Here is a 57,212-nt window from a genome sequence, read left to right on the forward strand (position 1 = left end):
GGCTGGATGTCCGAGCCGTCCATTATATCGATGTGGGCAGACCGAACCCGATCCGCAGAAGACGGCAGAAAACGGGGAGTGACCCGCTCGAGCAATTGATAATCGGAGACCACCTCGAAGCTATGGACTGGTATATCCGGTCGACGAATGAACGGGGCAATTTGCCGGACCTGATGCGGGTCAGGGAAATCGTGAGGTGAAGGCATGGGTCGATTGCGCAAACGTCAATTCCGAATACCCGGCCGTACGCGCGGCCGGCTTAAGCGAAAAATACACAAGGCAGGAAGGCGGAGCGGAGGAAGAAGAAGGGGTCTCCGGCAGCAGGGCGGCCCTGACGGACAGGTTCGCTCGGCGGCGACGGTGCAGCTTGCCGGCAGAGCTTTCGAGGCCGGGAAGCAAACTGCTCCCTTGATCGATGTGGACGCAGCGGGCCGGGCGCAGGCGCTGAACAACTGCTGGAACGACTGGAGAGAATCGTTTCCGATCCGGACTGCCTCCTGGACCGTCTACCATGACATCGCCCGCCATTTCGTCCAGGGGTTCGAAAGCGGAAAGGGAATCCGGCTAAACAATCCGGTGCTGGTGCCTACTCGGAAGACGATCGGGGCCGTCGTCACGGCGATGAATGAGGAAAAAGCGCTGCCTGCCGTGCTGGATCAGCTCGGCAGACTGCCGCTAAGCGAGATCGTTATCGTCGTTAACGGCTCGACCGACCGGACGTTTTGGAGCGCGCGCACCTTAAGCGGCGGCATCGTCGTCCACTTCGTGCGTCCGCTCGGACACGACGTCGGTCGGGCGGTCGGGGCGAAGCTGACGCGTTCGGATATCCTGCTGTTTCTGGACGGCGATTTCCCGGTATTTGCGGAGCATCTGGTGCCGTTTGTCGATGCGGTGGATCAAGGAACCGATGTCGCGCTGAACGACATCTCTCCTTATATCGACGTATTCGCGAACCGGGATCCGGTGTCGGTCGTGAAGGAGATGCTGAACCGGTCGCTCGGGCGGGCCGACCTGGAAGCGAACTCGATGACGGCGGTACCTCACGCGCTGTCGCGGCGAGCGCTTGAGACGATCGGCTGCGCCAATCTGATGGTGCCGCCGAAGGCGCAGTCGATCGCGGTCCGCAGCGGCCTTAAAGTCGGTTGCGCGATGAGCGTGGACGTGATCTCGAGAAACCGGATACGCGCGAAAAACTCCGGCCACGACAATCCGGTAGCCCATCTGATCGTCGGCGATCATCTGGAGGCGCTCTCGTACTTGCTTCGGGCGGAAGGACCGAGGCTGTCTTCCGTGGACGATATCCGCAACCGCAGCGTGCTCGGGAGGGTCTCGTCATGACAATGACCAGCATCGTCATCCCGACATATAACGAGCTCGGGCTGCTGCGCGAATGTATAGCGGCGATCGAGACTTACACGGACGCCCCGTATGAGATCGTGGTCGTAGACAACGGCTCGACGGACGGGACGCTCGAGTATTGCTTGCAAAAGCCGGTTACGCTCGTCTCTCTGCCGGTGAACCGCGGTTTTCCGGAAGCATGCAACACGGGGCTGCTCGCGGCAAGCGGAACCGAGCTGCTGCTGCTGAACAACGACGTCGTTGTCACGCATAACTGGCTCTCCAACCTGCTTAAATGTTTGTACAGCGACCGGAAGGCGGGAATCGTAGGTCCCCGCACCAACTACGCGAGCGGCAGACAGCAGATGGAGCTGTACTACGATTCGCTGGACGAATTCCACCGGATGGCCGAGACGATGAACCGGTCGGACGGGCGGAAGTGGGAGGAAGTGACTCGGCTGGTCGGCCTCTGCTTCTTGTTCCGGCGGGACTTGATGGACCGGATCGGACTGCTCGACGAACGGTTTTCGCCCGGCCATTACGAGGATGACGATTACTGCTATCGGACCAGACTGGAAGGGTACCGTCTCCTGATGGCCGGCGACACGGTCGTTCACCATCACGGCAGCGCCAGCTTCCGCAAGCAGGGTCAGGAGCGGATGGACCGGCTGGTCGAGACGAATTACCGCAAATTTATCGAGAAATGGGGAGTCGATCCCAAGCAGTTCATATAAGCGGCAGCCGGCTGCGGCAGGCTGGGAAAGGGGGAAAGCCGGTGAAGGGCGTTATTTTGGCCGGGGGAACCGGGACGCGTCTCGCCCCTCTGACGAAAATCGTGAACAAACATTTGCTGCCGGCGGGAAAAGTTCCGATGATCGAGCATGCGGTCCGCAAGCTCGCCTCGGCCGGGATTGAGGATATTCTGGTCGTCATCGGCAAGCAGTCCGCCGGACTGTTTCTCGACTATCTGGGCGGCGGCAAGCGGTGGGGTGTACGGCTGACCTACCGGGTCCAGGAGGAGGCCGGGGGAATCGCCCAGGGACTCGCCTTGGCCGAAGGATTCGTCTCCGAAGGCGAGAAGATGGTCGTTCTGCTGGGCGACAACCTGTTCGAGGACGATCTGCGGCCGTTTGCGGAGCGGTTTGCGAAGCAGGAGCCGGGGACGGCCATGGTGCTGCTGAAGGAAACGGACGAATTGAACCGGTATGGGGTGCCTGTCTTATCGAACGACACCATTACCCGGATCGAGGAGAAGCCGTCCGACCCGCAATCGGACTACTGCGTGACCGGAGTCTATTTGTACGACTCGGCGGTATTCGGGGCGATCCGCGGCATTCGTCCGTCTCTGCGCGGAGAGCTGGAGATTACCGATGTGAATAACCGGTACGCGGCGGAGGGCGCGCTGACCTATGGCGTGTTAACCGGCTGGTGGACCGATGCGGGCACGTTCGAATCGCTTCGGGAAGCCGGTGAACGGCTGTCCTCCCCGGATGCGGAGCCGGGATAAGAACCGATAGGGAAAGGGGAGGAAAGCATGATTAGGCTCGAAACGAAGCTGACCGGCGTCTTTTTGCTGGAACCGGTCGTACACGGCGACCATCGCGGCTATTTCATGGAAAGTTACACCCGCAGCAAGCTGGAGCGGCTCGGCTTGACGTACGATTTCGTCCAGGATAACGAGTCGTTATCCGCCCAGGCCGGAGTCATCCGCGGGCTGCACTATCAGTTGTCCGCCAAAGCGCAAACGAAGCTGGTGCGCGTCCTGGCCGGCGCCGTCTACGATGTCATCGTCGACATCCGCCGGGGCTCGCCGACGTTCGGACAATGGGTCGGCGTAGTTCTGAGCGAGCATAACAAGCGGCAGGTTCTCGTGCCGAAAGGATTTGCCCACGGCATCTGCACGCTCGCGCCGGACACCCGGCTGCTGTACAAGGTGGATGAATATTATTCACCGGAGCACGACCGGGGCATCGTCTGGAACGATCCGGACCTCGGCATCGACTGGCCGGTCACCGTGCCGGTATTATCGGCCAAGGACGAAGCGCAGCCGCGTCTGCGCGATGCGGAAATCGACTTTCTATACGACGGGGAGGGACATTCATGAGAACGGTACTTGTCACGGGGGCGGGCGGCTACATCGGCTCGGTCCTCGTGCCGAAGCTGCTGGGCAAGGGCTACAGGGTGAAGGCGCTGGACCGTTATTTTTTCGGAGCCGACAAGCTGGAGCCCCACCCGAACCTGGTCATGCTGCAAGAAGACAGCCGGCGCATCCGCGAGGAGCACTTCGCCGACGTTGACGCGGTGATCGATCTGGTCGCCTTGTCCAACGATCCGAGCGGGGAGCTGTACCGCGAAGCCACTTACCAGATCAACCATATATCCCGGGCCAGAACGGCCCTCATGGCCAAGCAGCTCGGCGTACGGACGTATATCCTGCCTTCCTCGTGCAGTCTGTACGGATTCCAGGAAGCGGACGTCATCGTCGACGAGATGAGTCCGACCAATCCGTTGTCAACCTATGCCAAGGCGAACGAACGGGCGGAGCACAGCGTCCTGCCCTTGGCCGACGGGAGCTTCACCGTCGTCGTGATGAGACAGGCGACCGTGTACGGCTTCTCGCCGCGGATGCGGTTCGATCTCGCGATTAACGGGATGACGCTCGGAGCCTGGCGGCGCGGAGTCATCCCGCTGATGAAGGACGGGACGCAGTGGCGGCCGTTCGTCCATGTGCAGGATACGACCGACGTGATGGCCCTGCTGCTGGAGACGGACCCGGAGGCGGTGAACGGGCAAGTGTTCAATGTCGGCTCGGATGCCAACAACTATCAGCTCGGCCCTCTCGGCGAGACGATCGCCCGCGCGCTGCCGAAGGAGGTCGCCATCGAATGGTACGGCGAGCCGGACCACCGCTCGTACCGCGTCAGCTTCGAGAAGATCGAGCGGGCGCTGGGCTGGAAGGCGGGATGGACCGCTGCGGAAGGCGCGCTGGAAATCTACCGGGCGCTGGAAGACGGCCGGGTGACCGATTATGAACAGACGATCACGCTGAACTGGTATCAGGAACTGGCGAAATGGCAGAAAATCATCCGGCAGGCGGAAATGTACGGCGGTATGGTCGATATCCGGGGAGGGGAATGAGGATGAAGCGAATCCTCCTGCTCGGAGCGAACGGTCAGCTCGGCTCCGACATCCGGAGCGTGCTGTCGGACGATCCGGTTGAGCTGGTGCCGCTGTACCGCCGGGATCTCGACGTGGAGCGGACCGACCGGATCGGTCCCTTCCTGCGGGAGCTCGGGCCGTTCGATGCGCTGATCAATTGCACCTCCTATCACAAAACCGACGAGTGCGAAGATTATGCGGAGAAAGCTTTCGCCGTAAACGCGCTCGCTCCGCGGGAGATGGCCCGGCTGTGCGGCGAAACGGGGGCCGTGATGATTCATTTCACGACCGATTACGTGTTCGACGGGCGGAGCCGGACGCCTTACCGGGAGACGGACCGGACTTCCCCGCTGAACGTATACGGCGTCTCCAAGGCGGCCGGCGAGCACTTCATCGCGGCGCATCACGACCGTTACTTCATCTTCCGCGTATCTTCGCTGTTCGGTACGGCCGGAGCGAGCGGCAAGGGCGGCAACTTCGTCGAGACGATGCTCCGGCTTGCCGGAGGGGGAGCGCCGATCCGCGTCGTGGACGATCAGATCATGTCGCCGACGCATACGCTGGATATCGCGGAAACGATCCGAACGTTCGTCGCGGACGGCGTATCCGACTACGGCATCTATCACTGCTCCGGGGAAGGCGAGTGCAGCTGGCACGATTTCGCCGCCGAAGTGTTCCGGCAGCGGGGCGTGACGGCGGATTTGCAGCCGGTGCCGAGCTCCGGCTACAAGACCAAGGCGAGCCGGCCGGCGTACAGCGTGCTCGACAACTCCAAGCTGTGCGCGTTCCGGACGATGCCGCATTGGACGGAGGCGCTCCGTCGCTATTTCGCAAGAAAAGACGGACTTACGACTACAGGAGGAGGATGAGGCATGCGCCGCATAAAGAGACCTAGCGCATACGGGCGGACGCCGGTTCCACCTCCGGACGAGGGCGACGCCGGTTGGGAGAACGGCTACCGGGACGGCTGGGCGGAAGGCCGCCATTTGGGGCTGTGCGAATCGATTTATGCCCGGGCCGCTTCGACTGAAGCGGTCCGGCGGAACGTCAAGGTGCTGTACGTGAAGGCGGACGGGGCTCCTTATGCGGCGCTCGACCAGGGAATCGAAGACGCTCTGCGGGCGTCCGTCCGCGAGGTTGTCGTCGTATCGCCCGAGCAGGACGTCGTGCCGCTGGCCGAGGAGGCGAAGCCCGACCTCGTGCTCGTGCTCGATGCGATCGGCCGCTCGTTCCCGACCGGACAGATCGATGCGATGCGGGCGAGGGGGCTTCGGACCGCCGTCTGGCTGCCCGACGATCCTTACCATTCCGACAAGACGGCCGCGATCGCGCCTCATTACGATTACGTGTTTACTCTGGAAGCCAGCTGCGTGCCGTTTTATCAGTCGCTCGGCTGTCCGCGCGTGTATTACTTGCCCTTCGGCGTCAATCCCCGCTTCATCCGCCATACGCGGCCGGATTTGGCGTACCGCAGCGACATTTGCTTTGTAGGCAGCGCGTTCTGGAACCGGGCCGCTTTCTTCGACGAAATCGCCGAATATTTGGCCGGCAAGCGACTGAGGATTATCGGCTGGTGGTGGGACCGGATGCGCAACTACCGCTTGCTGGAGGATAAAATTCACGGCGTCTGGCTGTCGCCTGAAGAGACGGCAAAACATTACAGCGGAGCGAAAATCGTCATCAATCTCCACCGGTCGGCGGACGATGCGTCCCACAACGCGAACAGCCGGAATATTCCCGCCCATTCCGTAAACCCGCGGCTGTTCGAAATATCCGCATGCGCCTCGCTGCAGCTGGTTGACGAAAGGCTGGAGCTTCCGGCCTTATATACGCCCGGACGCGACATCGCCACGTTCGCCACGCCGGCAGAGCTGGTGGATAAAATCGAATATTATTTGAACCACGAGGAAGAAAGGCGGGAAATGATACAAAGGGGATTGTACCGCACCGTGACGGAACATACGTACCACAACCGGCTCCAGCGGCTGCTGGAGATCGTGTCCGGCTAGTCTGGATCAGAGGGGGGAACAAGCGTGACCGGAAGGAAAAACGCCGCCGCTCCCGGCTGGGAAGCCGGATACCGGGCCGGCTGGAGTGAAGGATTCCGTCTAGGCAGATGCGCTTCGATCGTCCGCCAGACAGGGTATGAGCCTCCCGTGATGGAGGTTAGCGTCCTCTACGTCCAATCCGGGCTCTGGTCGTACGACCCGCTGGATCAAGGGATTATCGCGGCCTTGCGCCGTCTTGTCCGCGAGGTGCATGTCGCCGATCCGGGGGACGATGTGGCCGGTCTGGCGGCTGCCATCCGGCCAGATCTCGTGCTTGCCTTGAACTCGGTCGAATGCCTCGGCGTCGGCCAGGTAGACGCCATTCGCGCCATGGGAATCCGCACGGCCGTCTGGTTTACCGACGATCCGTATTATTCGAATGTGACCGGCGGCATCGCCGTCCACTACGACTATGTGTTTACGCTGGAAGAAGCTTGCCTCGCATTTTACCGGGAGCGCGGCTGTTCCCAGGTGCACCATCTGCCGTTCGGGGCGAATACGGCTTATTACGCCCCGAGGCGCGCCAATCCGAAATATGCGTCGGACATCTGCTTTATCGGCAGCGCCTTTCAGGGCCGCGCCGCCCTGTTCGACCGGATCGCTCCGTATTTGCGCGGCAAATCGGTATTTATCGCGGGATATTGGTGGGACCGGATGACGAATTACGCGATGCTCGCGGACCAGATCCGGCTCGGTACGTGGATCTCTCCGGAGGAAACCGCCATGTATTACAACTCGGCCAAAATCGTCATCAACTTGCACCGCGCCATCGATGACGAAACGAATCAAAATTCGCTGGGCATCGCCGCACACTCCGTCAACCCGAGAAGCTTCGAGATCGGCGCCTGCGCGGCGTTCCAGCTGACCGATACGCGGGAGCATACCGCCGCCGCTTTCGTGCCGGACGTCGAGGTTGCCGTCTACTCCTCTCCGGAGGAGCTGATCGAGAAGGCTGACTATTACTTGAGCCGGGACGAGGAACGGAGAGAGATCGCGCTGCGCGGCTTCTCCCGCACGATGCGCGAGCATACGTATCCGCGGCGTGTCCGGCAGCTGCTGGACGCCGTCTTCGCCTGATCCCGGCGGCAAATTGGATGATTGTCCCCGGCACGGATGGCCGGGGGACGAATACGATATGGGGAATCGCCAGCATATCCCTTTACAGAAGGTGGTGACCGTATTGCCACGTCCCGTTTTGCGGAGAAGCAAGACGCTGATGAGACGGAAATGGCGGCTGAGGCGCAAGCGGCTGCGGAAGCCGTCCGCCCGGCTGCAGATCGCGACAGGCGGAGCGGCCGGTTCTGTCTCCTATAATGAAGGCTACAATTCAGGCTACAACGGCGGATACGATAAAGGCCATGAAGACGGGTACCGGCAAGGCCGGTACGACGGAGAATCGCGGAACGAATGGAAGGAAGGCGTCGAAAGTCTGATCGACTCCTTCGTTCCGGAATACGAAGTGCTCGCGGATTTTACCGCCGAACAGATTGTGGCGGCGGGAGTCGAGAGTTTGCGTTCGCGATTCCGCCATCTGCTGACGCCGGACGAACTGGGCGGCAGGGTGTTGCACGCGCTGGAGACGAAGGCTCCGTTCTCCCTCGTGAGACTGGGAGACGGGGAGCTGCTGACGATGGCGCAGGATACGGTGCTGGGCGTGCAGCAGGTTCGGGAGCAGGGATCGTTTCTCGGGTACGCTGGAGTGAACGTTCCCGACCTTGAGGCGCGCGATCAGCTCCGGGATGCGGTCAGGAAAGCGTCGGTCGTAGGCATTCCGAAGCTGCGCGTGCGCAATTACCAGCCTCTTGCCGTCGCTGTGTTCAAGGCGCACGGCATCGAGCTCGACTCGCTGACGCTGACCGATTCGCTGATCAATTATTACTTATATCAGGCCGGGTATTTGTCGAGAATCACGAGCGGCAGACGGGTGCTCGTCGTCGGAACGCTGGCGGAGCCGCTGTCCAATTATTTGCGGGGCTGCGGCGTGAACGTTGCGGCTTGGGTCTCGCCGGTCGACGGAGTCAAGGACGTGCCGCGCGTCATGAACGAAATCGCGGCTCACAGTTTCGACATCGCCTTCGTGGCGGCGGGGGTAGCGGCGGTGCTGATCTCGCAGCGGATCGCGTCCGAGCTCGGCAAAGTGGCGATCGATTTCGGCCATTTGGCCAACTCGATGCTGAAGGGCGAGGCGCCTTTCAAATGAAGACCGCTTAGCCGCATCGCCCGGAGGCTACCCGGCAGAAAGGAGGGAATTCAAGGTGCGGGCCAAACAAAGCAAGGATGCCCGGAAGCGGGCCGCTCTGAACGCGGTTTACGACAACGCCTACAATACGGGCTATAACAGCGGACATTCGCACGGCTACAGCCTCGGATTTCAAAAAGGCAGCGATGCGTTCGCCGCCGGCTTCGAAGGTACGAGCATCGTTATTCCGACTTACAATCAGCATAAATATGTTGCCGAATGCATCGACAGCATCGGAGCGTATACGCCGGAGCCTCACGAAATCATAATTATCGACAACGGCTCGACGGACGGAACTGCGGATTACTTGCGGTCGTTGAAGCGCGGAACGGTCCGCTATAAAATATTCGACCGCAATCTCGGCTTCGCCGGCGGGGTCAACCAAGGGCTGATGATGGCGCGGGGCGCGACGATTATGTTCCTGAACAACGACACGATCGTTACCCGGGGATGGCTGTCCAATCTGCTCGCCTGCCTGCACGGCAGCGGCCGGTATGGCCTCGTCGGTCCGGTTACCAACTACATTAGCGGAGAGCAGTTGATCGAGACGAGTTACGGCTCGATTGAAGAGATGCACCGGTTTGCCGCCACGATCAACCGGTCCGATCGGGCGATGTGGACGGCGACCGGCAGGCTGACGGGATTTTGCGTATTGATGCGAAGAGACGTGTTCCAGAGACTCGGCTACTTGGACGAAGGGTTCGAAATCGGCAACTGCGAGGATGACGATTACGGGTACCGCTGCCGTCTGATGGGACTGGACCTGGTGATCGCCCGCGATACGTTCATCCATCATGTGGGGAGCACGACGATCAAAACGTTGACTCCCGAACAGTTCGATGAAGTATACGGGAGAAATCTCGCGTTTTACTCCGACAAATGGGGCGAGACGCATTCGCTGCTGAACGAAACGTCCGGTCACTGGAGCGACAAGCTGCTAGGCATGAAAGACTTCTATCCGTCCCATGTGACCGTCAGGGGCGCCGGACCGGCCGCATACTGGATCGAGAACGGCTTGCGCCGTCCGCTCGAGCGTTCCGAAGGGGCCGCTGCCACGAGGGTATCGCAGATCGATCTGCGCAACTGGCCGCTGGGCGAAGTTATATCGCTGCAGGAATGGCAGGCCAAGCTGGCGAAGCTGCAGTCCGCTGTCCGCAAGGAAGGAGATCCGCTTCACGAAGGGGCCGTCGTACAGACGCCGGACGGAGCTCTTCACCAGCACCGCAGCGGCGCGCTGCACCGTCTGATCACCGACTGGGTGACGAAGGTATGGAATCTGGACCGGTACGCCGTCCAGGCTATGTCCGAATCCGAGGCGTTACGCTTCGCTACCGGCTTGCCGGTTATCGCTCCGCCCGTGATCCGGGCCGACAACCTGTAAGGAGGGATTTTATGACCGTACGACGCAAAAAACATCCGGGAAGCAAGCGGAGAACCAAACGGGCGGCACGTCCGCATTCCCGGAACCGAAGCAGGCTGCTCCGGCGGGGCAAGCGGCGCCGGTCCGTCCGGCGGGGACCGGTACGGACGCGAGGGCCGGCGGGCACGACGCTCAGTTACGACGAGGGGTATAACCGCGGGTACGACGAAGGGTTCGATGCAGGCTTCTCCCAGGCGTTCGAGGAGGGCTATCAGCACGCTTATGCGTCTTGACGCGCGGAGATCAATTGCGTGAGGGATTCTGGGCCGGAAGCCGGCGCGGGGTCCCTCGGTTCATTCCATACCCGGCATATACTGGCGTTTTGCGAAGTCGAATAATATTTTTTGCGTTATTTTTGTGGCGTCCTTCGCCTGGATCAGTTCCATCCCTTCTCCCGACCGGAGCAGATGAACGGCGATTTCGCTCCGGGCGGCTCCGCCGTGCAGCTGCTTTACGAAGCTTTTCATGCCTGGGCTGTCCGCTTTTCGGCCAAGCAGTTCCTCATACAACCCCTGCACGTATTTATCGGGAGAGCGGGTGTACAGATCGCGGAAAATATCGGCCGCCGACGGGCGCCTTTTGCCGGATGCGGATGACGGGCCGGAGCGGTACAGCCGCTCCGCCTCTTCGCTTCTCATCAGCAAGGCGAGCACGTTTAGTTTCGACGTTCCGGCATGCAGCTGGCGCACGTAACTATCCAGACCGTCCGGGTCGGGGTCCCGGTTCAGCAGCTCCCGGTAGCAAGCGGCCACGAATTTGTGATGGTTCTTCTGGTACACCTTCCTCAAGATTTCGATCATCCTCAGCCTGCGCATAGCAGCTTCCCACCTTTTGTGCGATTCTTCGATTCCGTCCGGCGGGCCGGGACCGGGGAACGGCCGTTCACCGTGCAAGCCGCTGAAACGGGTTCTTCGGACAGACCCTTAATGCTACTTTATGGAGCGTCGCCGTCTCCGGCTTGGATACGTACCCGCTGCGGGCGCGCATATTTTGCCGGACCCGATGTAGTTGTCTATACGCACATGCTCCCGTTTACATATCGTAAACAAAGCCGATATGCCGATTTTCTGGAGAAAGGGAGAGATTAATGAAGCTTTCTGACAAGACGGTCGTCGTGACCGGAGGGGCCGGTTTTTTGGGCAGGCATGTGGTGGAACGGCTCAGGCGGGGAGGGTGTACGCAGATTTTCGTCCCGCGCAGCAAGCAGTACGACCTTCGCAAAGAAGCGGATATTGTGCGGATGCTGGACGATTGCCGGCCGGACGTAATTTTGCATTTGGCCGCAGTCGTCGGAGGGATCGGGGCGAATGAGAAAAATCCCGGCTCTTTCTTTTACGACAACCTGGTGATGGGCGCCCAGCTGATGGAACAGTCGCGTCTGAAGGGCGTGCAGAAGTTCGTCGCGGTCGGCACGATCTGCTCTTATCCGAAGTTCGCGCCGGTACCGTTTCGCGAAGAGGATCTGTGGAACGGCTATCCCGAGGAAACGAACGCCCCGTACGGGCTCGCCAAAAAGATGATGCTGGTCCAGTCGCAAGCGTACCGCAAGCAGTACGGCTTTAATTCCATATATTTATTGCCCGTTAATTTGTACGGTCCCTGGGACAACTTCGATCTGGAGACGTCTCACGTCATTCCGGCCGTGATCCGCAAATGCGCGGAGGCCAAGGAGAAAGGGGAGCCGTCGATCACGCTGTGGGGGGACGGATCGCCGACCCGCGAGTTTCTGTATGTAGAGGATGCGGCGGAAGGCATCGTGCGCGCGGCGGAAAGCTACGACGAATCGGAGCCGGTCAATCTGGGGTCCGGCGAAGAAATCGCGATCCGCGAGCTGGCCGAAACGATTAAGGAGTCGGTCGGTTATTATGGTGAAATTGTGTGGGATACGGGGCGTCCGAACGGTCAGCCGAGAAGAAAGCTGGACGTGACGGCGGCCAAGGTGAAGTTCGGCTTCGAAGCCGGAACGGATATGCGGACCGGCCTGGAGCGGACGATCCGCTGGTATATGAGCACGCGATAACTGGCGTTTACTATCTTGTTATGCAGGGAGGTTCCGAAGATGGCCCGCAACGATACCGAATCGTCCCCTAAACCGCTCGTCTCCGTCGTTACCCCTTCCTACCAGCAGGGCCCGTTCATCCGCGAAACGATCGAGAGCATCGTCAGCCAAGACTATCCCAACGTGGAGCTCATCGTGGTGGACGGCGGTTCCAAGGATGAAACGGTGGCGATTTTGGAGAAATATGCCCGGCGGTACGGCGACCGGTTCCGCTATATATCCGAGAAGGACCGCGGACAGTCGCATGCGCTTAACAAAGGGCTGGCTCTGGCTCGAGGCGAAATCATCGGCTGGCTCAATTCGGACGATACGTACTGGCCGAAGGCGATACGCCGAGCCGTGGACAGCTTGAGAAAACACCCGGAGTACGGTCTGGTATACGGCAAAGCGAATCATACGGACCGCAACAACCAGCTGCTGAGGCCGTATCCCGTCGATCCGTCCGTCGACCGGGTCCGTCTGTTCGACGTCTGCACCGTGTGCCAGCCCGCCGTTTTCATTCGCAAGAAGGTGCTGGACGATGTGGGGCCGATCGACGAAAGCTTGCAATTTTGCATGGACTACGACCTGTGGATGCGCATATCGGCCAAATACCGGTTCGGTTATATCGACGAGGTGCTGGCCAATTCGCGGCTTCATGACGACTGCAAAAGCATGAAGCAGTATTTCTCCGTCGGCCTGCCGGAAATTATCCGCTCCAGCCTGAAAAACTACGGGACGGTCTCGAACAACTGGATCATCCAGTTTATCGCGCATCATCTGCCGGAAGGTCCGGGGTGGCTGATGGAGAAGCTGCATCCGTTCCGCCTGTTCGGCGGAGGGTACCGGATCGTATCCTCCAACCGGTTCGAGGATGGCTGGGCTCCGCCAAGCTACACGCTGGAAATCGACAGCGGCGGTTCGACGGATGCGAAATGGCTGCTGATCGAAGGGGATCACCTGCTTCCCAAGGTAGCCAAAAAAACGGGCGATCTCGTGCTGACCGTGCAGGTGAACGGCCGCCGCCTGCTGGAGACGAAGACGGGAGAAGGCGCATTCACTCTGAAAATCCCGCTGGAGGGCAGAGCGGATTCGTATTCGGTCGACATCCGGGCGAATACGTCGTTCGTCCCGGCTCAGTTGGACATGAACGACGACCGCCGCCGGCTCAGCTTTAAGGTGAACGGAGCGGTGCCGCTGTCGCAAGCCGGCATGGAGATGTACGACGTGCTGAAGGAAGACCCGGCCTCGGTCGGCCACTGGCTGGTGAGACACCGGAAATCCGAGAAAATATCGAGGCGGAAGTAAGGCGGCCTGCCGGGCTGGACGGTTTGCGCCGGACCGCAGCTTCCGCTCCGCCGCGGGCCGTCGTCCGATAAAGGACAAATGCCGATTTTTGCGTTGTATCCGCAATATGTCCATGTTCGGCATAGTCGTCTTGCATACTATATACCTAGTTTAGTGGCTGCTTACACCAACTTCGAATTTTGGATGCCGCAGCAAAGGAGGGAAGCGATTTGAAAATCGTCATCATGGCCGGCGGATCGGGTACCCGCTTCTGGCCGCGAAGCGTCCAGTCGCGGCCGAAACAGTTTCTCCCCCTGACCTCCCGCGACACGATGCTGCAGCAGACGTACAGACGGTTATTGGAATGGCTGCCCGCCCGCAAGCTGTATGTAGTAACGACGCAAGCGTACCGGCCGATCGTGCTAGAGCAGTTGCCGGAGCTGCCTGAGGAACGTCTGCTGCTGGAGCCCGATCAACGGGATACGGGGCCTTGCATCGCTTTGACGGCGCATCACTTTTTGTCGCAGGGCGACGACGAGGTGCTCGTGACGATGCCGTCCGATCATTACACCGAAGAATCCGAATCGCTGTTGAACGCTTTGGTCGAAGCCGAGCGGGCGGCAGAGGCCGAGACGGCCATCGTCACGCTGGGGATCGTACCGACTAGACCGGAGACGGGTTACGGATATATCCGGACGGCGGAGCATGCGTCCGAAGGCGGCGTGCTGGAAGTCACTTCGTTTATCGAGAAGCCGCCGCTCGATGTGGCGTTATCGCTTATTCAAGATTCGGGCGTGTTTTGGAACAGCGGTATTTTCGTCTGGAAGCCCAGCACGATCGCCCATTATATGAAGCTTCATCAGCCCTTGATCTGGACGAAGCTGTCCGAGAGCGGCAGCGATCTCGAAGCCGTCTACCCGGAACTGCCGAAAATATCGGTCGATTACGCGATATTGGAAAAGGCGGATGCGATCAAAACGATTCCGGTCCGGTTCAAATGGGACGACGTCGGCATCTGGTCTTCGCTCGAACGCATCCAAAACGTAAACCGCGACGGGAACATTGTAGACGGAAGCGGAACGGTTCATATGGAATCGACGCGCAACAGCATCATTTATTCCGATCATCCGAAAACGCTCATCATCGGCGTGGACGATCTGATCGTCGTCTCGACCGCCGACGGGCTGCTCGTCTGCCGCAAATCCGAGGAGCAGCGGATTAAAACGGCGTTAAAAGCGATGGAACAACTTGAGGGGGGAACTTGAACGGATGAAAGCTTTAGTAACAGGGATTTCCGGTTTCGTCGGAAGCCATATGGCGGAATTTTTGCTGAACAACAATGTGGAGGTTACCGGTACGATCCGGCAGCGCAGCCGTATGGACCATATCCGGCATATCAAGGACGTCCGGCTGGTGGAATGCGAGCTGAGAGACCCGTTCTCGGTAGAAACGCTGATCGGGGAAATCAAGCCCGACCTGATCTTTCATCTCGCCGCGCAAAGCTTCGTCCCTACTTCGTGGAACTCGCCGATCGACACGATTCATAACAATGTCGCGGGCCAGGTTAATATTATGGAGGCGCTCCGCCGGTTCGATCTGGCCAGTAAAATGCAGGTAGCCTGCTCCAGCGAGGAGTACGGCCACGTCGAGCCGGACGAGGTGCCGATCCGGGAGACGAACCCGCTCCGTCCGCTGAGTCCGTATGCGGTCAGCAAGGTCGCTCAGGACTATTTGGGTTATCAGTATTACAAAAGCTACGGTTTGCCGATCGTCGTTACCCGCACGTTTAATCATACCGGCCCCCGGCGCGGCGAAAACTTCGTCACCTCGAACTTCGCCAAGCAGATCGCGGACATCGAGAAGGGAAGAAAACCCCCGGTCATTCATGTCGGCAATCTGACGGCGAAGCGGGATTTCACCGATGTGCGCGACGTGGTCCGGGCTTACTGGCTTGCGCTGGAGAAAGGAAAGCCGGGCGAGACCTACAATATTGCATCAGGGACGTGTTACACCGTCCAGGAGGTGCTCGATCTGCTGCTGTCGTACAGCAATGTCAGCATCTCGATTCAGGAGGACCCGGCACGGCTCCGTCCTTCGGACGTGGAAATCTTGCTCGGGGACGCCACCAAGTTCCAGAGCGAGACCGGCTGGAAGCCGGAGATCCCGTTCGAGAAGACGATGCGCGATTTGCTGCAGTATTGGAGAGACCAGCCTTAAACTTACCCCCAAAAGTGACGCCAACCTTCGCAGCCTATTCCGAGTACTTTCGGGGGAGCCCCCGAAAACCTTGCCCCCAAAAGTGACGCTAACCTTCGAAGCTTATTCCGGGTACTTTCGGGGGAGCCCCCGAAACCCTGCCCCAAAAGTGACGCCAACCTTCGCAGCCTATTCCGGGTACTTTCCTCCAATTTCAAAGTAAAGCTCAACAACGGGGGAGCTGCAGGCTCCCCTGTCATTTCAACCGGAAAGGGTGGATATTATGAAAAGCGCCGGTCGACGCTGGCAGAGCAAACGAGCCTCCACGGCTGTCAAAGCGATAAAGCGCAAAAAGCGGAAACCTCCGCTCAGGGGCAGAAAAGCGCGGTCCAAGAAAAAACGGTTGATCGCCCGGGGAAGAAAACGCAAGCTTCTGCTGGTCAGAGGCAAAAAACGGTTCCGCAAAGGCCGGCTCAAAGCTTGGAGAAAACGCCGCAGACGGCGTTCGGCACGCGCTTCCGCCGAAGCGCTTCCCGTACTGATCGAGACGCCTGCCGAGGTCGCGGAAGTTCCGGAGGTTCCGGAGGTTCCGGGTTATGCCAAAGGGATCAATCTGGTCGGCTTCATCCGGGCGGAAATGGGGATCGGCGAATCAAGCAGGCTGGCGGCGCGGGCGATATCGAGGACGGACATTGCGTTCGGTGCGATGAACTTCCCCGTCACCTCGATCCGGATGGAGGATATGACATGGGCGCATAAGGAGATGTCGGACCCGCAGTACAATACGAATATCTTCCATATGAATGCCGATACGATGCGTTCGGTGCATCATCATTTCGGAAACGGCTTGTTCGACGGACGCTACAACATCGGATACTGGCACTGGGAGCTGCCCGATTTTCCGGACGAATTTTGCGACGGCTTCCATTTCGTGAACGAGGTGTGGGCGCCGACCAGCTTCGTAGTCGAGGCGATCTCGAAGAAAGCGAGCGTGCCGGTAGTCCGCATCCCTCACGGTGTCGAGGTGAATCCGCCGTCCGATCTGAACCGCGGCTCGTTCGGTTTGCCGGACGACAAGTTTCTGTTTTTCTCGATGTACGATACCCACAGCTACCAGCGGCGCAAAAACCCGCAGGGCGCGATCGAATCGTTCAAGATGGCGTTCGACCGCAAAGATACGTCGGTGGGGCTCGTCGTGAAGCTGAACCACTCCCATGCCAATCCGTCGGATCTCGATGAAATCAACCAGCTGGTGAGCGGATACGACAATATCTATATCATCGACCGGATTATGGCCCGCCACGAGGTCGACGCGCTCCTGAACTGCACCGACTGCTTCGTGTCGCTGCACCGCTCGGAGGGATTCGGCCTGGGGCTGGCCGAGGCGATGTATTTGGGCAAGCCGGTCATCGGCACGTACTGGTCGGGCAACACCGACTTCATGAATTCGACCAATTCGTGCACGGTCGATTTCAATATCGTCGGCGTCGGCGGCGACTGGGGACCGTACAAAGCGTATCAGACCTGGGCGGAGCCCGATCTGGGCCATGCCGCCCACTATATGCGCGAGCTGAGGTACAATGCCGACTACCGCAATTCGATCGCATACAACGGGATGCAGCATATTCGCACCTATTTTTCCCCGCAAGCGGTCGGCGGCATGATCAAGGAGCGTCTGAAGCAGCTCGGTTTGCAGTAGCGGCCGCGGCTGCAGGTGACCCGGGCCGGCCCGCTCTTGCCGGCCCTCTGCATAGGGGGGAGCTTTCATGGAAGATTTCAGAGCGATCAAGGTCGAGACGATTATCGTCAAGGGCAAAAAAGAGTTGAAGGTGCACAATCCTACCGATTACCCGATGATCGGGATCGGGGCTCAAGGCGCCGTCTTCCGGCTGTCGCCGAAACGGTGCGTCAAGCTGTACGAATCGACTCACAGCGCTTATTGGGAAGCCAAGGCGCTGAAGGCGGCGAAAGAGGGGACATTCTTCCCCAGGCTGCACGAGGCCGGGGACAATTATGTCGTGATGGATTATCTGGAAGGGCCGACTCTGCAGGAGTACGTCAAGCGGCACGGAGAGCTGCCGGAATGGGCCTGCGCCCAAATCGTCGGCATCCTGCAGGAGATGCGGCGGTTCAAGTTTGCGCGGATCGATACGCGGATCGGACATATCATCGTCACTTCGGGGAACAAGCTGAAAGTGATCGATCACAGCGGCGCCTTCCGGACGACCCGGCGGGCTCCGTTCATGCTGCTGATCAGTCTGGAGAAGGCGGAAGTTCTGCTTCCGTTCCTGCGGTATGCGGCCAGGCATCACCCGAAGCTGTATGAGAAGTGGCGGGCCAAAAGACGGGAAGGAACCGATGTGGACCGGGTTCCCAGGCTGCCGCGTATGGAATCTCTTCTAAAAGAAGAAACGCCGTAGCGGGCGGGATGCCGCAGACGGAAGGCGGATATGAAAAGCGCGGGCCGGACTTTACAAGTCCGCATCCCGCGCTTTTTGTTTCAGCCATTCGTGCCGAAGCTTGAATTTGCTTTCATTTTTCGTCTGGGCGGCGATAATCATCGAGCTGAACCGGAGGATATTCGCGTAGAAGGCGGAGCATCGCTCGAGAAAGGTCGGGTCGGCCGGTCCCTTATACTCGTTCAGCACCGCCCGGGCGAACGGTTCCCCGTAAGAGATGCACAGGTCGTGATAATCGTAGGAGGGGTCGCCCATCTTCATCTGGCCGAAATCGATAACGCCGGTCAGCCTGCCCGCTTGCGGGTCGTACAAAATGTGATCGTTTTTGAAGTCGCCGTGAATAAGCGACGGCGTAAATTTGAAATGCTCGGACGGGTACAAGTAGTCGTCGAACACTTGCATAATCCAGGTCCGTTCCTTTTTCCCGATCTTCGGAAACACGTTCAGCTCGACCGCGCGGTAATACCCGCTCCAGTTCCGTCTCCATTCCGCCTGAAACCGCCGCCTGTCGACGCGGGTGATCGGGTCACCCGTAAACGTATGAAGCGAGGTTAGAAACTCCGCGATCTGCTTGGCGAACAACCGGCGGGTAGGTTCGTTCAAGCTATTTAGCTTGCCCGCTTCCAGCGATTCGCCGGGGATGATCGGGTAGCCGACATAGTGGATGTTCTGCTTCGACAACAATACGTAGCGGAACTGCGGGATGGGCAGAGGCAGCCGTTTTCCGAGCTGGGGCAGCAGCCGTTCCTCCAGCTTCAATGAGGTAAGGTCGGACGTCAGCGGAAAGCGGAAGATCAGGCGTTCTCCCACCACGATGATCAGATTTTGATGGCCGGACGAGATGACGCGAAACGTCTGCTTGGATAGCTCGGGATGTTGTTCCCGCAAAAACTCGATAAGCTTCTCCGCCTTTAATGTTCCCATGGGCTCCGCCTCCGTTCGCTGATCGCCCGTATGCGCCGCATTATTTGTAGAAGCTCTGAATGAGCTGATCCAGCACGTGACGGGTAAACGTATACTTATCCATCCGGATCAGCGATTCGAACTCGGCGGAGGTGACGAACCGCTTGAATACGGACGATTTCCTGCGTCCTTTGGCGAGCGACTCCAAGTAGCCGCTATAGGAATCGCGGTCGGGTTCGCGGCACAGGACGTCGCGGTACAGGTGGCTTACGAACGAATCGGCTCTGCGGTTAAACAAGCGCTGCAGCTCGCGGTACACCATCGCCGAATGGTCATCCTTGTTCGCCGGAGGAGGCTGTTCATACAACGACAGCGCTTCGTCGCTGATCAGAAAGGAGGCGAGCAGCTGATGCTTGGAGATGCCCTGGCGCAAGGCGCGGGTGTGATTGGCCAATCCCGGTTCGTCGGGCTCCCGGTTCAACAGGCTGCGGTACAGTTCCGCCAGAAACGGCTGTTCGTCCAGACATACGATCTTATGCAGCTTCCGGGTGATGCTCAAATGAATATCCCTCCCTTTCGAAAAAGCACGGGCTATGCGGTAAACGCACATATTCATACGTATGTGCAGGCTGTGAGAATGGAACCCGTCATAAGCGGATACCGGGTGCAGATTTCGCGGACCGAATGCCGGGGCTGATGGTGCGGCGGTAGGTTAACGCCAATTTCTTTTGGATAGGGGTACCGGTCCAAGTAGGTCATTTTCCTGATGCATATGGTAAAGAAATTGCCGATTGCCCGAGCTGCTTCGCGGCTCGATTTCAAGTAAACAGGTGGTGGTACGATGAACATCGCGGTCGATATGTCCTTCTCGGAGACGGATTCCGGCCGGCTGAGCGCGGATCGTTACGTGAGAAATTTGATGGATTCGATCGCCCCGAACAATAAGGAGCATTCTTTTTTTTATTATCCGCTGCATGAAGGTACGGAGGACTCCGAAGCGTACCAAAACAGGCTGCAATCGTTTCTGGAACAAAACAGGATCGATCTGTTCCATCTGTTTCAGCCGTTCGATCCCGCCTACCCTGCCCTTCAGCGCAAATGGTTCGGAGCCGCCAAAGTGGCGGTTACACTTCACGATTTGTATCCGCTGCTAACTCCGGCCGGTGCGTCAGTCGTCTTCGCCGGACTGGAAAACGACGGCAGGAAAGAATTTATACGCTCGTGCGACCTTATCATGGTCAATACCGAACATCTGAAGCGGGAAGCGGCACGCTGGGCGGATCTCGATCCGGATCGGATAACGGTCGTCCCGGAAGGAGTGGATCGAAGGTTCAAGCCGGGAAGAGCTTCGGCTGCCGAGCTGGCCGGCTTCGGAATTACGAAACCGTATGTGCTGAGCATGGGAGGGATGGATGACAGACGCAACGCAAGAGCTCTGATCGGGGCTTTCGCTTCGGTGAATAGAAGGTGCAAGACCGCCTACCAGCTTGTGATGATCGGCGACCCGGAGAGGGGGCATGGCGCTCTGCCGGCGTCAGGCGCGGAAGATGCGGACGCAGCCGGAAATATCGTATGGGTATCCCCCGCGTCTGTAGACGATCTGGTGAAGCTGTACGGCGGGGCGAAGCTGTTTGCCTGCCCGTCCTTCTTCGAGGCGGCCGGTTATCCGCTGCTCGAAGCGATGGCGTGCGGAGTTCCGGCGCTGGTTACGAACGACGCTTCCTTGGAAGAAGCGGCGGGCGATGCGGTCTACAAAGTCAACCCGGCCAGGCATGAAGACATCCGCATCGGGATGATCCAGGTGTTAACGAACGAGCAGCTGGCGCAGGAGCTGAGAGAGAAAGGGCTTGAACAGGTCAAACGGTTCCAGCGCAGAAAAACGGCGGAGAAGGTACTGGCCGCTTACCGTCTGACGTGCAGGAAGAAGCTGGCGATTTTTACGCCGCTGGCGCCTGCGAGAACCGGAGTCGCGGAGCATATGGAGACGATCCTGCCTTTCTTGAACGAACGGTTCGAATGCGATCTGTTCGTGGACGACAGTTACGCCTCTCCCGGGGAGGCCGGCCGTTATTCGAGTCCGGAGATCCGCATATGGAACCATACCGAGTTTCCGGGCAGAGCCGACCATTACCAGGCGATCGTCTACCAGTTGGGCAACAGCAAGTACCACAGCTATATGGTGCCTTATCTGAGAGCTTACCCGGGAACGGTCGTACTGCACGATCTGAACCTGCACGGCTTGACGGGCGAATGCACGCTGCTGCAAGGGGACGGCAACGGCTATTTGTCGGTCGTGGTGGAAGAGTATGAGGACCGGGCGATCGAAGTGATGCAGTCGATGCTGGACGGGGCGTACGCCGACGTCGTCGTGAACCGGTATTATTTGAAAAACGCCGCCTCGATCGTCGTTCATAACGACTACGCCAAGCAGCACTTGCAGGAGAAAGGGTTCAGCAATGTCGTCATGTGCCGGTTGCCCGTAGAGCTTCCCGTCATGGTATCGATGCTGTTCGACCGCCAGTTCGTCTTCGCCAGCTTCGGCCGAGTCGCGGACAACCGGCAGATCGGCATTGTGCTGACTTGTTTGCGGCGGCTGGTCGATCAAGGCATAACCGATATCCGGTACTGGATCGTCGGGGAATGGGAGCCCCGCTGCAAGGAACGGCTGGATGAGACGATCCGGGCGCTGCAGCTCGAAGATTACGTTATATTTCACGGTTATGTACCGAAGACGAAGTATAACGCCCTGATGAGCCAATCGGACGTATGCATCAGCCTGCGCCACCCGACGCATGGGGAAACGTCGCGGTCGCTGCTGGACGCGCTCGCTTACGGCAAGCCGGCCATCGTATCCGATGTCGATTCGTTCCGCGAATTCCCGGACGGCGCCGTGTGCAAAATCCGGCAGGACGCGACGATGGGGAACCATCTGTACGAGGCGATGCTGGCTCTCTACGAAGACAAAAATTTGCGCACAACGATGAAGCAGCAGGCGAGAGGCCACGTGGCCCAGCTTCACGGCGTTACGCCGTATGTCACGAGAATAAGCACCGTGCTCGAAAAAGGGGTCAAATATGCCGAGGAAACGCAGGAGCCGCCCGCTCCGGCCGAAACCACGGCGGCGCCGGAGGACCACGAAGCGGAACTGTTCGCGGATTACGGGCAGCGTGAGGAGTCTGCGCCGGCTCCGGTTCCTGTTCAGCCGCAAACGGTGCTGCTGCAGCCGAACCGGTACAGACGCCTGATCCGGGGCAAAAAACGCGTTTCCTACTTTTCCTTCAACCTGACCGCCCTCCCTCCGGGCTGCTCGCTGCAAGAGGCCGTCATGGTGATCCCGGTATCGAACCGGCAGCTTAGCGTGCACCGGATCAGTTCGGCCTGGAGCGCCAAAACGTTGCGCCGCCGTCGTCCGTCCGTTCGTCCGAGAGCGCTGTACCAGGCTCGCCGCAATGTGAAAAGCAAACCCGAACCGTACGAATGGAATTGTACGCAGCTGGCGCAGAAATGGCTGAGCGACCACAAAAGCAACCACGGCCTCTGCATTCCGTCGTACTTGGCGCTTCGCAAGCCCTATTTGTCCTGCAAGGTCATTCCCCGGTCGTAGCCGCCCCGGGCGGCGCGATTCGCGGGAAGTTCAACTTCTCCGGAGGAACGACAGCCGCAGCTTGCCCGGAGGAAAGGAGTGTGGAGTCCGATGAAAAAAGTGAGGAAAGCGATCATCCCGGCCGCCGGCCTCGGAACCCGATTCCTTCCCGCCACCAAAGCGATGCCGAAGGAGATGCTGCCGGTCGTAGATAAACCGACGATTCAGTACATCGTAGAGGAAGCGGTCCGGTCCGGCATCGAGGACATTATGATCGTGACAGGCCGCAGCAAGCGATCGATCGAGGATCATTTCGATAAAAACTACGAGCTGGAACTGAATCTGCTGGAAACGAACAGGACGAATTTATTGAAAATCGTCGAAGATATTACGAACCTGGTCGAAATCCATTACGTGCGCCAGAAGGAGGCGCTCGGTCTCGGCCACGCCATATGGTGCGCGCGCAAATTTATCGGAAGCGAGCCGTTCGCGGTTCTGCTCGGCGATATGATCATCGACAGCGACCCGCCGTGTCTCAAGCAGCTTATCGATCTGTATGAGCAGCGTCAGTCCTCGATCATCGCGGTCGGTCCGGTAAGCGAAGAGGATATCGGCAAATACGGCATTATCGACGGGGAACGGATCGACGAGCGGCTGTATAAAGTGAATCATCTGGTGGAGAAGCCGAAAGCAGATCCCCCGTCCAACCTGGCCATTATCGGGAGGTACATTCTGGAGCCGGAAATATTCCGGATTCTGGAGGGGATGTCTCCCGGAGTCGGAGGGGAGATTCAATTAACGGACGCGCTCCACGAGCTCGTCATGCACCGGTATTTGTACGCGTACACGCTGGACGGCAAGCTGTACGACGTCGGGGATAAGCTCGGGTACTTGAAGGCGACGGTGGAGCTGGCTTGTAAAGATGAACGGTTAAAGCGCGATTTCCGGTCGTTCCTGGACCAATTTGTTGCAGGAGGAGGCGAGACGCCTTGAAGACAGCTTTGGTCACCGGCGCTGCAGGCTTCCTCGGTTCTCATCTGGCGGTTCGGCTCCTCGCGCAAGGCTACCAGGTCATCGGGATCGACAACCTATCCACCGGAACCAAGTTGAATCTAAGCGGGCTGACCGGGCAGGAGCGGTTCCGGTTTCTCGAATGCAATATCGCCGAGGCGGATTGCCTGAATCTCGGGGAACTGGCCGGCGCGGACGAAATTTATCATCTGGCCTCGGCGGCGTCCCCCAAGTTTTATCAGCAGTTTCCATTCGAGACGATTAAGGCGAATACGACCGGCACATGGAACATGCTGGAGCTCGCCAGACGGGCCGGCGCCAAACTCGTCTATACGAGCACGAGCGAGGCGTACGGCGACCCGACGGTCCACCCGCAGCCCGAGGAATACCGCGGCAATGTCAACACCTGGGGACCGCGGGCCTGTTACGACGAGTCGAAGAGACTCGGAGAAGTATACTGCTACGAATACGCGCATCGTTACCAAGTGCCGGTGAAGGTAGCGCGCATATTCAATACGTACTCGGCCGGCCTGCGAAACGACGACGGAAGAGTCATCTCCAACTTCGTCTACCAGGCGATCCGGGGAGACGAAATAACGGTGTACGGGGACGGTCTGCAGACGCGCTCCTTCTGTTATGTCGACGATACGGTCCGCGCGCTGATGCTGATGATGGAGCGGGACCAGGCGTCCGGCGAAATCATCAACGTCGGCAATCCGGTCGAGTACGCCGTGCTGGACGTGGCGAAGCTGGTTCAGCGGCTCGCCGGCTCGACCAGCGCGATCGTCTTCCTCCCGCTGCCGCAGGACGATCCGAAAGTGCGCCGGCCGGTCATCGATAAAGCGCGGCGGCTGCTCGGCTGGGAGCCGGAGGTCGGCCTGGAGGACGGTCTGCGCAAGACGATCGCGGCATGCCGGCGGCTGCTCGCTCAAGGAGGATTGCCATGAAAGCTGCGTGTATCGGTTCAGGTTACGTCGGGAGCGTAACGGGCGCCGCTCTGGCGGCGCTTGGCCATCCGACGACGATTATCGATATCGATCCGAAGCGGGTCGTCATGATCAACGGGGGGAAGAGTCCGCTCTACGAGCCGGGACTCGAGCGGCTGATCCGGGAGTGTACCGGCCAAGGGATGCTGTCCGCCTCCACTTCCTATGACGCCGTAGCGGAAGCGGACGTCGTATTTATTGCCGTCGGGACCCCCTCGCTCCCGGACGGTACGGCGGACTTGAGTTATGTCCGGACCGCCTCCGGGCAGCTCGGGCGGCATCTCGATCCGGACCGGTTTACCGTCATCGTGATGAAATCGACGGTGCCGGTCGGAACCGCCGACCTGGTCGCCTCCGTTCTCGAGCAGGCATCGGGATTGAGAGCCCGGGAGCATTTCGCCGTCGTCAGCAACCCGGAATTTCTGAGGGAAGGTTATGCGCTCGAAGACGTCTTCCTGCCGGACCGGATCGTGATCGGCGCGGATCAGCCCGAAGCTTTCGAGAGGTTGAGAGAGCTGTACGCCAGCCTGCTGAACCGCTCTTCCTACGACCGGTTGTCCGCGCTCTTCCCGTTTCCTTATTCGCCCGGCTCGGCGCCGGCGGTTTATTTCGAGACCGATCCGAAAAGCGCGGAGCTGATCAAGTACGTCTCGAATGCCTTTTTGTCCGTCAAAATCAGCTATATCAACGAGGTTGCGAGGCTGTGCGAGACGCTTGGCGCGAACGTGCTCGACGTGGCCAAAGGGATGGGGCTCGATTCGCGGATCGGCGGCAAATTTCTGGAAGTGTCCAGCGGCTGGAGCGGCAGCTGCTTCCCGAAGGATACGGCCGAACTGCTCTCGGTCAGCCGGAAGTACGAAAGCGAGCTGACGCTGGTGAAGGCGGCCGTGTTATCGAACGAAGCGATGATGAATTATTGTGTCCGGAAAGTGCAGAACAGGCTGAAGACGCTGAACGGAAAGGCGGTCGGCATACTGGGTCTTACCTTTAAGCCGAATACCGACGACGCCAGGCAAACGCAAGCGTCCGCGATGATCCGGAAACTGACCGGCCTCGGGGCGTCCGTGTCGGCGCACGATCCGCAGGGGATGGAGATGTTCGCGAGACTGAATCCGGAGCTGCCGGTCCGGTACTGCTCCAATCCGGAAGACGTGGCGACCCGTGCGGATGCGGTGATCCTGCTGACGCATTGGCGGGAATACGGGGAGCTTGACTGGCGGCAGATGGGAGAAGCGATGAGGCATCCGTATGTGCTGGACACCCGTAATTTCCTTCTCCGCCTTCCTTTCGGGCAGTGGGGCGTCTGTTATGAAGGGATCGGCATCTGAATATCGGCTCTTCGCCGCGCTGTACCAAAACCGATTACCCCTGCCGCGTTATGCGGCAGGGGTTTCAACCGTTCCCGGCTTCACCATGCAGTGGCGAGCGAGTATTTGTCATATTCATGCTTCCCTGGCGGATTGCAGTTCCACGGCTTGTTGGTCGTAATATAATGGATGATCGCGGGAGGCCTCAGGGGGCTGTACAGGGAGGCGAAGCAGTTCCATTCCGGATTCAGCCGTTTCCATCTGTCGTGCAGCACCGCATTCAGTCCGTCCTGATCCGCGATCTGGATTCTTCGCGGATATCGTTTGACGTACCCCATCACCCGGTTCGTTACCTGATACGTTCTCCACTTGTTCAAGTCCAGCACGAGGACGCCCGAGTTGAAATAATGGTCCGCCGGAATGCGGAGCACACGGCCCCGGTTGGAACCGACACTGTCTTCCACAGCGGCTACATAGTGCTGGTCCAAGCTGATCCCCCATAATTTGCCGATATCTTTAAGGACGATCAGATCACTGTCCAAATAAATCGCTTTATGGACGGATTCGGGCAGCAGACTCGGAATGAAGACGCGGTAATACGCTTCCCGGCCGAACCGTTCCGTTATTTTCACGCCTTGCAGCAGTTCGTTGTTAAAGGGGATAAACCGGATCTCCTGATGAAACTTGCCGACCGATTTTACGAGCTTACTCTTGTTCTCAGCGGAGATGCTCCCGCCGTCGATGACATGGATCTGAACGGGGTTGCCGGAAGTTTTGTTGGCCAGCAGCGAGGTCAGCATAACGGCCATGTGCCGGACATACAGATCGTTGGCAGCCGCAACAATATGAATCGTCTCCACTTGTTTCACTCCCATCTTGAGATTCGGGAACCGGGGCTGCTAATCCGCCTCGGCCAGCTTCAGCAGCCTCGTCAGTTCACCGGTATTAACGGTGATATTGTCGCCCCTCGCGTGCGGATTGACGAATTCGGGGGGACGCTCGCCTTCGCCGACCAGGTAATAGTGCCGGTGTCCGATCAGGCTGCTCAGGATCGGGTAGCACGTATGAACGAGATTGGGCGAGAAGAGCTCGATCACTTTCGTTCCGGGTCTGCTGAACAGGAGATTGGTGAAGCCGGCCCCGTGAGGCCCCGCCACGATTTGCGCGGAGGCGAAAATCCGGATTTGCTCGCGCAGCGGCAACGATTCCAGAGTCACTTTGCGGAATCCGCGCTTCTCCAGAACGCCCATCGCTTCGGTCTCGTTAAGCAGCTTCCGCTTACGGGCGTGTTCCCGGCTTATATAGATCCGCTCGTACCCTTGGACGGGTTCGATGCCTTGGCCGACCATCATCCCGGCTCTTAGAAAATCGCAGGCCCAGCGGGCCCGGATGCCGCTCGTAAACCCGGGAACGACCAGCTTCTCCGGCTGGATATGAAGCGCATCGCTGCTGTAGACAATCCGGCTCCGCGGGACGCCCAGCATCTCCAATGTCGCAAGCTGGAACGGGGCTTGCCTGTGTCCGTTAAGGATGTAATAGTCGGGGGCGATCCCGCATCTGCGCAGCAGCAGCAGGCGCGGCAGCACGTCGAGCATCCAGTGGTAATACACGCCGCTGTCCTTGATCGCCAGCAGCGCGGCGGTCCCCGGAAGCGGACGAAGCGTCGGAAGCGTCGGCCGCTCGTAGATCGACCGGTGTTCCGGCCGCTTCTTCCACTCCAGGGAGAACTCCGCCAGCAGCTTGTCGTCCGGCGTTACGATATGGCACATCGTCCCGCATAACCGGGCGCCCGGGAGAACGGCGACGAACCCGCTGCGCATCCGGGATTCGGGGGCGTCCGCGAACCGCAGGCGCCAATGAACGGGATGCTCCAGTCCGGCCGGCTGGCGAAGGGTGACCGTCCGCTCGCCGAATTCGACGGGCAGGAGCACTTCGCCGGCGTCGGAACCGGACGCTGCGACCCATTCCAGGAAGGAGCCGTAGTGGCCAGACGGCGCGTTCAGGATGGAGTCAGGCTGCATGACGGATCACTTCCTGCCTCCATCGGCATCGCGGCCGTCGGCTCGATTCCGGCGATTCGGTTCAGAAACCGCGAATAATGCTCCTCCATATCTTCGATCGGCTTATGTTTGTTGCAGTAGTGATAAATGATCGGATGCGGGGCCGAATCTTTGTTCCGGCTGTTCCATTCGTGATCGAGAAATTGTACGAGCGCGCTGTATGGAGTGGGCCCCTGGAACGTATACGTCTGAGGGTCGTATCCGATCAGATCCATCAGGGCGGCTTGCTCCCACCAGCGGTGATGAATGTATGCGGCGTGCCCCCACACTTTCTCCAGCAGCTCCAGCGTAGAGTCGGCTCTGCGGCATACCCATACTCCGGTGTTCGGAATCAGCCGTCCCCTGCTTCTTTTGTGAGCGACCAGATGGATCGTCCGGTCCGGGTCCAGCGCATCCCGGATGTCCTTGCCCGGATCGCAAATAATCGCATCGGCGTCGATCCACAAAACCGTCTCGTACATGTGCAAGGCGTTGTAAATCAGGACGATTTTATCCCAGGCCGGCGGCCGGGACGGGGCGAGCCGGCTTTCCAACGGCAGGACGAGGCTGTCCATCTTATGCTGCAGCGCGTAATATGCGACGGTAGGGGCCATGACCCGCAGCAGGGCGATATGTTTGGCGCCGGTGGCGATGCTGCAGACGAGCATCTTGTTGTGCGGCGTCCAACTGAAAGGAAGCGGCGGAATTCGCAAATCCTCCATAATGTACCTCCTGTCCGAATTAGAGTCGGTTCAGAACACATGCGTTAAAAACTCCGTATATCTTCGCTGCATCTCCTGCAGCTTTTTGTTTTTGCCGAGAAAGTGGATAATGACCGGGTGGTCGGCCGGCCGGACGCGGCGGCTGTTCCACTCTTCGCCGAGGAAACGGACGGCGCCGCTGTGCCGGGACTCTCCCCGGTACGTGCTGGAGAGGTCCCGCGGCTCGTAACCGATCAGATCCATCAGAGCGGCCTGCTCCCACCAGCGGTGATGGACGAACTCCCGGTGGTTCCAGATGTCTTCCAGCAGGGCGAACGACCGTTCATCCCTGCGGCACACCCAGACCCCGGTATTCGGGACGCTTTTATGGCGGTGGCGGTGAGCGACGAGATGTACGGGACAACCCGGGTCGAGCGCATCGCGGATATCTCTCGACGGATCACAGATAATGGCGTCGGCGTCGATCCACATGACCGTCTCATACAGCGTCAGGGCGTGGCGGATTAAGATCACTTTGTCCCAGGCGGGCGGCCGGGATGCGTCAAGCCGCATGTTCGGCATCGGCAGCAGCAGGCTGTCCATCCGGTGCTTCATCGCATAATAAACGACGGTAGGGGCCATGATCTGCATCATGGCGAGGTGCTGGCCGCCTGTCGCCAGGCTGCAGATGAGCATCTTGTTATGCGGCTGCCAAGTGAAGGGCAGAGGCGGGATATCCGTTGCCGGGTTCATAACGCACCTCCTTCCCGGAGCCGTTCCAAAAACCCGATATAAGATTTCATCATCCGGTGCGGTTTCTTTTTCTTGCTGGTCAGAAAATGCCGAATGACCGGATCGCCGCCCAGCTCGGGCCTGCAATTCCATTCTTCGCCCAAATACTGGACGAGATGAGTATAAGGAGTGGGGGCGCGGAACGTCCATGTGTGCAGATCGTAACCGAGCAAATCCATCAGAGCGGCCTGTTCCCACCACGGGTGATGGATGCATGCGGTATGGCTCCAAACCTTCTCGAGCACTTCGAACGTCGCCGCATGGTTTTGGCAGATCCATACGCCGGTATTGGCCGTCACCTTCCCGTTGTACGGATGAAGGACCAGATGCATCGAGAAGCGCGGGTCGAGGACGGCTTGAATATCGCGGGTCGGATCGCAAATAATCGCATCGGCATCGATCCAGATGACCGTATCGTACAACGTTAATGCGTGCCGGATCAGGACGACTTTGTCCCAGGCGGGCGGCCTCGAAGGCTCCAGCCTGCCACGGAGCGGCATAACGAGACTGTCCATGTTGTGGCGCAAGGCGTAGTAGGCTGCCGTAGGGGCCATGATCCGAAGAAGCTCGGTATGCTTTGGACCGGTCGCCAGACTGCAAAGCAGCGTTTTATTGCGCGGAGTCCATGTAAACGGCATTGAGGGAATAGCTGTGTCAGATGACATGAGTACCCTCCAATCTATATGCATTAATCCATTTATATGAGGGTTCTCCCGGAAATGCAGGGCGCATGATGCGGGATGTCCGTCCAATTGTCCGCATGTGCCGGAAAATATGCGTATGCCGATTAGACAAGTGCGGTGACCGGGCATTATCGATTTCAATACGATAAAGATAGGTAAGCTGATAGGCCGGGGTACCTGAGGCAAAAGGCGGTGATCACGATGAATATTTTGTTGGACGGTATGTTTTACAGCGGTCACGGGTTCGCGGAGGGAAACCGGGTACTGCTCCGCATCTTGGATGAGGCCGGTTATAACGTGCGCATCCTGCCCCGCGACCGGTCCGATAAAAACTTGGCTCTGACCCCGGAGGAACAGCAATATATCGCTTCATTTGAAAATACCGCTTTACCGTCGAACGATCTGTATCTGTGCAACTGGACCGGCCCGAAAGTCCGCTACAATCCGGAATACCGGATTAACATTACCCGCACGACCTTCGAGACCGACCGGATTCCGGCTTCCTGGGTACCGGAGCTGAACCGGTTTGACGAAGTATGGGTGCAGTGCAAATTTAACCAGACGACGTTTGCGGCTTCCGGGGTGAACGTACCGCTGCGGCTCGTTCCTAACTTTTTTGAGGTGGATCAGTATTCGCCGGCAGGGGAGAGGCTGCAGCTGCCGATCGAGCAGACGTTTTGGTTCTTATCGGTCTTCGATATGCAGTCCCGCAAAGGATACGATCTGCTTATCCGCGCATTTCTCGACGAGTTCTCCCGCTCGGACGACGTGGCCCTCGTGATCAAGATCCGCGACACGAGCGCGAGCGGCCTGCTCGAAAGCATTGCAGCCGGCCATCCGAAGCCGCCCGAAGAGCGGCCTCCGATTTATCTCGTCGCTCAGATGCTCTCCACTCCGGAGCTGCTGGGGCTGTATCGGGCGTGCAGCGCGTTTGTGCTGCCTACCCGCGGCGAAGGCTGGGGCAGGTCATTTTTTGAGGCGATGCTGCTGGAGAAACCCGTCATCGGCACGAACTGGAGCGGCCAAACCGAATATATGACCGAGATGAACTCCTATCTGGTCGAAGTGGAGCAGCTCGTGCGGATCGAGAAGAACGAAATTCCGATTTTTGCCGGCCATTACTGGGCGGAGCCTTCCATGCCCGACCGCGGAACAAGATGAGGCACGTGTTCGGACACCGGGACGAGGCGAAGGACAAGGGACGCCGGGCGCGCAGGGAGCTGCTGGACAAATTCAATATCCGCGCCGTCGCCCACAAAGTGAGGAGTGAAATTGAAAAGTATAACAGGTAACGCTTTGCAGAAAGGTGGAAACGGATGAACATCTTATTGGAAGGGATCTTTTATAACGGACACGGGCTCGCGGAAGGAAACCGCATTTTGCTGCGTATTCTGGACGATGCGGGCTTTCGGGTCCGGATCAAGCCCCGTGACCTGTCCGATAAATGGAAAGTGCTGCCACCTGAAGAGGTCGAGTATATCTCCTCGTTCGAACATACGGAATTGACCTCCAACGATTTGTATTTGTTTAACTGGGTAGGCTGGCGCGTCCAGCATAATCCGGAGTTTCGGATCAACATCGCGCGGACGACGTTCGAGACCGACCGGATTCCGAGCACCTGGGTTCCGGAGCTGAACAAGTTCGACGAAGTATGGGTACAGAGCACGTTTAACAAAGAGTCGTTCATTTCTTCCGGCGTTCAGGTGCCGCTACGGCTGATCCCCAATTTCTTCGATATTAGCCAGTACGATCCGCAGGGGCCGAAATTGCAGCTTCCGATCGCGGAATCGTTCACGTTTTTGTCGGTATTCGACCTGAAGGAACGCAAAGGGTACGACGTTTTGCTGCAAGCGTATCTGAACGAGTTTTCGCGAGCCGATGATGCGGCGCTGGTCATCAAGGTGCGCGACAACGGCAGGGTGGGCAAGGTGGAGGAATATATTAACGCGCATCCGAAACCGAAAAGCGAGCGGCCGCCGGTTTACATTATCGACCAGATGCTGTCGCCGGAGGAGATGCTCAGCCTGTATCGCGCTTGCGACGCGTTCGTGCTTCCGACCCGGGGTGAAGGCTGGGGCAGGCCGTTTTTTGAGGCGATGCTGATGGAGCTTCCTTCGATCGGAACCGGCTGGAGCGGTCATATGGATTTTATGAACGAATCGAATTCGTACATCGTCAAGGTGGAACGGTTCAAGCAGATTATGGATAACGAAAACGAGCAATTTATCGGACACTTCTGGGCGGAGCCGTCGCGGGAAGATCTCCAGCGCAAGATGAGGCAGGTGCGAAGACGGATGAGGCCGGCCAAGGAAATGGCCCAGAAGGCGAGAGAGGATCTGCTCAGCAAATACAGTATGAGAGAGACCGCCCGTAAAGTGGTGCGCGAAATAGCGAAATATAATGAAATATGGATTAGGAGCTGATGGAATGAATACTCAGCAGCGCCCCTATGCCGTATCCGTCTTCGGCCTGGGATACGTCGGCTGTGTCTCGGCCGCCTGCCTGGCCCAGATGGGCCACAAGGTTGTCGGGGTCGATATTAACCCGGATAAGATCGAGATGATCAATCAAGGGAAACCGACGATCGTCGAGAAAGGGATAGCGGAGCTGGTCATGGAGCAGCATCTGGCCGGAAGATTGACGGCTACGCTTGATATACAGGCGGCTGTCAACGAATCCGATCTCTCCCTGATCTGCGTCGGCACGCCGGCCGACAAAAACGGACATACGGATCTGACCTTCATCTGGCACGTGGTGGAACAAATCGCAGAAGCGTTGAAGGAAAAGGACCGGTTCCACACGATCGTGATCCGCTCTACCGTGCCGCCGGGCACCTGCAGCCGCATCGAGGAGCTGCTCGTCCGGTCCGGCAAATCCGCGGAGACGGACTTTGCGGTCGTGAGCAATCCCGAATTTCTGAGGGAGGGCAGCAGCGTAGACGATTACTTCCACCCCCCGTACACGCTGCTCGGCACGGCCAATCCCGTCGCTCTCGGCATGCTGCGGCAACTCTACGGTCCGGTTGATGCGGCGATCGTCGAGACGAATCGGGAAGTGGCGGAGATGATCAAATACGTCAACAACTCGTTTCACGCGCTGAAAATCGTGTTTGCCAACGAAATCGGAGCCATCTGCCATTCGCTCGGTATCGACCCGCACCACGTCATGGATTTATTTTGCAAGGATCACCATCTGAATCTGTCCTCCGCTTACTTGAAGCCCGGCTTCGCTTACGGAGGCTCCTGCCTGCCGAAAGACTTAAAAGCGATCAATGCGCTGGCCCGGTCCCGCCATGTCGAGACGTCCGTGCTGTCGGTGATCGAGCGGAGCAATTCGCTGCAGATCGATCGTGCCCTGGAGGCGGTGCTCGCTGCGGGGAAGGTGAAGGTCGGCGTCCTGGGGCTTGCCTTCAAGCAGGGAACGGACGATCTTCGGGAAAGTCCTGTCGTGAAATTGCTGGAGGGACTGATCGGGAAAGGGTATGAGGTGAAAATATACGATCAGGAGGTGCTGACGTCCAAGCTGATGGGGGCCAACAAGCATTATATTGAAACGGCCGTCCCGCATATCGCCAGACTGCTCGCTCCGAACCTCGATGAAATCAGGCAGTTTGCCGATGTGGTCGTCGTCGCCCAAAAAAACCGGCAGTACGCGCCGTTTGTCGAAGAAATGCTGTTCGAGAAGCCGGTTATCGACCTGGTACGTTTATTCGACGAGATTCCCGCCTCCTCCAATTACAAAGGGCTGTTATGGTAATCCCGCCCCAGCGGGGTTTTGGCCTGGAAATAAGCCAACAGATCGGTTTCGCAGGAAACCGATCTGTTGGGTAGTCTGCACAAAAACGGCGCTTTCCGGAAAGCGCCGTTTTTCATCGTGGCATCGTTACTGCGGACAGATCAAAATCTGATACACCTGCTGCGCCGGGAGAGAGACGAACCGGGAGATCCGCAGCTTGGGATCATACACGTGAACGCCGCCGTCGAGGCTGCAGTTCGAAAATTTGTGCGGGATGCGCAGCACGTGTCTCATCCGGCTCTGGCCGATGAAGACGAGTTCGTCGGTAACGGCAAGTCCTCTTGTAAAGCCGGCCAGCTGGACGGTCTGGGTTCCCCCGATCACGGTTTGGAACGCCATGGAATTGCAGTAGGAGAGTTTGTTTTTATAAGTCAGGACGGAATGCGGCATGTACAGATTTTTGACCACTACGTGGTTCGCCGGATTGAGCGCAAGCGGCACATACGGATTAAACGTGCCGAGATTGACGACAATGATCGCCCCCGATACGTTCATCGGCTGCTTGTGCCATTTCCCGTAAGGGGAAAACATCGAGGCGTATAACAGGCCGCTGTCCAGCCAAATGTCGTTGAGATGATGGACGTCCCGGGTAGCCGGGTTCAAGCGGATTTCGCCGATCCGTTTCAGCGCAGCCGCCTCGTAGCAGCCGATCGCGTTGTTCTCCGTCTCCACGACCAGCACGATGTCGTCGTTATATTTGATGACACCGTGCAGGTCCATCTGTCCGCAATCCTGCCTGGCGGTAATCTGGTAGCGGGAGTTCAGACATAAGAGCTGATTCTGGTTCGTCGCCACGATCAGCCGGTCTTTCACCCAGGCCATCCCCATACATCCGCCGGTATACAGCTTTTTCAGCGAATTTTGCTTGAAGTCGAGCAAAAACAAGCCGCCTTCGTCCGGGCCGCTGACCGGACAGCTTACGAGCAGTTTGGAATCCAGGCTGTGAAAATCCTGATCCATATCCAGACCGTGTAACAGCATCAACTCATACCTCATTTCTATGTTCGATTGCCAGTCATTCTTAATAGGGTATGTACCGCGCGGCCGAGTTGTATGGATGGAAGCTCAGCCGGGAGCCAATTTTGCGTAGCCAGTGGGATTGGTCCATAAGATTTTTCGCCGGCCTGCATAAGATATTTGCAACAACGGGAGGTGGCAGGATGCCAAGAGGTTATGAACCGCCGCCGCAAGGCTATTACAACAAGCTGAAAGATTGGGTCGACGCATCCCAGCCGGGATCGCCGCAGCGCCTCTATTACGAGATCCATCCGGAGGAGAAGCTCCGCTTGAACCCGCCCAAGCAGGTGGAGGAGCCGGTATACTGGCAGTTTCGCAGAGAAACGATCTCCCGAAAACCGGCATTTGTCGCCGTCCTGCCCGGGGGAAGGTTCTACAGCGGCCGCAGCGATGCGGTCATCAGCCCGGACAACAAGCTGATCTGGGACGCTTCGCAGCTGTTTTTCCGCAAGCCCGGGCGACACCCGGTATTCGGCCAAAATTCGCTGCCCCGGGCCCGCCGTACCCCGGAGACGGCCGCCGTGCTCACCTTTTGTTCGAGCCACAATTATTATCATTGGCTGTTCGACGTGCTGCCCAAGTTTTATTTGCTGCGGGAAAGCGGACTGCCTGTCGATAAGTTCATCTTGAGCCGGCATACGGAAGGGGCCTTTCACCAGGAAACGCTGAGCCGGCTCAATATTCCCCGCGATCAAATCGTCAGACCCCGCCGCGGATTCCATATGCAGGCCCGTCAGCTCGTCGTACCGTCCCAGGCCGGGTCGCTTCCCTCGTCGTGGGCTTGTACGTTTCTGCGGAGGGAACTGCTGTTCAAGACGCTGACGAAGCGGATGAAAGGATTCGAGCGGATCTACATCAGCCGGTCCGACGCCTCCTACCGGAAAGTGAAAAACGAGTACCAGGTAACGGCGCTGCTCGCCTACTTCGGATTCAAGCAGGTCGTGCTGAAAGGAATGTCGGTAGCCGACCAAGCCCGGCTTTTTTACAGTGCGGACGTGATCGTCTCGGCGCATGGAGCGGGACTCGCCAACCTCGTATTTTGCCGTCCGGGAACGAAAGTGGTGGAACAATTCGCCGCGAAGTATGTGAACGGGTGTTATTGGCTGCTCAGCAACTATTTGGAGCTGGATTACCACTGCTTATTCGGTGTCGGCGAACGGCTGCCGGAGAAAGAAAACTATGCTCATGTCAAGGACGACATCCATGCGGATCTGGCCGGCTTGATCCGGACGGTCAAGCTGCTGGGCCTCTAGAGCAATATCCGGAGGCGATTCGGCTGGTCCGGACGCACGTTTCCGTCATCGCGGAAGTCTCATCCGCCGGTCCAATCTTCATTTCGCTGGATACACGTCCATGCGGATTTTCGTTCTTCTGCATAGGATTTACGAGCGGGAGTAACGATTCACCTATTCAGCGGCAGGGAGGGTGCAGCAGGATGGAACAAGACGGCAGAGAGGCGGATTCGATTGTCATCGTGATGCATATTCCGAAAACGGCCGGCTCGACGATGCGCACGTTTATTCTCGATCAGTATGAACCGGGACAAGTATACCGTTCCTACCGGGAATACGGCTACGGCAAACAAGACAGGCTTACCGCACAGACCCGGTGTATTATCGGACACGATCCGTTCGGAACCCATCATCAGCAACTGACGAAGCCGTATACGTATGCGACGATGCTGCGGGACCCGGTCGAACGGGTGTTGTCCGAGTTTTACTATTTGAAACGATGGCCCAGGCATGACCCCTATATAAGCGCGGAGCTGGAGAAGCGGAATTGGGATCTCGATTTTTACATCGGCAGTACGGACGAGAAATTTTTAAATCGGACCTTCAATACGCAAACCCGTTACGCAGCCGGGCAATACTCCCCGGATTGTCCCGATCTGGAACTGGCGAAAGCGAATTTGAGCCGGTATTTTTCCGTTGTAGGCATTACGGACATGTTCGACGACAGTTTGTCATGGATGAGACGGCAGTTCGGCTGGCGCGATACGCCATACCGGAACCGGAACGTCGCCCCGGGGCGTCCCGGGGAGGAGCGGCCCACCGGGGCGCAGATCGCCCGGATTGCCGAGATGAACGGGCTCGACATCAAGCTGTACGAATGGGGCAAGGCGAACCTGTTGAACCGGTTGGGGGAATCCGACAAATGAACAATAGGGTGAATGCGATGGGTACGATCCAGCCCCACGGCGGAACGCTGGTCAACCGGGCGGCATCCGGCCCCCGCCGGGAAGAGCTGCTGCGGCTTGCGGAGCTCGGGAAAAAAATATACGTGAATGCGCGGACGGTCTCCGATATCGAATGTATCGGGATCGGGGCGTTTTCCCCATTAACCGGATTTCTCGGACAGGACGATTACGATTCGGTGCTGCACCGGATGAGGCTTGCCGACGGCACGGTGTGGACGCTCCCCATAACTCTGGCGGTGTCCGAAGCAGACGCGGCGAGGCTGGCGGCCGGGGAACGGGTCGCGCTGATCGGCGAACAGGACGGGATTGTATACGCGGTGTTAACGGTTGCCAGCATCTATACGGCGAATCCGCTGGAGGAAGCGCGCTGCATCTATAAAACCGGTGACCCGGCGCATCCGGGCGTCCGGCAGCTGCTGTCCGGTCCGTCCGTCTATATCGGAGGGCCGATCGAGATGGTGAACCGCCCCGCCAGCCGATACCCGGATTGCTGCTATACGCCGGCCGAGACCCGCAAGCGGTTTGCCGATCAAGGCTGGAGTACGGTCGTCGGGTTTCAGACGAGAAATCCGGTGCACCGGGCGCACGAATATATTCAGAAATGCGCAATGGAAACCGTGGACGGCCTGTTCCTCAACCCGCTTATCGGGGAGACGAAGCCGGATGACATTCCGGCAGACGTCCGCATGCGCAGCTATCGGGCGCTGCTGGATAACTATTACCCGGGCGGGCGCGTCATGCTCGGCGTGTTTCCCGCCGCGATGCGGTATGCCGGCCCGCGGGAAGCTGTATTTCATGCACTGGTGCGAAAAAACTACGGCTGCACCCATTTTATCGTAGGCAGGGATCACGCCGGCGTGGGCGACTATTACGGAACGTACGAAGCCCAGCATATCTTCCGCAATTTTGGCAGGGAGGAGCTTGACATCGTGCCGTTGTTTTTCGAGCACAGTTTTTTTTGCACGCGGTGCGGCAATATGGCGACGAGCAAAACTTGTCCGCACGATCCGGCGTTTCATCTGCACTTGTCGGGGACGAAAGTTCGCGCCATGCTGAAGAACGGGATCTGCCCGCCGGCGGAATTTTCCAGACCGGAGGTTGCGAAGATTTTGATCGAAGGTATGAGTACATGAGTGCATGTGTACATGTGTACATGAGCAAGCAACCGAAACGGCTTGGTGACGGAGGTGAACGAGATGAACACGGCTGCCGAACATATCGTCTGGCACACGCCCCGGATATCGCGAAGCGACCGCTGCGAGCTTAACGGACACCGGAGCTGCGTCTTGTGGCTGACCGGGTACTCCGGATCGGGGAAATCTACGCTGGCCTTTGAGCTGGAGAGGCGTTTGTTCGACCTGAACTGCCGTTCGTACGTACTGGACGGGGATAATATCCGGCACGGCCTGAATCGCAACCTCGGGTTCAGCGCGGAGGACCGGAAAGAAAATATTCGCCGCATATCGGAGGTGGCGAAGCTGTTTACAGACGCTGGCCATATCGCGATTACGGCGTTTATTTCCCCGTACCGGGAAGACCGCAGGCTGGCGCGGTCGTTGTTCACGGAAGACGATTTTATCGAAGTGTACGTCAAATGCCCGATCGACGAATGCGAGAAGCGCGACCCGAAAGGATTGTATAAAAAAGCAAGAGCCGGAGAAATCCGCGACTTCACCGGCATCTCCGCTCCGTATGAGCCTCCGGTCCGCCCGGAAATAACGATTGAAACCGACAAGCTTACGCCGGATGAATCCGTGGAGCGTGTACTTCGTTATTTGCAGGCGAACCGGTATATGAGCGAAAACCATATGACAGGCCGGCCGGAATGACTGCAGCCGGTCTTTAAGGAGGAAGTGCGGCGGGCGGGCGCAGCGGCGGACCCGGGGGCGGCAAGGTTGTCGGGACCGCCGCCGGCGCCCTGTCCTCAGACGCAGCGGGAAGCAGGCGGCGCGAGCCGCGTTACTGGAGCATCTTCTTGTTCGCCCGGTCGGAGGAATGCTCGAGTCCCGCCTTGCGCTCTACGATAAACATCAGCGATTTGCCGAAGTCGAGAGCGACCTTGCCGGTCTGCTCGGCGATCCGCGGGCACAATACGACCGCATTCACTCCGCACGACACGAGGGCGACGTCGAACTGATCCTGTTTTTTCAATACGGTTGCAAGGACGTCATCCATCTGGTTGTAGTGGGTAAATTCGATCGTAAACGGGACGTTCAGGTCGTACGGGCGCCGGGTCACGATTTTTTTCACTTTATCCGCCCAAGAGCTGATCAGCAGCACCCTTTTTCCTTTTAACAACTTCCAGAACTTTGATTTTTGCGCAAAGACGCGGTTGACGAACGTATGACATACTTCCTTCGGTTCAATCTTAAGCTGCCGGAACGTCTCTTCGGTAAGCGGCCGCTTCAAATGCTGGGGAGCCCGGATCGGGTCGTCCCGCCAAAACGGAATGCCGACAAGATCGGCCCGGTTGATCGCCTCGGCCATCTCGTCCCGAAGCTTCAGGTTCGGCAGCGTAACGCCTTTTTGCCCTTTGTTCGCGAGCTTGGCCCATTCGATCTTCAGCACCTCCTCCACCGTCATTACCGAATCCTGGGCCAGCACGACATTTTCGCCGTCGCCGACCCTCACGAGCGAGAACGGCTTTTGGTGCTCCAGCGCGTCTTTAATCTTCGAGATGGCTTGCCTTACGGTCAAAAACTGGTCATCCGGCACCGGCATACGTGTCGTCCCTCCTGTAGTCGCAACGGGCAAGGTGAGCTCTCACCGCTGCTTGCGCTGCATGTCGTACAAATAGATTCCGTCGCCGGTCATGTTCTGCAGCACGTTGTCCTCGAGCGGAATCATCGAGCTGCCGAACGTGGCGAGCACTTTGCAGTTCAGACGCCGTGTCGTCAGCACGAATCTGCTGTAGGCGTCTTTGCTTTTGGTCCCCCATAAATCGACGGATAAGTTCGTCCGGACGGGCTCTTTGAACTGTTTGCCCAGACCGGTAAATTCGTAAAAAGCGTCATACACGACCCCCGAATCGTCGAGCGGGCATAACGCGTACGTCCGTTCTCCGCAGTACGATAAAGTGACCTGGTACCGCTGGGTAGGCTTCTTGACATGAATCCCGGGGTCGGCGAAGTTCGTGCTGTGAGAGATGTACGGATAAACGAAATATTTGTTCTGCTCGATCATGTATTTATAAAAGTATTTTTTCCAGGAACGGGACCATTTCCTGACGTTCGGAGGAATATGATGGTCGTCGGTGCGAATGTCCAGGTTGTCCCCGTCGCCGTACCAGGCGGCAAACGAAGCCCATTGCTCCGGTGTCCACAGTTGCCCCCAGGAGGACGGAAACTGGCCGAAAAACACATCGTGCCGGGACTGCAAAGGCTCGAACGCCGACTTGGCGGTTTCGTTGTAGCGCGGAGAATACAGCGAGATTCCGGCGATTCTCGGATCGTCACGGTAATAGCTGCACGCTTGACCGGCATAACTGTAAAAAAACGGCGAAACGAATATGTCGTCTTCCAGCAGAATGATCGGGCCGTATCGCCGGGTCAGCTCTCCGCAGGCAAGAATATGCCGCTTGAGGCCCAGCTCCTGCTCCTGATAAATAACCGTTTTCGGACCGTGCTTCCAATGAAATTGGTCGGCCAGCTCCCGCACGTCCTTGTTGGAGGAGCCACTGTCGATGCTGATGATCAGCCTTGGCGAAAGGTCTTCATACTGAGCTTTCGACAATGCCTGAAGACACCGGGCCAACGATTGCTTGCGGTTAAACGCCGCGACTACGATGGTTGCTTTCTCCATGCCGATGTTCACCTCCGCCCGTTTAATAGAATATTCTGAATCAGTCCGGCCGGTTACCTGCCGGCTTCCGATTTGCCCCGGCCGAAGGAAAATCAACTGCCGCCCATCGGGAGGTGAGGACTTATGCTAACGCCACGGCCCGTCGTCGCTATGGCTAATCTCGGCACCAGGGGGCGCTTCGGGAATAAGCTGTTCCAATACGCGTTTCTCAAACTGTATGCGAAACGGTTCAGGCTCCGGACGGAAACGTCCGATTGGATCGGCCGTTACCTGTTCGGGCATAACGATCCTTTCATAAGCCGCGCCTGGCCTGTCGTCGCGGAGCAGGAACAGACCCGGCTGGCTCAGCTGCTGTCCGCGCCGAAGCCGAGATTTGTGAACGTTAATTTCGAAGGTTATTTTCAATTCGATACCCAGCATCTTGCCCCATACCGCCCGTATTTTCAGTCGTTGTTCCAGCCCGTACCGCCGATCCGGAAGGAGCTGCAGACAGGGCTGGAGCGGCTGAAGGAGAAAGGAAGGACGATCGTCGGGATTCATATAAGAAGGGGCGATTATTACCGGTACCGGAAAAAGGAGAAAAATCGCGTGTTTTTCATAGCGCCGTCCAACTGGTATGTCAGATGGCTGCGGAGCGTCTGGGGCAGACTGGACCGGCCGGTTCTGTTTTTGGCGAGCGACAGCTTGCCCGAAGTGATCGCGGATTTCGCCGAGTTCGATCCGGTCGTATCGGCCGGATTATACGAGAAGCCGTTTCCGGAGGCGGACTATTACCCGGATTTTTACTTGCTGTCCCATTGCCACCTGACGGCCATATCCAACAGCACGTTTTCGTTTGCCGCATCGATGCTGAATTCGGACGGAAGACTGTTCGTCCGTCCGGATAACGACGTTAAGGCGCTGGTCCGGTACGATCCGTGGGCGAGCCCGCCGCTGCTGCACTACAAAAGAAGCTACTATTGAGTCAATCCCGGACCCGTGAGACAGATAGACGGTTTTGCGGCAATTGCCCGGCTCGAAGCGGCCGGATGTGCACCAACCCCCGGGTCCGATCATAAAATAAGAGGAAGTAAGTCACGGTCAGGGAGGTGTTCCGGTGGATCAGGAAGTAACGTCCATCATTGCCCATATGGCCAAGTCGCACAGCGAAATGGCCCGTATGCTGGAAGCGAAGCGGCAGTCGATATTTAATATGGCCCATGTCGTGACGGCGCTGCCTAATGAAACGATTCAATTTCAGGGGGCGGATATGATCGCGTCGAATTCGATCGATCTGACGAAAAGCGTTACCGCTTATTTGAACAGCCTGGCTGATTTGGCGGACGCGATCGGCGATCATCTGGAGCTGGTTGTGAAGGAAATGACCCCGCAGGAAGAAGAGTAGGGGACGTATCAGACGAACCGGACAATCCGGACGATCCGCAGCCTTGCAGTCGGGAAGGAGGGAGAAGGGTGGAACGAGCAGAGTCGTTTTTGCGGATGCTGCAGGCGTCGGCTAAAATGCAGCATGACATCTCGCTTATATTGGAAGCGAAAGCCAACGAAGCGGAGAAGTCCCGGGATTGGATATGCGTCCATCTCAACCATAAATGTTATGAAAGCCATGAGGACCAGCTTAAGAAACCGCTCGACATGCATGAGCAGTTCGTGGAGCTGATCGACGGGCTGACCAAGATGGAGAACGCCCTGGCCAAAAACTTGAAGGTCGTCTTGAATAAAAAAGAAGACAGCTCGTTTGGCGATATGGGCGGTCTGTTCGGCGGACTGGGAGATACGCTGGAATGAGCTGGCTGGAGCGGCAGAGGGAGATGAAGCTCGACATATTGGAGTCGCTTGCCCGCAGCCAGCGGGCGATGGCGCGTATTATCGAAACGGTGGCCGACGCCGATACCGGCGCTTCCGGCGACGATAAGGCGGAGCGGAGATTGATCAAAAGCATCGAGGCGATCAGCGGGTATCAACAAGCGATTATGGAGAAGATGCTGGGCATTACGATCGGCGAAGTGAAACGCTCGTCTCCGTCGACTCCCTGGACGAATGAGGAGCTGGGAGTAGCCCGGTTCGAAACGCAGACGGAGGGGGAAACTGCCCCCGCATCCGCCCCCGAATCCGGTTCCGGCTTCAAGAAGTGATGCTCGCGATCCGCCCGCCCGATTTCAAACGTACCTGAAACCGAAAGACGCCCCCATCCCCGGTGATCAAAGGGATGGAGGCGTCTTGTTGTCTGGAGGGGCCGCGCCGGTTGTCCGGTCCGGTCTCCATGGACGGTCAGATCGAGAATTTGCTGAGCGATTCCTTCAGCGAATCGGACAACTCCTCAAGCTTATCCGACAACCGGACGAGCCCGCCGCTGATGCTAAGCTGTTCGGTGCTGAGGGAAGCGACCTCCTGCGATGTGGCCGACGATTGCTCGGCTACAGCGCTGACGTTGCTCATCGCGTCGGACAGGACGACCTGCGAATTTTTGAGCTCCTGTACGGACAGGGTGACTTCCTGCAGCTTGGCGGCGAAGCCGTCCATCTGCTGCTGCACCTGTTTGAAGATTCCGTCGGCGTCCTTAACCGAAGCGATCTGCTCCTGGAAGATCGGATAAGCTTCGGACAGAACATCGACCGTCTCCTTCATCTCGGACTGAATCCGTTCGGTAATTTGCGCGACGACGTCGATCGATTGCTTCGACTGGTCGGCAAGCTTGCGAATCTCGTCGGCGACGACCATGAAGCCTTTGCCGGCTGCTCCCGCTCTTGCGGCTTCGATCGTGGCGTTCAGCGACAAAATGTTCGTCTGCTTCGTAATGTTGTTAAGCATTTCCAATATTTTGCGGATCGAGCTTGTGCTCTCTTGAAGCTTCTCGACCTTGTCGGCCATCGAGCGGATCATGTCTTCCGTCGTGCCGGTTTTCGTAATGAGCTCCGTCATATACGAAGTTCCTTTGCGGCTCGCCTGCTGCACTTCCGCCGCTGCCGCTTCCATGAGAACGTTGGCGTCGACGACGTGTCCGACTTTCTGGCTGATGCTGCCGGTCAAGTCGCTGCCCCGTTCGGCCTCGACGGCGAGTGAGGAGGCGCCGCTTGCGATTTCCTCAGTGGCCACGGCGATTTCCTTCGCGGCCTGCTCGGTTTTCTTCGATGCGTCGGACAGCTCGGCCGCCGTACCCAGCACCTCCTTCGCGGAGATGTTCGTGCGGGAGACGAGACTCGTAATCTGCTCCATCATCTGGTTGAAGCTGACCGACAGCTGGCCGATCTCGTCCTGCCTGCCGGTATTTTTGGTGCGGACGGTCAGGTTGCCGCTTGCGCCTTCCATCATCAGGTTGCGGATGGCGACGATCGGGCGGGCGATCAGCCGGATGACGACATAACCGACGAAGATGGCGAGCAGTGCGGCTATGATGACCATAATCACAGTAATTTTGGAGATTTGCTCGGCGTCCTTGACGAGTTCGCCTACCGGAACGGCTCCTACGACATACCAGCCCGATTTCGAGATCGGATCGTAGACGGCCAAGTAATGCTTGTCTTCAATCTCGGTATCGAAAGTGCCGGACGTGACCTGGGTCGAATCGATGCGGGCGGCCAGATCGACGCGGTAGGCGGCTTCGATATCTTCCGATTTCTCGGAGTAGACGATCTTGTTATCTTTGCCGACGATCCGGATCTCGCTTCCTTCGCCGATCGAGACGGTGCCGAGCGCGTCTTTCAAGGCGCTGGTCTTCACTTCCAGAATCAGAATGCCTTCGATCGTGCCGGACTTGATGTTGCGGAGTACGCGGGCTACGGCGAACGTGTTGGCCGATGCGGCGTAGCCGGCTTTGCTGGTGCCGAGGAACGTGATCCGGCCGTCCCCGTTTTTGATCTCCTGGAACCAAGGCGTCGTATAGACGTCGTCTTTCAGGGTTGTAATCGTGCGGTATGTATCGGTTACGTCGGGAGCATACGGGACGATATGGACGTCGGCCAGCTTCGAATTGGACAACACGTAACTTTTGAGCCGGTTGTTGACCGCTTGGCCGGTTTGCAGCTTATCGAAATTGGACAGCGTCTTGTCTTTGTACTTTATCATATTGTCAGAGACGACTTCGTCCGACATGATCTGAACCGTTATGTTCTCCAGGCTTTCCAGCAGGAAGTCGACCTTGTCGGTCGCCTGGACGATCGTCTCATGCGAAGCGTCCGCCACTTTGTCTTTAATGACGCCCTTCGATATCTGGTAGGATAAAATACCCACTACAAGAACCATGGAAACGATGCTGGCGAAGAAGATGAGAAACAGTCTGACGCCTAACGATTTAACCGGATTTTTCATTTTGTACGTTCTGCCCGTGCTCTGGATGTCGGCAGAGGACATGCCGCTTCTCGCCTTGTTCCAGAAATTCGACAAATGCGAGAGCAATTTCGACAATGTTCCCTTCATAAAATCCCACCTTCGCTATTTTCGTCAATGTTCGCAATAGTTGCATAGTCCTGTATTCGACATGGGAGCGCGTACTCCTTTTCCGATTGTCAAATATTATAAAGAAAATGTCCTACATATGGCCGGGAAGGGGGGACCAGGGACGGGCGGGTATTGGAAGAAGATGGGGGGAGATGAGACCTAAGGCTGGGCGGAACGCGAGAAATTGCGGTGAAAACCTAAAAAAGCTTCCGGAACCGGAAGCTTGGGATTGTCGAATTGCGTTGTCGAATAAATGCCGATTAAGTCGCTCCGGACAAAATGCCGATGATCCGGTCGGCGAGCGGCTCCGCCTGCTCCAATCCGGCCCAGAACAGCTCCATCTCCCCGCTGAGGTCGTCCAGCCGATGGGAATCGGCGAACAGCTCGTGCAGGAAATAGCCGTTCTCGATATGGCGGCCCGTAATGTTCAGCGATTCGAGATGACGCTCGTTCCAGACGGCCGCATTAACATCCGGCAGGCAGGACATAAAGCCGGTATCGCGGGCAAGTTCGGTCTGCAGCCCGGGGTCCAGGGCGATCCGCAAAAACTCCAGCGCCAGTTCCGGATCGTCACTATCCTTGTGAATCATAAAAGCGTTGGCGACGAGCAGGGTCGATTTGACCGGACCGAAGGGCAGCGGCGCCACTTTGGCCTCGAACGTCATACCTTCGCTCCGCCAGCCCGCGATCTCGATCGAGGTCGTAAGCACCATAGCCGCTTTCTCACGAAGAAAGGCGTGCAGATTGATTTTGGAGCGGTACGGCTGATACAGCGTGGCGATCCGCTTGCGGTGCAAAACGTCGCGGAACAGCTTCAGCGTCTCGACGATGCTCTCACGGCTGGTCGTAGCGTCGAACTTCACGCCGTTTTGCAAGGCGACGACCGGCCAGCGGCTCGGGAACGAAGAGAGCGACAACCCGTACAGATCGGTAACGCCGTCCCCGTCCTCGTCTCTCGTGAGCTGGCCGGCCGCTTCGATCAGCTGTTCCCGGCTCCAGCCGGGATGCGGCTCCTGCACGCCGAACCGGCGGAACAGCCGGGGGTTGTACGCCAGGTATACCGGTGAGAACGTAACGGGAAGGGCGCGGAGGAAGCCTTCGTGACGAAACGGTTCGACGATTCGGGGGTAGAAGCCGTCCAGCAGGCCGGGTAGCTTGTCTCCCAGATCGATAAACGGATCGAGCCGGTCCGACTCCGCGAAGCTGCGGTCGGTTACCAGCACCAGATCCGGACGGACGCCGAGCTCGGCTCCGGTTCTTTGCCAGTCCCAGAAGTTGAAGCTCGGGAAATGAAGCAGCTTCACATCAATTTGCGGATACCGGGCCTGGAACGCTTCGATGATCGTGCCCAGGCAGTTATCCACATAATGGGAAGGGGAAGTGGCCAGGATGCGCAGCGTGCGCTTCTCTCCGGGGGACGGGACGAAATCGGGAGAGACGATCGTGCCTTGTCCGACCTTTTTGACAATCAGCCCTTCCTTGTGAAGTTGCTCCAGCGATTTGCGCACCGAAGTGCGGCTCATGCCGTAATATTTGCACAGTTCGTTCTCGGACAGCAGGAACTGGCCCGGCTTAATATATCCGGATACGATTTGCTCTCTCAGCATGTTGGCCAGCCGGGAATAGCGGAATTCGTTGTCACGTCTCATAGGAATCTTCCGTTCTGCTTAGTTTCATTTATTATAACGAATAATTGGAATGGGGAGAAGCTTTCTACGAGGCTGGCTTGCGACTTCATTATTCTGTTGACGTCATCTGTTAGATACAACTATAATACAGGTGCGATTAGGAAGCTGAACGAAAAAAAAGTATAACCGAATCGTAAGAAAGATCAACACATCACGCCCTAACCTTGGTATAGTTATAGTTGGAAAGGTGCGGTTCGCTGCAGGCAAGCAAACGTTCGTAGCGTTTCGCGCTGAAATCGAAAGGGGAGAACGGTTTTGGTATTGGAACGGTTAGGCATATTGACAGATGAAGTGTATCCGGATAATTTCTCCAAATCGCTCGATTGGATCGTGGAGCAAGGCTTGAAGTATATCGAGGTGCGGGTCGTGGACGGCGTTAATATCGCGAACATGACGGACGAGCAGGTTGCGGCGGTTCGCAGCCAGATCGAGGCCAGAGGGCTGACCGTTACGGCGATCGCGTCCCCGCTCTACAAATGCGCGCTCGATCCGACCCGTCCGGTAGCGTCAGGCGACGTGTTCGGGCAAGCGGAGGAAAGCGTGGAAGCGCATCACGAGAAGCTTCGCCGCGTCATCGCGATCGCCAAGCAGCTCGGAGCAGGCAGCATCCGCATTTTCTCTTTCTGGAGAGAGAACGAGCCAGAGCTTTATTTTGACGACATTGTCGCTCATATGAAAAAAGCGGCGGCTGTGGCTGAGAAGGAAGGCATCATGCTGCTTCAGGAAAATGAGCCTTCCTGCAACGGCGGATTTGCCGAGGAAGTAGCGAAGATCGTACGTGCGGTTGCCTCACCGGCGATGAAGGTGCTGTGGGATCCGGGCAACGAAGCGTATGGCGGCAGACCGGCGTTTCCGGAAGGTTACGGGCTCGTTAAAGACGTTCTTGCACACGTTCACATTAAAGACGCCTACGTTCTTCCGGACGGAACTTCCCGCTGCGTGCCGGTCGGCTCCGGCAACGTTCCGTTCATTGCACAGCTGCGCGCGCTGGCCGAGGACGGCTATACGGGCATGTTCACGATCGAGACGCATTACTTGCCGGAAGGCGGCACGAAGGCGGCCGGCTCCCGGATGACGCTGGAAGCGCTTCGCGTGCTTGTGAACGAAGCTTTCCCGGTGAAATAAACCCATATCCATGGGGACACGGATTCGTTTGATACTATTTGAACTATCGTATAGGAGGGTATCGGGTGAAAACTTGGGGATTCGGCATTATCGGAACCGGTTCGATTGCAGATTTTCATGCGGCGGCTATTAAGGAGATCGGCCGAGGCAGGCTGGTTGCCGTGGCGAACCGGACGGAAGCCCGCGCGAAAGCATTCGCGGAGAAAGAAAACTGCGGCTATGCCACGGACTACAAAGAGCTGCTCGCCAATCCGGACATCGATATCGTCTGCGTAACGACCTCGAGCGGCAGTCATGCGACCATCGGGCTCGACGTATTAAACGCGGGCAAACATCTGGTCGTGGAGAAGCCGATTGCCATGAATACGAAGGAATCGCTGGAGCTGATCCGCACCGCGGAGCAAAAAGGCGTGACGATCTCCGTCATCTCCCAGCGGCGCTTCGAGAAGCAGCACGCGGCGGTGCGCGAAGTGTTGGACAGCGGCGCGCTCGGGAAGCTGCTGCTCGTGGAAGTATCGCTACCGTTTTATCGTACGCAGGCTTATTACGACAGTGCCGACTGGCGCGGAACGATCGACCAGGACGGCGGCGCCCTCATGAACCAGGGCATTCACTCGATCGATCTGCTTCTCTGGTTCGGCGGAGCGGTGGAGACCGTTTATGGCAAAACGGCGACCCAGACTCATACGATGGAAGCCGAGGATATCGGGCTTGCGCTCATCACGTTCAAGAACGGGGCGTTCGGTACGATCATGGCTTCGACCAGCATCCAGCCGGGCTTCGCAGCCGCGCTGAACCTGTATGGCGAAAAAGGCTCGATCAAGCTGGAGGGCTCTGCGATCACCCATTGGACCGTACCGGGCGTCGAGCAGCCGGACCTCGGGGAAAATACGAATTATGGAGGCGTGTCCGATCCCCGCAGCATTTCGCACGTCAATCACCGAATCCAGTTGGAGAACGTCATCGATGCGATCGAATCGGGCAAGGAGCTGTACCTGAAAGGGATCGACGGCTTGCGCGCGGTTCAACTGGTCGAGGGGATATACGAATCGTCCAAGTCCGGTGCGCCGATCCGACTGGAAGAGGTGTCGGGATGAGCGAAGGCGCGGGTACGGAAGGTCGGCTTCTTCTAGGAACGGCGAAGATCGACATTACCCCGGCATCGCCGATACCGCTGGCCGGTTACGGCCACCGGAAGGGGCCGTATGCCGGCATTAACCGCAGGCTGTTTGCGAGAATGAACGTATTCGAGCAGACGGAAGGCGGCGAGACGCGCCGGGTGCTGATCGGGATGGGCGACATTATATGGTGGCCCGGGGAGCGGATGGACTATATCCGCGCAACGTTGGAAAGCAAGTTCGGCATCCGTCCGTCCGACGTCATCTTGAGCGCCCAGCACACGCACGGAGGACCTCAGACGAGCGCAAGCTTCTGCGACATCCTCGGCCTGACGGACGACGATTATTTGAATGATTTGGAGCGGCAGCTGTTCGCCGCGGTCGAGACCGCGATTGCGAATCTCGAGCCGGTAACGGCCGAGCAGGGCAAGGGAGAAAGCTATATCGGCATTAACCGGCGCAAGATGGCCGGAGACAAGATGACGATGGCGCCGAATCCGGATGGGCTGTACGATTCTGAAGTGAATGTGGTCCGTTTCCGCAAAGACGACGGGGGGACCAAAGCGGTATTTATCCATTATACGTGCCATCCGACGACAACCGGTGATAACTTCATCAATTCGGACTACCCGGGGGTTGCCGCGGAACGTCTGGAAGCGACGCTCGGCTGCGGAGCGGTCGTATCGTTTCTGCAGGGCTGTGCCGGCAATATCCGCCCGGCGCTGCACCGGGACGGCAAGTTTTACAGCGGGCACGACGAAGAGGTGATGCGGTTCGGCCGCAGCTTGGCCGACGAGGTCGAGCGCGTGCTGGACGGTCCGATGAAGACGCTTGATCAGGCGCCCTTATCGGGCAGCCGCGTAGTAGTGGAGCTGCCGTTCCAGCCGCTGCCATCGGAGGCGGAGCTGGACGAGGCAGCCGGGAAAGGCGGTCATATGCAGCAGTGGTCCGAGAAGCTGCGCCGCCACCCGGAGATACTGCGGCCGTCTATCCCGTTCCAGGTGAACCGGATCGCGCTGGCCCAGGGACTCGCTTATCTCGCCATGGACGGCGAAGTCGTGCTGGAATACGGAGCGTATGCGAAGCAGCTAAGCGGAGGCGAAACGCTGGCGATGGGATACAGCAACGGTATGGTCGGATATGTGCCTACAGCGTCGCAAGTGGCCGAAGGCGGCTATGAAGGGAAAGATTCTTTCGTTTACTTTGCTTTGCCGGCTGCGTTTGATCCGGAGCTGGAGTCCATCATCAAGAATGCAATCCAACAATTGATTCGAAAGGAAGATTGACATGGGCTTGCAGCCACAACCCGTTAAGGCGGAAACGGTAGATCATTTGAAAGTGAACGTATATGCGAACCGGCAGGATCTCGGGATGTCGGCCGGCCGCGCGGCGGCGGCGAGAATCAAGGAGCTGCTCGGCAAAAAAACGGGTATCCGGATGATTTTTGCGGCGGCTCCGTCGCAAAACGAGTTTCTCGATACGCTTGCCGCCGATCCGGAGATCGATTGGTCGCGCATTACGGCGTTCCATATGGACGAATATATCGGGCTTCCGAACGATGCCCCCCAGAAGTTCAGCCGTTTTCTGTGCGAGCGCCTGTTCGATAAAGTGAAACCGGGCACGGTACATCTGATCGACAGCTCAAGCTCGATCGAAGCGGAATGCAAACGTTACGGCGATCTGATCCGCGAAGCGCCGATCGACATCGTCTGCCTCGGCATCGGCGAGAACGGCCATATTGCGTTTAACGATCCTCCGGTCGCTGACTTTAACGATCCGCATGTCATTAAAGCGGTGGAGCTGGACGACGCCTGCCGCCAGCAGCAAGTGAACGACGGCTGCTTCCCGTCCTTCGGCGACGTGCCGACTCACGCGCTGACGCTGACGATTCCGACGATGATGTCGGGCTCCTATCTGTACTGCATGGTGCCGGGACCGACGAAGCGCAACGCCGTTGTACGGACGCTCAGCGGCGATATTTCCACGGAATGCCCGTCGACGGTGCTGCGGAGACATCCGGAGTGCACGTTGTACGTAGACCGCGATTCTTACGGAGAGTGATTAATATGACTGCGATAGGGGAAAGCGCAATAATCGAAGGGATTCATTATTCGAGCGGACAGCCGGTCCGGATTACGGTCCGCGACGGGGTTATCGCCGCTCTCGAGCCGTTCGCGCCGGCCGACGCGGCTGCTCTGCCGCACGTAGGTCCCGGACTTGTCGACTTGCAGATCAACGGATATTTCGGCGACGATTTCAATACGCTGCCTTTCTCGACCGAGCTGGTTACGAAAGTAAGCCGCGCCTTATGGCAGGAAGGCGTCACCGCCTATTATCCGACGATTATTACGAACTCGCCGGAAGCGATCGAGGAAGCCGCCGGTATTATCGCGCGGGCGTGCGACAACGATTCGCATACGAACCGGATGGTCGCGGGCATCCATGTCGAAGGTCCGTTCATTTCGCCGGAGGACGGTGCGAGAGGCGCGCACGGGCTGGAGTACGTACGCGCTCCCGATTGGGAGCTGTTCGAGCGGTGGCAGCGCGCCGCAGGCGGACGGATCAAAATATTGACGCTCTCTCCGGAATGGCCGGAAAGCGCGGAATTCATCGCCAAGTGCAGCGCGAGCGGAGTGACGGTCTCGATCGGCCACACGTCGGCGACGCCGGAGCAGATCCGCGAAGCGGTCCGCGCGGGAGCGCGGATGTCGACGCACCTCGGCAACGGGTCGCATCTGATGCTGCCGCGCCACCCGAACTATATCTGGGAGCAGCTCGCGGAAGACGACTTGTGGACGTGCGTGATCGCCGACGGTTTCCATTTGCCGGAAGCGGTATTAAAAGTCGTCTTTAAGACGAAGGGCCGTCAGGCGATGCTGGTCAGCGACGCCGTCTATTTGTCCGGCATGCCGGCCGGGGAATATATGACTCACGTCGGCGGCAAAGTCGTCAAGACGGAGGAAGGCCGGCTCCATACGGCGCACAACCCGAAAATATTGGCCGGCTCGGCGCAAATGCTGCTATGGGGCATCGAGCATGTGCTCAAAAACGGCTTGGCTAGTCTGGCGGATGCTTGGGACATGTCTTCGGTCATACCGGGACAGTTCATGAAGCTGCCGTCCGGTGCGGGACTCGCCGTCGGGGCGCCGGCCGATCTTGTGCTGTTCGAGCGGGACGGCTCCAGCGTCCGGCTGCTGCAAACGTACAAAGACGGGGAGCTCGTATACCGATTGGAGGAGCAGACGAAATGAAATTCGCGGCATTCAGCGGCGTTTTAATCGATCATAGTATCCAGGAAGCATTGCAACTGACGAAAAAGCTCGGCTTCGACGGCCTCGAAATCGCTGCGCGGGAGCCTCATCTGTCGGCTTCGACCAGCGTTCAGCGGATCAAGGAAATTCGCAGCGTGGCCGACGGGCTCGGATTGGAAATTCCCGTGCTCGCCGGATATATGGGCAGCTTCTCTACCGCAAGCGATAAGGAGTGCGAGCAGGCGTTCGCCGATTTTCAGCGCATTCTCGAGGCGTCCTTGACGCTCGGATCGACGATGATCCGCGTCGTGGCGGGCGGCCCGAACGCTTTTCTGGCGCAGGATTATCATTACGCCAAATCCGCCTACTGGCTCAAAAAGTGTGCGGTGGAAGCGAAGAAGCACGAGCGGAAAATTGTGCTGGAAATCCACAACATTTCGCTGGCGGAGACGGTCGAATCCAGTCTGCGCCTGGTTCATCAGGTCGGGGAAGACAACGTCGGCCTCATTCACGACGCAGGCAATATGTACATTACCGATACCGATTATGGACGCGACTCCGTCATCGGCCTCGGCGACCGGATGTTCCACGTCCACGTCAAGGACGAGAAGCGGGTGGATGCAACCGGAACGCCCGGTACGTTCGTCAACTTGACGAAGCACGGCCAGGAGAAGTTTTTGCAATGCCGCCTGGGCGAAGGGGATGCCGATCATCAGCCGTTGTTCGACGCGCTGAAGGAGACCGGCTACGCCGGCTGGGTGACGCTGGAATGTCACGCTCCGTTTCCGGCTTACGAGCGGCTGGAGCATGATCTGGCAAAAGTAAAGCAAATGATGGGGCTCGCTTAAGCCCGGCAGAGTGTTTGCATAAGAGCATGGGAGAGGTCGCAGCTGCGAATTTCGGGCTGCCGCTTCTACTCATGCTTTTTGTTGAAATAGCAGAAAGTATAAGTTTTCACGTGCTAAAGCGAGATGAAAACGACCTGATCGCAGATCGCAAGAAAACTGATTACGGGCTGCACCTGAAGCCGGGTTGTTCCCCGAAAGCGGCCGGAGCGAAGGTACCATTGCCTTCCGCCCGTTTACGAATGGGCTTGCACGCCGAAGGACCGTCAGGGTTCCCCGACGGTTTTTCAAATATGCGAGCGCCGTTCCGGCTAACGTTACCCCCGTCTGCTCCGGACGGAAGCGACGGCAAACAGCAGCAGCGGTATAACGAGCCTGACGGCTATCGCATAAAAGACGAAAGACGTTCCGAGATAATACGAAAGCTGCTGCAAATCGGGAGCCGCCCACATACTCATCAGCAACAGCAAAAAACCGGCAGGGAAAACGAGTTGACGGTAGTTGTCCAAACCCAGCCACTGGGCGGTGCCCAAAACCAGAACGTAATAATGCATGGAGATTTGGACGACCGCCCCCAGAATCCAGATCGACATAACGACCGCTTCTACGTGCTCGATAAATCCGACCATGCTGATCTGCCGGACTGCGACCATCAGCGGATAAGTCAATGTAGCCGTAATATCCCCGAACAGAAACAAGGCGGTCAGATTCGTAGCGATCATCGTCAGTAGTACCGCGACAACCGATATGCTTCCCCATTTCATTCCTTTCTCTCCGTCATTCAGAAACGGAAGCAAAAAGAAAATGGCGAAATAAGAAGAAAACCAGTCAATCGGGGAAAAGGAACCCTTCAGCACAGGGAAGAACCCGTTCTCCATGACGGGAAGCATATGCCCCGGCTTCATTTCCGGAATAAGAAGGGCCGTAACGGCTGCAATCATCGCGACGAGCAGCATGATAAACGATTGCGAGCATCTGCCCAAAACTTCGACACCTCCGCGTACCGCCAATGCGCAGGCGAACACGGTAACCCCCATGATGACGATCATCGGCGTCTTGAAAAAGAAATTTCCGGCGATAAATTCTCCATACTGCCTGACCACAGCGCCGCCGAGCAGCCAATAAAACAGCAGGTACACTAGCCCGAGCGCTTTCCCCGGAATACGTCCGGCTATACTTATGCTGTATTGCATAATGGACTGGTTCGGGTACAGCTTGTTCAGGCGATAACCGATCAGGACCAGCAAAAATCCGGCCAAAGAAGCGACGACCGGCGACAGCCACAGATCACGCCCTGCATGCTTCCCCGTAATGGCCGGGAGCAGGACGATCCCGGTAGCCACAGGCATGGAGTACAGCATCGCGGCCATTTGAAAAGCCGATATTTTCCCTTTCTCGATCAAGGTTCATCCCTCTTTCCCACGCCTGTACCCATCCCGTAAACGGGGGAGATGCCGGTTCGGGTCATTGAAGGTATTTCCCGAACGGCTTGAACATAATGTCGACCATACCCATCGGATTAGGCAGATCCGGGAAAGCGAGCAGCAGGACGGCAAGGCCCCAGCCCGCCCATACCAACGCCGCGAAAGCGATCCGTTCCTTCCGCCGGTAACGGTGCCGATGGGGCCGCTCGAAGAGATAAATCGCAGCCGATACCAGGCTGACCCCTACGATCGCACCCCAGTTCATGGATGACGCACCTCCTGTGGCGGCCTGATGGTTCCCGCACCCGACAGACCCTTCCTTTGAATCTTAACCTCCGCGTCTATGTCTACTTTTACTTGTGAGAACCGCTCCGCCCAGCCGTCTTTCGCGTTCCTCCACTCGGCAGGGTATTTGCGGTGGAAAGCTTCCGCAAAGCCCAAAACGTCCGATTTCATTTTCTTCTGCACGGTGGAGATCGTTTCTTCAAACCGGGCCTTCATATGTTCGCTGAAATCTTTCTCCAGCTCGACGATGAGTTGGGGATCGGAAAAATCAATTTGGGTCGTATTTTGCAGGATATCGCCCACCGTATACGATTTCACCCGGATCATCCACTGTCCTCCCTTAATTTGCGGGATCAGCTTCGTGCTGCCGCGGATCATCTTGATCGAGACGGTGCCGCGATCCGAGCGGGCTGGCGTTACGGTAACCGTCGACGAATCGACTTCGTTTCGGACCCACATCAGTCCCCGGGTGCTGCTGTCGTCTAGCGTTCCGATCATTTTATCCTCCTTGAATACGGCAGTTCCCCCCATATGAGGAATCAGCTCCAGATTTCCCTCGTTTTTGACGGGTTTCACGAGGTCGATCATCGGTAGGGCGGCCGCACCGGCTTCGTCGGCCAGCATCTGAGCCAAATCGATAATCGTAGATTTGATCCCGAGTTGAAGCTGCGCGAGATGTCGAAGCATTTCCGAAGCGTTCCGCTCCAGCGCGGGCTGCTTGCTCAGAATCTGTTTTGCCGGACCTTTGCTCACAAAAATGTCGGCATTGTCTCTCAGCTCCGGATTACGGATCAGGAAATCGAGATGGCTGCGCACGCCGTCCCTGGCTACCTCCTCGCTAATGATAAAAAGCTCGCCGTGTCCCCAAAAGATGCGCCGGGAAAACTTCTCCTGCATCTTGGACATTGCATCGGCTATCGTCGAGCCGACTTCGGACCTTACTACAATTGCATCGGAGCCTCCTCCGCCGGATTTGATTTCTCCCGACTGGCTGCCGCCGTCCGCTCTCGGATTGTACACCTGAACGGTGATTTCAATAAGATTGTCGCTTGCTTTATCGATGCCGGCCGCCATGATAATCCCTAAGCTGTTGGCTTCCTTTCTGTCCCAGCAGCCGGTCAGCTGGGACCCTGCCGCAAGGAGTAAAGCAAGCAGAACGATCCGCCCTGCTCCAACCCCTCCAAAGCCGAATACGGCCGTATTCACAAGCGTTCCTCTCCTTCGGGAGGCTCCGGTTTTTGTCCCGGAGGCTGTCTTCTGCTTTTGTTGCCTGCACCGGTTAACTTCGGTCTCGTATCCATCATCCAATGCGGCACGCGCAGCAGTACGTCTTTCAGGCCGCGGCTGTTCATAGGGGTGACGGGCGAAAGATACGGAACGCCGAACGATCGAAGCGAGCACAGATGGATGTATATAATGACGACTCCAAGCATCAGGCCGAGCAAACCGAGAATGCCCGCCAAAATCATAATCGGGAAGCGGAGGAGTCTAAGCGAAATCCCGATCGAAAAATGAGGGATCATAAATGAGGCGATCCCTGTAATCGCGACGACCATAACCATCGGCGACGAGACGAGCCCGGCAGCCGTCGCGGCCTGACCGATCACGAGAGCGCCGACGATGCTCACGGCGGCCCCCACCTGCTTCGGAAGCCGGACGCCCGCTTCGCGCAAGCCTTCGAACGTAATTTCCATCAGCAGCGCTTCCATCAGCGCGGGAAAAGGAATTTCCTCGCGGGATTTGGCGAGAGTCAGCAGCAGCTGGGAAGGAATCATTTCCTGATGATAAGTCACCACCGCCACATACAGGGACGGGGCGAGCAGCGCGACGCCGACGAAGAAAAATCGCAGCCACCGGATGGCCGAGGCGATCGTATACCGCTGGTAATAATCTTCGGGAGATTGGAGCAGGGCGGCCAGGGTCGTCGGTGCGATCAAAGCAAACGGGCTCCCGTCGACCATAATGACCACGCGTCCTTCCAGCAGAGCGGCCCCGGCCACGTCAGGCCTTTCCGTCGTGGCTAGCTGGGGGAAAGGGGATAGC

Annotated in this window: 57 protein-coding genes (2 of these 57 cut by a window edge); 40 read left to right on the plus strand and 17 right to left on the minus strand. The window is 58.0% G+C overall.

What is annotated here, in order from left to right; genetic code table 11:
- The 12 genes in view from PV433_RS28640 to PV433_RS28695 are tightly spaced (at most 58 nt apart) and all read left to right on the plus strand, a layout consistent with a single transcriptional unit that may run on beyond the window.
- Positions 1 to 200, plus strand: partial view of a glycosyltransferase family 2 protein gene (locus tag PV433_RS28640; protein WP_332075422.1) — the 3' portion only. The gene continues 679 nt to the left of window position 1, outside the view; only the last 200 of its 879 coding nucleotides appear in the window; its start codon lies off the left edge, out of view; it ends in the stop codon at positions 198 to 200.
- A gap of 4 nt (positions 201 to 204) precedes the next feature.
- The gene (locus PV433_RS28645; protein WP_332075423.1) at positions 205 to 1,338 is read left to right on the plus strand and encodes a glycosyltransferase; all 1,134 of its coding nucleotides are present in this window, start codon (positions 205 to 207) and stop codon (positions 1,336 to 1,338) included.
- The gene (locus tag PV433_RS28650; protein ID WP_332075424.1) at positions 1,335 to 2,072 is read left to right on the plus strand and encodes a glycosyltransferase family 2 protein; all 738 of its coding nucleotides are present in this window, start codon (positions 1,335 to 1,337) and stop codon (positions 2,070 to 2,072) included. The genes PV433_RS28645 and PV433_RS28650 overlap by 4 nt, the downstream gene beginning before the upstream one ends.
- Before the next feature lie 41 nt (positions 2,073 to 2,113).
- Positions 2,114 to 2,845 carry a sugar phosphate nucleotidyltransferase gene (locus PV433_RS28655; protein WP_332075425.1) on the plus strand — a complete coding sequence of 244 codons (732 nt, stop codon included), beginning with the start codon at positions 2,114 to 2,116 and terminating at the stop codon, positions 2,843 to 2,845.
- A 27-nt stretch (positions 2,846 to 2,872) separates the two neighbouring features.
- A complete protein-coding gene (rfbC, locus tag PV433_RS28660) occupies positions 2,873 to 3,442 on the plus strand; it encodes a dTDP-4-dehydrorhamnose 3,5-epimerase (protein WP_332075426.1) in 570 nt (189 codons plus the stop codon).
- Positions 3,439 to 4,476 (plus strand): NAD-dependent epimerase/dehydratase family protein, encoded by a 1,038-nt coding sequence (locus PV433_RS28665; protein ID WP_332075427.1) that lies wholly within the window; start codon positions 3,439 to 3,441, stop codon positions 4,474 to 4,476. Before rfbC ends, PV433_RS28665 begins: the two co-directional genes overlap by 4 nt.
- A gap of 2 nt (positions 4,477 to 4,478) precedes the next feature.
- Positions 4,479 to 5,366, plus strand: a complete 888-nt coding sequence (gene rfbD / locus PV433_RS28670; protein WP_332075428.1) for a dTDP-4-dehydrorhamnose reductase — start codon at positions 4,479 to 4,481, stop codon at positions 5,364 to 5,366.
- Between the two features lie 3 nt (positions 5,367 to 5,369).
- Positions 5,370 to 6,506, plus strand: a complete 1,137-nt coding sequence (locus PV433_RS28675) for a CgeB family protein (RefSeq protein ID WP_332075429.1) — start codon at positions 5,370 to 5,372, stop codon at positions 6,504 to 6,506.
- 24 nt (positions 6,507 to 6,530) lie between these two features.
- Positions 6,531 to 7,622, plus strand: a complete 1,092-nt coding sequence (locus tag PV433_RS28680) for a CgeB family protein (protein WP_332075430.1) — start codon at positions 6,531 to 6,533, stop codon at positions 7,620 to 7,622.
- 58 nt (positions 7,623 to 7,680) lie between these two features.
- Positions 7,681 to 8,745, plus strand: a complete 1,065-nt coding sequence (locus PV433_RS28685; RefSeq protein WP_332075431.1) for a GT-D fold domain-containing protein — start codon at positions 7,681 to 7,683, stop codon at positions 8,743 to 8,745.
- 55 nt (positions 8,746 to 8,800) lie between these two features.
- On the plus strand, positions 8,801 to 10,165 hold the full coding sequence (locus PV433_RS28690; RefSeq protein WP_332075432.1) for a glycosyltransferase family 2 protein: 1,365 nt from the start codon (positions 8,801 to 8,803) through the stop codon (positions 10,163 to 10,165).
- A gap of 11 nt (positions 10,166 to 10,176) precedes the next feature.
- A complete protein-coding gene (locus tag PV433_RS28695) occupies positions 10,177 to 10,437 on the plus strand; it encodes a hypothetical protein (RefSeq protein WP_332075433.1) in 261 nt (86 codons plus the stop codon).
- Between the two features lie 60 nt (positions 10,438 to 10,497).
- Here PV433_RS28695 and PV433_RS28700 read toward each other — a convergent pair whose 3' ends face one another.
- Positions 10,498 to 11,019 carry a DUF4214 domain-containing protein gene (locus PV433_RS28700; RefSeq protein WP_332075434.1) on the minus strand — a complete coding sequence of 174 codons (522 nt, stop codon included), beginning with the start codon at positions 11,017 to 11,019 and terminating at the stop codon, positions 10,498 to 10,500.
- Positions 11,020 to 11,291: 272 nt separating this feature from the next.
- Between PV433_RS28700 and PV433_RS28705 the strand changes: the two genes are divergently transcribed.
- The 6 genes from PV433_RS28705 to PV433_RS28730 all read left to right on the plus strand — a co-directional run bounded on the left by PV433_RS28705 (position 11,292) and on the right by PV433_RS28730 (position 18,145).
- Positions 11,292 to 12,224: a GDP-L-fucose synthase family protein gene (locus PV433_RS28705; protein ID WP_332075435.1), complete on the plus strand. Its 933-nt coding sequence runs from the start codon at positions 11,292 to 11,294 to the stop codon at positions 12,222 to 12,224.
- 39 nt (positions 12,225 to 12,263) lie between these two features.
- A complete protein-coding gene (locus tag PV433_RS28710) occupies positions 12,264 to 13,550 on the plus strand; it encodes a glycosyltransferase family 2 protein (RefSeq protein ID WP_332075436.1) in 1,287 nt (428 codons plus the stop codon).
- 209 nt (positions 13,551 to 13,759) lie between these two features.
- The gene (locus tag PV433_RS28715; protein ID WP_332075437.1) at positions 13,760 to 14,794 is read left to right on the plus strand and encodes a mannose-1-phosphate guanylyltransferase; all 1,035 of its coding nucleotides are present in this window, start codon (positions 13,760 to 13,762) and stop codon (positions 14,792 to 14,794) included.
- A 4-nt stretch (positions 14,795 to 14,798) separates the two neighbouring features.
- A complete protein-coding gene (locus PV433_RS28720) occupies positions 14,799 to 15,746 on the plus strand; it encodes a GDP-mannose 4,6-dehydratase (RefSeq protein ID WP_332075438.1) in 948 nt (315 codons plus the stop codon).
- Between the two features lie 262 nt (positions 15,747 to 16,008).
- On the plus strand, positions 16,009 to 17,424 hold the full coding sequence (locus PV433_RS28725; RefSeq protein ID WP_332075439.1) for a glycosyltransferase: 1,416 nt from the start codon (positions 16,009 to 16,011) through the stop codon (positions 17,422 to 17,424).
- Between the two features lie 67 nt (positions 17,425 to 17,491).
- Positions 17,492 to 18,145 carry a serine/threonine protein kinase gene (locus PV433_RS28730; RefSeq protein WP_332075440.1) on the plus strand — a complete coding sequence of 218 codons (654 nt, stop codon included), beginning with the start codon at positions 17,492 to 17,494 and terminating at the stop codon, positions 18,143 to 18,145.
- 51 nt (positions 18,146 to 18,196) lie between these two features.
- On the opposite strand, the gene PV433_RS28735 is transcribed toward PV433_RS28730, so the two are convergent.
- Both PV433_RS28735 and PV433_RS28740 read right to left on the minus strand, forming a co-directional pair.
- A complete protein-coding gene (locus PV433_RS28735) occupies positions 18,197 to 19,108 on the minus strand; it encodes a phosphotransferase family protein (RefSeq protein ID WP_332075441.1) in 912 nt (303 codons plus the stop codon).
- A 40-nt stretch (positions 19,109 to 19,148) separates the two neighbouring features.
- Positions 19,149 to 19,646, minus strand: coding sequence for a DUF4214 domain-containing protein (locus PV433_RS28740; protein WP_332075442.1), 498 nt, complete (start codon positions 19,644 to 19,646; stop codon positions 19,149 to 19,151).
- A gap of 282 nt (positions 19,647 to 19,928) precedes the next feature.
- Here PV433_RS28740 and PV433_RS28745 point away from each other — a divergent pair, with 282 nt between their 5' ends.
- From PV433_RS28745 to PV433_RS28760, 4 genes are all read left to right on the plus strand, one after another.
- A complete protein-coding gene (locus PV433_RS28745; protein WP_332075443.1) occupies positions 19,929 to 22,691 on the plus strand; it encodes a glycosyltransferase in 2,763 nt (920 codons plus the stop codon).
- 90 nt (positions 22,692 to 22,781) lie between these two features.
- A complete protein-coding gene (gene galU, locus PV433_RS28750) occupies positions 22,782 to 23,663 on the plus strand; it encodes a UTP--glucose-1-phosphate uridylyltransferase GalU (protein WP_332075444.1) in 882 nt (293 codons plus the stop codon).
- Entirely contained in the window at positions 23,660 to 24,628 is a 969-nt protein-coding gene (locus PV433_RS28755; protein ID WP_332075445.1) for an NAD-dependent epimerase/dehydratase family protein, read from the plus strand. The genes galU and PV433_RS28755 overlap by 4 nt, the downstream gene beginning before the upstream one ends.
- Positions 24,625 to 25,995, plus strand: a complete 1,371-nt coding sequence (locus PV433_RS28760) for a UDP-glucose dehydrogenase family protein (RefSeq protein WP_332075446.1) — start codon at positions 24,625 to 24,627, stop codon at positions 25,993 to 25,995. Before PV433_RS28755 ends, PV433_RS28760 begins: the two co-directional genes overlap by 4 nt.
- An 80-nt stretch (positions 25,996 to 26,075) precedes the next feature.
- On the opposite strand, the gene PV433_RS28765 is transcribed toward PV433_RS28760, so the two are convergent.
- From PV433_RS28765 to PV433_RS28785, 5 genes are read right to left on the minus strand one after another with little or no spacing between them, the layout of a single operon-like run.
- The gene (locus PV433_RS28765) at positions 26,076 to 26,834 is read right to left on the minus strand and encodes a glycosyltransferase family 8 protein (RefSeq protein WP_332075447.1); all 759 of its coding nucleotides are present in this window, start codon (positions 26,832 to 26,834) and stop codon (positions 26,076 to 26,078) included.
- A gap of 39 nt (positions 26,835 to 26,873) precedes the next feature.
- Positions 26,874 to 27,995, minus strand: a complete 1,122-nt coding sequence (locus PV433_RS28770) for a glycosyltransferase family 61 protein (protein WP_332075449.1) — start codon at positions 27,993 to 27,995, stop codon at positions 26,874 to 26,876.
- Complete coding sequence (locus tag PV433_RS28775) at positions 27,974 to 28,735, minus strand: hypothetical protein (RefSeq protein WP_332075450.1); 762 nt, start codon at positions 28,733 to 28,735, stop codon at positions 27,974 to 27,976. Before PV433_RS28775 ends, PV433_RS28770 begins: the two co-directional genes overlap by 22 nt.
- A gap of 30 nt (positions 28,736 to 28,765) precedes the next feature.
- The gene (locus PV433_RS28780) at positions 28,766 to 29,467 is read right to left on the minus strand and encodes a hypothetical protein (protein WP_332075451.1); all 702 of its coding nucleotides are present in this window, start codon (positions 29,465 to 29,467) and stop codon (positions 28,766 to 28,768) included.
- Positions 29,464 to 30,171, minus strand: a complete 708-nt coding sequence (locus PV433_RS28785) for a hypothetical protein (RefSeq protein ID WP_332075452.1) — start codon at positions 30,169 to 30,171, stop codon at positions 29,464 to 29,466. Before PV433_RS28785 ends, PV433_RS28780 begins: the two co-directional genes overlap by 4 nt.
- A gap of 219 nt (positions 30,172 to 30,390) precedes the next feature.
- Between PV433_RS28785 and PV433_RS28790 the strand changes: the two genes are divergently transcribed.
- From PV433_RS28790 to PV433_RS28805, 4 genes are read left to right on the plus strand one after another with little or no spacing between them, the layout of a single operon-like run.
- A complete protein-coding gene (locus tag PV433_RS28790) occupies positions 30,391 to 31,350 on the plus strand; it encodes a glycosyltransferase (RefSeq protein ID WP_332075453.1) in 960 nt (319 codons plus the stop codon).
- Between the two features lie 5 nt (positions 31,351 to 31,355).
- Complete coding sequence (locus PV433_RS28795; protein WP_332075454.1) at positions 31,356 to 31,481, plus strand: hypothetical protein; 126 nt, start codon at positions 31,356 to 31,358, stop codon at positions 31,479 to 31,481.
- A gap of 24 nt (positions 31,482 to 31,505) precedes the next feature.
- Positions 31,506 to 32,612: a glycosyltransferase family 4 protein gene (locus tag PV433_RS28800; protein WP_332075455.1), complete on the plus strand. Its 1,107-nt coding sequence runs from the start codon at positions 31,506 to 31,508 to the stop codon at positions 32,610 to 32,612.
- A 4-nt stretch (positions 32,613 to 32,616) separates the two neighbouring features.
- Positions 32,617 to 33,945, plus strand: a complete 1,329-nt coding sequence (locus PV433_RS28805) for a UDP-glucose/GDP-mannose dehydrogenase family protein (protein ID WP_332075456.1) — start codon at positions 32,617 to 32,619, stop codon at positions 33,943 to 33,945.
- 126 nt (positions 33,946 to 34,071) lie between these two features.
- On the opposite strand, the gene PV433_RS28810 is transcribed toward PV433_RS28805, so the two are convergent.
- Positions 34,072 to 34,965 carry a DUF4915 domain-containing protein gene (locus tag PV433_RS28810; RefSeq protein WP_332075493.1) on the minus strand — a complete coding sequence of 298 codons (894 nt, stop codon included), beginning with the start codon at positions 34,963 to 34,965 and terminating at the stop codon, positions 34,072 to 34,074.
- A 179-nt stretch (positions 34,966 to 35,144) separates the two neighbouring features.
- On the opposite strand from PV433_RS28810, the gene PV433_RS28815 reads away from it, so the two are divergent.
- The 4 genes from PV433_RS28815 to cysC all read left to right on the plus strand — a co-directional run bounded on the left by PV433_RS28815 (position 35,145) and on the right by cysC (position 39,027).
- A complete protein-coding gene (locus PV433_RS28815) occupies positions 35,145 to 36,254 on the plus strand; it encodes a glycosyltransferase family 61 protein (RefSeq protein ID WP_332075457.1) in 1,110 nt (369 codons plus the stop codon).
- A gap of 182 nt (positions 36,255 to 36,436) precedes the next feature.
- On the plus strand, positions 36,437 to 37,159 hold the full coding sequence (locus PV433_RS28820; RefSeq protein ID WP_332075458.1) for a sulfotransferase family 2 domain-containing protein: 723 nt from the start codon (positions 36,437 to 36,439) through the stop codon (positions 37,157 to 37,159).
- Between the two features lie 17 nt (positions 37,160 to 37,176).
- A complete protein-coding gene (gene sat / locus PV433_RS28825; RefSeq protein WP_332075494.1) occupies positions 37,177 to 38,331 on the plus strand; it encodes a sulfate adenylyltransferase in 1,155 nt (384 codons plus the stop codon).
- Between the two features lie 63 nt (positions 38,332 to 38,394).
- On the plus strand, positions 38,395 to 39,027 hold the full coding sequence (gene cysC, locus PV433_RS28830) for an adenylyl-sulfate kinase (RefSeq protein WP_332075459.1): 633 nt from the start codon (positions 38,395 to 38,397) through the stop codon (positions 39,025 to 39,027).
- A 130-nt stretch (positions 39,028 to 39,157) separates the two neighbouring features.
- Here the strand turns inward: cysC and PV433_RS28835 are convergent, their stop codons facing one another.
- Positions 39,158 to 39,919 (minus strand): GT-D fold domain-containing glycosyltransferase, encoded by a 762-nt coding sequence (locus PV433_RS28835; protein ID WP_332075460.1) that lies wholly within the window; start codon positions 39,917 to 39,919, stop codon positions 39,158 to 39,160.
- A gap of 42 nt (positions 39,920 to 39,961) precedes the next feature.
- On the minus strand, positions 39,962 to 40,999 hold the full coding sequence (locus PV433_RS28840) for a glycosyltransferase family 2 protein (protein ID WP_332075461.1): 1,038 nt from the start codon (positions 40,997 to 40,999) through the stop codon (positions 39,962 to 39,964).
- A gap of 123 nt (positions 41,000 to 41,122) precedes the next feature.
- Between PV433_RS28840 and PV433_RS28845 the strand changes: the two genes are divergently transcribed.
- From PV433_RS28845 to PV433_RS28860, 4 genes are all read left to right on the plus strand, one after another.
- On the plus strand, positions 41,123 to 41,962 hold the full coding sequence (locus tag PV433_RS28845; RefSeq protein WP_332075462.1) for an alpha-1,2-fucosyltransferase: 840 nt from the start codon (positions 41,123 to 41,125) through the stop codon (positions 41,960 to 41,962).
- Between the two features lie 133 nt (positions 41,963 to 42,095).
- Positions 42,096 to 42,383 carry a nucleoside-diphosphate sugar epimerase gene (locus PV433_RS28850; RefSeq protein WP_190924428.1) on the plus strand — a complete coding sequence of 96 codons (288 nt, stop codon included), beginning with the start codon at positions 42,096 to 42,098 and terminating at the stop codon, positions 42,381 to 42,383.
- A 68-nt stretch (positions 42,384 to 42,451) separates the two neighbouring features.
- Entirely contained in the window at positions 42,452 to 42,784 is a 333-nt protein-coding gene (locus tag PV433_RS28855; protein ID WP_190924430.1) for a restriction endonuclease subunit S, read from the plus strand.
- Entirely contained in the window at positions 42,781 to 43,131 is a 351-nt protein-coding gene (locus tag PV433_RS28860; RefSeq protein ID WP_332075463.1) for a hypothetical protein, read from the plus strand. Before PV433_RS28855 ends, PV433_RS28860 begins: the two co-directional genes overlap by 4 nt.
- 136 nt (positions 43,132 to 43,267) lie before the next feature.
- Here the strand turns inward: PV433_RS28860 and PV433_RS28865 are convergent, their stop codons facing one another.
- Together PV433_RS28865 and PV433_RS28870 are read right to left on the minus strand one after the other, a co-directional pair.
- Complete coding sequence (locus PV433_RS28865; protein WP_332075464.1) at positions 43,268 to 45,412, minus strand: methyl-accepting chemotaxis protein; 2,145 nt, start codon at positions 45,410 to 45,412, stop codon at positions 43,268 to 43,270.
- A gap of 281 nt (positions 45,413 to 45,693) precedes the next feature.
- Positions 45,694 to 47,082, minus strand: coding sequence for an extracellular solute-binding protein (locus PV433_RS28870; protein WP_332075465.1), 1,389 nt, complete (start codon positions 47,080 to 47,082; stop codon positions 45,694 to 45,696).
- A 294-nt stretch (positions 47,083 to 47,376) separates the two neighbouring features.
- On the opposite strand from PV433_RS28870, the gene PV433_RS28875 reads away from it, so the two are divergent.
- The 6 genes from PV433_RS28875 to PV433_RS28900 all read left to right on the plus strand — a co-directional run bounded on the left by PV433_RS28875 (position 47,377) and on the right by PV433_RS28900 (position 53,463).
- Positions 47,377 to 48,246, plus strand: coding sequence for a sugar phosphate isomerase/epimerase family protein (locus PV433_RS28875; protein ID WP_332075466.1), 870 nt, complete (start codon positions 47,377 to 47,379; stop codon positions 48,244 to 48,246).
- 65 nt (positions 48,247 to 48,311) lie between these two features.
- Positions 48,312 to 49,343, plus strand: coding sequence for a Gfo/Idh/MocA family protein (locus PV433_RS28880; RefSeq protein ID WP_332075467.1), 1,032 nt, complete (start codon positions 48,312 to 48,314; stop codon positions 49,341 to 49,343).
- Positions 49,340 to 50,650, plus strand: coding sequence for a neutral/alkaline non-lysosomal ceramidase N-terminal domain-containing protein (locus tag PV433_RS28885; RefSeq protein WP_332075468.1), 1,311 nt, complete (start codon positions 49,340 to 49,342; stop codon positions 50,648 to 50,650). Before PV433_RS28880 ends, PV433_RS28885 begins: the two co-directional genes overlap by 4 nt.
- Position 50,651: 1 nt before the next feature.
- Positions 50,652 to 51,425: a glucosamine-6-phosphate deaminase gene (locus tag PV433_RS28890; RefSeq protein WP_332075469.1), complete on the plus strand. Its 774-nt coding sequence runs from the start codon at positions 50,652 to 50,654 to the stop codon at positions 51,423 to 51,425.
- Positions 51,426 to 51,430: 5 nt separating this feature from the next.
- Entirely contained in the window at positions 51,431 to 52,615 is a 1,185-nt protein-coding gene (locus PV433_RS28895; protein ID WP_332075470.1) for an N-acetylglucosamine-6-phosphate deacetylase, read from the plus strand.
- Positions 52,612 to 53,463: a sugar phosphate isomerase/epimerase family protein gene (locus PV433_RS28900; protein ID WP_332075471.1), complete on the plus strand. Its 852-nt coding sequence runs from the start codon at positions 52,612 to 52,614 to the stop codon at positions 53,461 to 53,463. The genes PV433_RS28895 and PV433_RS28900 overlap by 4 nt, the downstream gene beginning before the upstream one ends.
- Positions 53,464 to 53,777: 314 nt before the next feature.
- Here PV433_RS28900 and PV433_RS28905 read toward each other — a convergent pair whose 3' ends face one another.
- The 4 genes from PV433_RS28905 to PV433_RS28920 form a co-directional block, all read right to left on the minus strand.
- Positions 53,778 to 54,863, minus strand: coding sequence for a GerAB/ArcD/ProY family transporter (locus PV433_RS28905; protein ID WP_332075472.1), 1,086 nt, complete (start codon positions 54,861 to 54,863; stop codon positions 53,778 to 53,780).
- Positions 54,864 to 54,924: 61 nt separating this feature from the next.
- Positions 54,925 to 55,149: a hypothetical protein gene (locus PV433_RS28910; RefSeq protein WP_332075473.1), complete on the minus strand. Its 225-nt coding sequence runs from the start codon at positions 55,147 to 55,149 to the stop codon at positions 54,925 to 54,927.
- Positions 55,146 to 56,375 (minus strand): Ger(x)C family spore germination protein, encoded by a 1,230-nt coding sequence (locus PV433_RS28915; protein WP_332075474.1) that lies wholly within the window; start codon positions 56,373 to 56,375, stop codon positions 55,146 to 55,148. The genes PV433_RS28910 and PV433_RS28915 overlap by 4 nt, the downstream gene beginning before the upstream one ends.
- Positions 56,372 to 57,212, minus strand: partial view of a spore germination protein gene (locus tag PV433_RS28920; protein WP_332075495.1) — the 3' portion only. 620 nt of this gene lie beyond the right edge of the window; 841 of the gene's 1,461 nt are visible here — the last part of the coding sequence; its start codon lies off the right edge, out of view; its stop codon occupies positions 56,372 to 56,374. The genes PV433_RS28915 and PV433_RS28920 overlap by 4 nt, the downstream gene beginning before the upstream one ends.

The organism is Paenibacillus sp. GYB004 (assembly GCF_036577605.1).
GTDB lineage: Bacteria > Bacillota > Bacilli > Paenibacillales > NBRC-103111 > Paenibacillus_AB > Paenibacillus_AB oceani.

Excerpts from the sequence above, each read along its gene's own strand:
- PV433_RS28645 (WP_332075423.1), top strand. The coding sequence starts at position 205 with ATGGGTCGATTGCGCAAACGTCAATTCCGAATACCCGGCCGTACGCGC.
- PV433_RS28650 (WP_332075424.1), top strand. The coding sequence starts at position 1,335 with ATGACAATGACCAGCATCGTCATCCCGACATATAACGAGCTCGGGCTG.
- rfbC (WP_332075426.1), top strand. The coding sequence starts at position 2,873 with ATGATTAGGCTCGAAACGAAGCTGACCGGCGTCTTTTTGCTGGAACCG.
- PV433_RS28665 (WP_332075427.1), top strand. The coding sequence starts at position 3,439 with ATGAGAACGGTACTTGTCACGGGGGCGGGCGGCTACATCGGCTCGGTC.
- rfbD (WP_332075428.1), top strand. The coding sequence starts at position 4,479 with ATGAAGCGAATCCTCCTGCTCGGAGCGAACGGTCAGCTCGGCTCCGAC.
- PV433_RS28675 (WP_332075429.1), top strand. The coding sequence starts at position 5,370 with ATGCGCCGCATAAAGAGACCTAGCGCATACGGGCGGACGCCGGTTCCA.
- PV433_RS28685 (WP_332075431.1), top strand. The coding sequence starts at position 7,681 with ATGGGGAATCGCCAGCATATCCCTTTACAGAAGGTGGTGACCGTATTG.
- PV433_RS28695 (WP_332075433.1), top strand. The coding sequence starts at position 10,177 with ATGACCGTACGACGCAAAAAACATCCGGGAAGCAAGCGGAGAACCAAA.
- PV433_RS28700 (WP_332075434.1), bottom strand. The coding sequence starts at position 11,019 with ATGCGCAGGCTGAGGATGATCGAAATCTTGAGGAAGGTGTACCAGAAG.
- PV433_RS28705 (WP_332075435.1), top strand. The coding sequence starts at position 11,292 with ATGAAGCTTTCTGACAAGACGGTCGTCGTGACCGGAGGGGCCGGTTTT.
- PV433_RS28710 (WP_332075436.1), top strand. The coding sequence starts at position 12,264 with ATGGCCCGCAACGATACCGAATCGTCCCCTAAACCGCTCGTCTCCGTC.
- PV433_RS28720 (WP_332075438.1), top strand. The coding sequence starts at position 14,799 with ATGAAAGCTTTAGTAACAGGGATTTCCGGTTTCGTCGGAAGCCATATG.
- PV433_RS28725 (WP_332075439.1), top strand. The coding sequence starts at position 16,009 with ATGAAAAGCGCCGGTCGACGCTGGCAGAGCAAACGAGCCTCCACGGCT.
- PV433_RS28730 (WP_332075440.1), top strand. The coding sequence starts at position 17,492 with ATGGAAGATTTCAGAGCGATCAAGGTCGAGACGATTATCGTCAAGGGC.
- PV433_RS28735 (WP_332075441.1), bottom strand. The coding sequence starts at position 19,108 with ATGGGAACATTAAAGGCGGAGAAGCTTATCGAGTTTTTGCGGGAACAA.
- PV433_RS28745 (WP_332075443.1), top strand. The coding sequence starts at position 19,929 with ATGAACATCGCGGTCGATATGTCCTTCTCGGAGACGGATTCCGGCCGG.
- galU (WP_332075444.1), top strand. The coding sequence starts at position 22,782 with ATGAAAAAAGTGAGGAAAGCGATCATCCCGGCCGCCGGCCTCGGAACC.
- PV433_RS28760 (WP_332075446.1), top strand. The coding sequence starts at position 24,625 with ATGAAAGCTGCGTGTATCGGTTCAGGTTACGTCGGGAGCGTAACGGGC.
- PV433_RS28770 (WP_332075449.1), bottom strand. The coding sequence starts at position 27,995 with ATGCAGCCTGACTCCATCCTGAACGCGCCGTCTGGCCACTACGGCTCC.
- PV433_RS28775 (WP_332075450.1), bottom strand. The coding sequence starts at position 28,735 with ATGGAGGATTTGCGAATTCCGCCGCTTCCTTTCAGTTGGACGCCGCAC.
- PV433_RS28780 (WP_332075451.1), bottom strand. The coding sequence starts at position 29,467 with ATGAACCCGGCAACGGATATCCCGCCTCTGCCCTTCACTTGGCAGCCG.
- PV433_RS28785 (WP_332075452.1), bottom strand. The coding sequence starts at position 30,171 with ATGTCATCTGACACAGCTATTCCCTCAATGCCGTTTACATGGACTCCG.
- PV433_RS28790 (WP_332075453.1), top strand. The coding sequence starts at position 30,391 with ATGAATATTTTGTTGGACGGTATGTTTTACAGCGGTCACGGGTTCGCG.
- PV433_RS28800 (WP_332075455.1), top strand. The coding sequence starts at position 31,506 with ATGAACATCTTATTGGAAGGGATCTTTTATAACGGACACGGGCTCGCG.
- PV433_RS28805 (WP_332075456.1), top strand. The coding sequence starts at position 32,617 with ATGAATACTCAGCAGCGCCCCTATGCCGTATCCGTCTTCGGCCTGGGA.
- PV433_RS28810 (WP_332075493.1), bottom strand. The coding sequence starts at position 34,965 with ATGCTGTTACACGGTCTGGATATGGATCAGGATTTTCACAGCCTGGAT.
- PV433_RS28815 (WP_332075457.1), top strand. The coding sequence starts at position 35,145 with ATGCCAAGAGGTTATGAACCGCCGCCGCAAGGCTATTACAACAAGCTG.
- PV433_RS28820 (WP_332075458.1), top strand. The coding sequence starts at position 36,437 with ATGGAACAAGACGGCAGAGAGGCGGATTCGATTGTCATCGTGATGCAT.
- sat (WP_332075494.1), top strand. The coding sequence starts at position 37,177 with ATGGGTACGATCCAGCCCCACGGCGGAACGCTGGTCAACCGGGCGGCA.
- cysC (WP_332075459.1), top strand. The coding sequence starts at position 38,395 with ATGAACACGGCTGCCGAACATATCGTCTGGCACACGCCCCGGATATCG.
- PV433_RS28835 (WP_332075460.1), bottom strand. The coding sequence starts at position 39,919 with ATGCCGGTGCCGGATGACCAGTTTTTGACCGTAAGGCAAGCCATCTCG.
- PV433_RS28840 (WP_332075461.1), bottom strand. The coding sequence starts at position 40,999 with ATGGAGAAAGCAACCATCGTAGTCGCGGCGTTTAACCGCAAGCAATCG.
- PV433_RS28845 (WP_332075462.1), top strand. The coding sequence starts at position 41,123 with ATGCTAACGCCACGGCCCGTCGTCGCTATGGCTAATCTCGGCACCAGG.
- PV433_RS28860 (WP_332075463.1), top strand. The coding sequence starts at position 42,781 with ATGAGCTGGCTGGAGCGGCAGAGGGAGATGAAGCTCGACATATTGGAG.
- PV433_RS28865 (WP_332075464.1), bottom strand. The coding sequence starts at position 45,412 with ATGAAGGGAACATTGTCGAAATTGCTCTCGCATTTGTCGAATTTCTGG.
- PV433_RS28870 (WP_332075465.1), bottom strand. The coding sequence starts at position 47,082 with ATGAGACGTGACAACGAATTCCGCTATTCCCGGCTGGCCAACATGCTG.
- PV433_RS28885 (WP_332075468.1), top strand. The coding sequence starts at position 49,340 with ATGAGCGAAGGCGCGGGTACGGAAGGTCGGCTTCTTCTAGGAACGGCG.
- PV433_RS28890 (WP_332075469.1), top strand. The coding sequence starts at position 50,652 with ATGGGCTTGCAGCCACAACCCGTTAAGGCGGAAACGGTAGATCATTTG.
- PV433_RS28895 (WP_332075470.1), top strand. The coding sequence starts at position 51,431 with ATGACTGCGATAGGGGAAAGCGCAATAATCGAAGGGATTCATTATTCG.
- PV433_RS28900 (WP_332075471.1), top strand. The coding sequence starts at position 52,612 with ATGAAATTCGCGGCATTCAGCGGCGTTTTAATCGATCATAGTATCCAG.
- PV433_RS28910 (WP_332075473.1), bottom strand. The coding sequence starts at position 55,149 with ATGAACTGGGGTGCGATCGTAGGGGTCAGCCTGGTATCGGCTGCGATT.